This window comes from Stenotrophomonas tumulicola (assembly GCF_014117215.1).
Classification (GTDB): Bacteria; Pseudomonadota; Gammaproteobacteria; order Xanthomonadales; family Xanthomonadaceae; genus Stenotrophomonas; species Stenotrophomonas tumulicola.
In genome coordinates, this window is record NZ_JACGXS010000011.1 from 1 (window position 1) to 57,671 (window position 57,671).

Annotated in this window: 42 protein-coding genes (1 of these 42 running past the window's edge); 20 read left to right on the plus strand and 22 right to left on the minus strand. The window is 66.2% G+C overall.

The window, feature by feature from the left end:
• Positions 1–369 precede the first annotated feature (369 nt).
• The 6 genes from H4O11_RS16235 to H4O11_RS16260 all read right to left on the minus strand — a co-directional run bounded on the left by H4O11_RS16235 (position 370) and on the right by H4O11_RS16260 (position 5,692).
• Positions 370–2,280 carry a potassium transporter Kup gene (locus H4O11_RS16235; RefSeq protein ID WP_182340756.1) on the minus strand — a complete coding sequence of 637 codons (1,911 nt, stop codon included), beginning with the start codon at positions 2,278–2,280 and terminating at the stop codon, positions 370–372.
• A 51-nt stretch (positions 2,281–2,331) separates the two neighbouring features.
• Positions 2,332–2,925: a Holliday junction branch migration protein RuvA gene (gene ruvA, locus H4O11_RS16240; RefSeq protein WP_182340759.1), complete on the minus strand. Its 594-nt coding sequence runs from the start codon at positions 2,923–2,925 to the stop codon at positions 2,332–2,334.
• Between the two features lie 13 nt (positions 2,926–2,938).
• Positions 2,939–3,460, minus strand: coding sequence for a crossover junction endodeoxyribonuclease RuvC (ruvC, locus tag H4O11_RS16245; protein WP_182340761.1), 522 nt, complete (start codon positions 3,458–3,460; stop codon positions 2,939–2,941).
• A gap of 7 nt (positions 3,461–3,467) precedes the next feature.
• The gene (locus tag H4O11_RS16250) at positions 3,468–4,199 is read right to left on the minus strand and encodes a YebC/PmpR family DNA-binding transcriptional regulator (RefSeq protein WP_182340764.1); all 732 of its coding nucleotides are present in this window, start codon (positions 4,197–4,199) and stop codon (positions 3,468–3,470) included.
• 94 nt (positions 4,200–4,293) lie between these two features.
• Positions 4,294–4,926, minus strand: coding sequence for an esterase/lipase family protein (locus tag H4O11_RS16255; RefSeq protein WP_182340767.1), 633 nt, complete (start codon positions 4,924–4,926; stop codon positions 4,294–4,296).
• Positions 4,927–4,951: 25 nt separating this feature from the next.
• Positions 4,952–5,692 (minus strand): hypothetical protein, encoded by a 741-nt coding sequence (locus H4O11_RS16260; protein ID WP_220466795.1) that lies wholly within the window; start codon positions 5,690–5,692, stop codon positions 4,952–4,954.
• Between the two features lie 747 nt (positions 5,693–6,439).
• On the opposite strand from H4O11_RS16260, the gene H4O11_RS16265 reads away from it, so the two are divergent.
• On the plus strand, positions 6,440–6,844 hold the full coding sequence (locus H4O11_RS16265) for a type III secretion system chaperone family protein (protein ID WP_182340772.1): 405 nt from the start codon (positions 6,440–6,442) through the stop codon (positions 6,842–6,844).
• Positions 6,845–6,897: 53 nt separating this feature from the next.
• Entirely contained in the window at positions 6,898–8,784 is a 1,887-nt protein-coding gene (locus H4O11_RS16270; RefSeq protein WP_182340775.1) for a hypothetical protein, read from the plus strand.
• A gap of 5 nt (positions 8,785–8,789) precedes the next feature.
• Here the strand turns inward: H4O11_RS16270 and H4O11_RS16275 are convergent, their stop codons facing one another.
• Positions 8,790–9,323: a GNAT family N-acetyltransferase gene (locus H4O11_RS16275; protein ID WP_182340778.1), complete on the minus strand. Its 534-nt coding sequence runs from the start codon at positions 9,321–9,323 to the stop codon at positions 8,790–8,792.
• 76 nt (positions 9,324–9,399) lie between these two features.
• A complete protein-coding gene (aspS, locus tag H4O11_RS16280) occupies positions 9,400–11,148 on the minus strand; it encodes an aspartate--tRNA ligase (RefSeq protein ID WP_182340781.1) in 1,749 nt (582 codons plus the stop codon).
• A 181-nt stretch (positions 11,149–11,329) separates the two neighbouring features.
• On the opposite strand from aspS, the gene H4O11_RS16285 reads away from it, so the two are divergent.
• Positions 11,330–12,049, plus strand: coding sequence for a DUF3011 domain-containing protein (locus tag H4O11_RS16285; protein ID WP_182340784.1), 720 nt, complete (start codon positions 11,330–11,332; stop codon positions 12,047–12,049).
• A gap of 60 nt (positions 12,050–12,109) precedes the next feature.
• Here the strand turns inward: H4O11_RS16285 and H4O11_RS16290 are convergent, their stop codons facing one another.
• Positions 12,110–12,742: a hypothetical protein gene (locus H4O11_RS16290; protein WP_182340787.1), complete on the minus strand. Its 633-nt coding sequence runs from the start codon at positions 12,740–12,742 to the stop codon at positions 12,110–12,112.
• A gap of 46 nt (positions 12,743–12,788) precedes the next feature.
• Positions 12,789–13,025 carry an FmdB family zinc ribbon protein gene (locus tag H4O11_RS16295; protein WP_182340790.1) on the minus strand — a complete coding sequence of 79 codons (237 nt, stop codon included), beginning with the start codon at positions 13,023–13,025 and terminating at the stop codon, positions 12,789–12,791.
• Between the two features lie 121 nt (positions 13,026–13,146).
• Between H4O11_RS16295 and H4O11_RS16300 the strand changes: the two genes are divergently transcribed.
• Together H4O11_RS16300 and ggpS are read left to right on the plus strand one after the other, a co-directional pair.
• On the plus strand, positions 13,147–14,385 hold the full coding sequence (locus H4O11_RS16300; RefSeq protein ID WP_182340793.1) for an MFS transporter: 1,239 nt from the start codon (positions 13,147–13,149) through the stop codon (positions 14,383–14,385).
• A gap of 68 nt (positions 14,386–14,453) precedes the next feature.
• A complete protein-coding gene (ggpS, locus tag H4O11_RS16305) occupies positions 14,454–16,700 on the plus strand; it encodes a glucosylglycerol-phosphate synthase (protein ID WP_182340989.1) in 2,247 nt (748 codons plus the stop codon).
• Between the two features lie 66 nt (positions 16,701–16,766).
• Here the strand turns inward: ggpS and bla are convergent, their stop codons facing one another.
• Positions 16,767–17,681, minus strand: coding sequence for a class A beta-lactamase (bla, locus tag H4O11_RS16310; protein ID WP_182340796.1), 915 nt, complete (start codon positions 17,679–17,681; stop codon positions 16,767–16,769).
• A 176-nt stretch (positions 17,682–17,857) separates the two neighbouring features.
• On the opposite strand from bla, the gene H4O11_RS16315 reads away from it, so the two are divergent.
• Positions 17,858–18,727 (plus strand): LysR family transcriptional regulator, encoded by an 870-nt coding sequence (locus tag H4O11_RS16315; RefSeq protein ID WP_182340798.1) that lies wholly within the window; start codon positions 17,858–17,860, stop codon positions 18,725–18,727.
• A gap of 87 nt (positions 18,728–18,814) precedes the next feature.
• On the opposite strand, the gene H4O11_RS16320 is transcribed toward H4O11_RS16315, so the two are convergent.
• On the minus strand, positions 18,815–20,680 hold the full coding sequence (locus tag H4O11_RS16320; RefSeq protein ID WP_182340801.1) for an ABC-F family ATP-binding cassette domain-containing protein: 1,866 nt from the start codon (positions 20,678–20,680) through the stop codon (positions 18,815–18,817).
• A 328-nt stretch (positions 20,681–21,008) separates the two neighbouring features.
• On the opposite strand from H4O11_RS16320, the gene H4O11_RS16325 reads away from it, so the two are divergent.
• The 4 genes from H4O11_RS16325 to H4O11_RS16340 all read left to right on the plus strand — a co-directional run bounded on the left by H4O11_RS16325 (position 21,009) and on the right by H4O11_RS16340 (position 30,011).
• The gene (locus H4O11_RS16325; protein ID WP_182340804.1) at positions 21,009–23,390 is read left to right on the plus strand and encodes a TonB-dependent receptor plug domain-containing protein; all 2,382 of its coding nucleotides are present in this window, start codon (positions 21,009–21,011) and stop codon (positions 23,388–23,390) included.
• A gap of 129 nt (positions 23,391–23,519) precedes the next feature.
• Positions 23,520–25,223 carry a YbaL family putative K(+) efflux transporter gene (gene ybaL / locus H4O11_RS16330; RefSeq protein WP_182340806.1) on the plus strand — a complete coding sequence of 568 codons (1,704 nt, stop codon included), beginning with the start codon at positions 23,520–23,522 and terminating at the stop codon, positions 25,221–25,223.
• 292 nt (positions 25,224–25,515) lie between these two features.
• Positions 25,516–27,462, plus strand: coding sequence for a M28 family peptidase (locus H4O11_RS16335; RefSeq protein ID WP_182340810.1), 1,947 nt, complete (start codon positions 25,516–25,518; stop codon positions 27,460–27,462).
• 332 nt (positions 27,463–27,794) lie between these two features.
• Complete coding sequence (locus tag H4O11_RS16340; RefSeq protein WP_182340813.1) at positions 27,795–30,011, plus strand: M13 family metallopeptidase; 2,217 nt, start codon at positions 27,795–27,797, stop codon at positions 30,009–30,011.
• A 42-nt stretch (positions 30,012–30,053) separates the two neighbouring features.
• Here H4O11_RS16340 and clpB read toward each other — a convergent pair whose 3' ends face one another.
• Positions 30,054–32,639 carry an ATP-dependent chaperone ClpB gene (gene clpB / locus H4O11_RS16345; protein ID WP_182340817.1) on the minus strand — a complete coding sequence of 862 codons (2,586 nt, stop codon included), beginning with the start codon at positions 32,637–32,639 and terminating at the stop codon, positions 30,054–30,056.
• A gap of 184 nt (positions 32,640–32,823) precedes the next feature.
• Between clpB and H4O11_RS16350 the strand changes: the two genes are divergently transcribed.
• Positions 32,824–33,534: a glutathione S-transferase gene (locus H4O11_RS16350; RefSeq protein ID WP_182340820.1), complete on the plus strand. Its 711-nt coding sequence runs from the start codon at positions 32,824–32,826 to the stop codon at positions 33,532–33,534.
• Between the two features lie 33 nt (positions 33,535–33,567).
• On the opposite strand, the gene H4O11_RS16355 is transcribed toward H4O11_RS16350, so the two are convergent.
• Positions 33,568–35,181, minus strand: a complete 1,614-nt coding sequence (locus H4O11_RS16355; RefSeq protein WP_182340823.1) for a SulP family inorganic anion transporter — start codon at positions 35,179–35,181, stop codon at positions 33,568–33,570.
• 135 nt (positions 35,182–35,316) lie between these two features.
• Between H4O11_RS16355 and H4O11_RS16360 the strand changes: the two genes are divergently transcribed.
• Positions 35,317–36,876: a sodium:solute symporter family transporter gene (locus H4O11_RS16360; protein ID WP_182340827.1), complete on the plus strand. Its 1,560-nt coding sequence runs from the start codon at positions 35,317–35,319 to the stop codon at positions 36,874–36,876.
• A 10-nt stretch (positions 36,877–36,886) separates the two neighbouring features.
• Here H4O11_RS16360 and H4O11_RS16365 read toward each other — a convergent pair whose 3' ends face one another.
• Entirely contained in the window at positions 36,887–38,605 is a 1,719-nt protein-coding gene (locus H4O11_RS16365) for a thiamine pyrophosphate-dependent enzyme (protein ID WP_182340830.1), read from the minus strand.
• Between the two features lie 74 nt (positions 38,606–38,679).
• The gene (locus H4O11_RS16370; RefSeq protein ID WP_182340833.1) at positions 38,680–39,156 is read right to left on the minus strand and encodes a DUF3574 domain-containing protein; all 477 of its coding nucleotides are present in this window, start codon (positions 39,154–39,156) and stop codon (positions 38,680–38,682) included.
• 249 nt (positions 39,157–39,405) lie between these two features.
• Here H4O11_RS16370 and H4O11_RS16375 point away from each other — a divergent pair, with 249 nt between their 5' ends.
• From H4O11_RS16375 to otsA, 4 genes are all read left to right on the plus strand, one after another.
• Positions 39,406–41,835, plus strand: a complete 2,430-nt coding sequence (locus H4O11_RS16375) for a TonB-dependent receptor plug domain-containing protein (RefSeq protein ID WP_182340836.1) — start codon at positions 39,406–39,408, stop codon at positions 41,833–41,835.
• 120 nt (positions 41,836–41,955) lie between these two features.
• Positions 41,956–42,714 (plus strand): trehalose-phosphatase, encoded by a 759-nt coding sequence (gene otsB, locus H4O11_RS16380; RefSeq protein ID WP_182340838.1) that lies wholly within the window; start codon positions 41,956–41,958, stop codon positions 42,712–42,714.
• A gap of 35 nt (positions 42,715–42,749) precedes the next feature.
• Positions 42,750–44,531 (plus strand): glycoside hydrolase family 15 protein, encoded by a 1,782-nt coding sequence (locus tag H4O11_RS16385; protein ID WP_182340841.1) that lies wholly within the window; start codon positions 42,750–42,752, stop codon positions 44,529–44,531.
• On the plus strand, positions 44,528–45,892 hold the full coding sequence (gene otsA / locus H4O11_RS16390; RefSeq protein WP_182340844.1) for an alpha,alpha-trehalose-phosphate synthase (UDP-forming): 1,365 nt from the start codon (positions 44,528–44,530) through the stop codon (positions 45,890–45,892). The genes H4O11_RS16385 and otsA overlap by 4 nt, the downstream gene beginning before the upstream one ends.
• 41 nt (positions 45,893–45,933) lie before the next feature.
• On the opposite strand, the gene pgeF is transcribed toward otsA, so the two are convergent.
• Both pgeF and rluD read right to left on the minus strand, forming a co-directional pair.
• A complete protein-coding gene (gene pgeF, locus H4O11_RS16395) occupies positions 45,934–46,704 on the minus strand; it encodes a peptidoglycan editing factor PgeF (protein ID WP_182340847.1) in 771 nt (256 codons plus the stop codon).
• Positions 46,701–47,696 carry a 23S rRNA pseudouridine(1911/1915/1917) synthase RluD gene (gene rluD, locus H4O11_RS16400; protein WP_182340850.1) on the minus strand — a complete coding sequence of 332 codons (996 nt, stop codon included), beginning with the start codon at positions 47,694–47,696 and terminating at the stop codon, positions 46,701–46,703. The genes pgeF and rluD overlap by 4 nt, the downstream gene beginning before the upstream one ends.
• Before the next feature lie 114 nt (positions 47,697–47,810).
• Here rluD and H4O11_RS16405 point away from each other — a divergent pair, with 114 nt between their 5' ends.
• Complete coding sequence (locus tag H4O11_RS16405) at positions 47,811–48,695, plus strand: outer membrane protein assembly factor BamD (protein ID WP_182340853.1); 885 nt, start codon at positions 47,811–47,813, stop codon at positions 48,693–48,695.
• A gap of 95 nt (positions 48,696–48,790) precedes the next feature.
• Here the strand turns inward: H4O11_RS16405 and H4O11_RS16410 are convergent, their stop codons facing one another.
• On the minus strand, positions 48,791–49,684 hold the full coding sequence (locus H4O11_RS16410) for a hypothetical protein (protein ID WP_182340855.1): 894 nt from the start codon (positions 49,682–49,684) through the stop codon (positions 48,791–48,793).
• Positions 49,685–49,974: 290 nt separating this feature from the next.
• Here H4O11_RS16410 and H4O11_RS16415 point away from each other — a divergent pair, with 290 nt between their 5' ends.
• Entirely contained in the window at positions 49,975–50,919 is a 945-nt protein-coding gene (locus tag H4O11_RS16415) for a hypothetical protein (RefSeq protein WP_182340858.1), read from the plus strand.
• A 14-nt stretch (positions 50,920–50,933) separates the two neighbouring features.
• Here H4O11_RS16415 and H4O11_RS16420 read toward each other — a convergent pair whose 3' ends face one another.
• From H4O11_RS16420 to sucC, 3 genes are all read right to left on the minus strand, one after another.
• Positions 50,934–52,568: an NAD+ synthase gene (locus H4O11_RS16420; RefSeq protein ID WP_182340861.1), complete on the minus strand. Its 1,635-nt coding sequence runs from the start codon at positions 52,566–52,568 to the stop codon at positions 50,934–50,936.
• A gap of 232 nt (positions 52,569–52,800) precedes the next feature.
• On the minus strand, positions 52,801–53,676 hold the full coding sequence (sucD, locus tag H4O11_RS16425) for a succinate--CoA ligase subunit alpha (protein WP_182340864.1): 876 nt from the start codon (positions 53,674–53,676) through the stop codon (positions 52,801–52,803).
• A gap of 22 nt (positions 53,677–53,698) precedes the next feature.
• The gene (sucC, locus tag H4O11_RS16430; protein ID WP_182340867.1) at positions 53,699–54,868 is read right to left on the minus strand and encodes an ADP-forming succinate--CoA ligase subunit beta; all 1,170 of its coding nucleotides are present in this window, start codon (positions 54,866–54,868) and stop codon (positions 53,699–53,701) included.
• 296 nt (positions 54,869–55,164) lie between these two features.
• Here sucC and H4O11_RS16435 point away from each other — a divergent pair, with 296 nt between their 5' ends.
• Positions 55,165–56,769: an ATP-binding protein gene (locus H4O11_RS16435; protein ID WP_182340869.1), complete on the plus strand. Its 1,605-nt coding sequence runs from the start codon at positions 55,165–55,167 to the stop codon at positions 56,767–56,769.
• Positions 56,770–56,835: 66 nt separating this feature from the next.
• On the plus strand, positions 56,836–57,671 hold the 5' portion of the coding sequence (locus H4O11_RS16440; protein WP_182340874.1) for a sigma-54-dependent transcriptional regulator. Its footprint extends 553 nt past the window's final position; only the first 836 of its 1,389 coding nucleotides appear in the window; it begins with the start codon at positions 56,836–56,838; its stop codon lies off the right edge, out of view.

Consider the following 57,671-nt stretch of genomic DNA (forward strand, 5'->3'; position numbering starts at 1 on the left):
GCATGGACCGGTCGAAGGTGGGGCGGGACGGGTTGGCGCGAAACAAAGAAAAATCGGTAGAGCGGGGCCATGCCCCGCTGCCGTTGGCGCGATGCCGGAAACAAGAGCAGCGGGGCATGGCCCCGCTCTACCCGTCACCCATTACCCCATTCCGCCGGGCATGGCCCGGCGCTACCCGACGCCGCATGGACCTGTCGAAGGTGGGGCGGGGTGGGTTGGCGGGACCTTGTGAGGCAGGAGCCGAACAGGAGCCCCCATGGATGGGTTCACGGCGCGTCCCGCCAACCCACCCCGCCCCACCAACCCCCAGCCCTGCAGCCTTTGCTTTTGACGTTAGCTGTTGCTGTTGCCGTTGACGTTGCTTCTGCTTCAGATCTCGACCTGCGCGCCCAGCTCCACCAGCCGGTTACCCGGGATGCGGAAGAAGCCGGTCGCCGGCGCCGCATTGCGATGCATCAGCGCGAACAGCTTGTCACGCCAGATCGGCATGCCGCGGTTGGCGGTGGCCACGATGGTCTCGCGACTGGCAAAGAAGGTCGTATCCATCGGGTCGAAATAGATGCCCCCATGGTCGCAGGAGCGCATCAGCGCCAGCGGCACGTCCGGGGTCTCCATGAAACCGAATTTCACGTACACCCGATGGAACTCATCGCCGACCGATTCGATCTTCAACCGCTGGCTCTCCGCCGCATACGGAACCGGCAGGGTCACCACGTGCAGGAACACGTTGCGCTCATGCAGCACCTTGTTGTGCTTGAGGTTGTGCATCAGCGCATGCGGGGCAACGGTGGGATCGGCAGTCAGGAACACGGCGGTGCCCGGCACACGTACCGGCGGCGCCAGCATCAACCCCGGCAGGAAGGTATCCAGGCGGATACCGTCCTTGCGGATTTCATCACGCAGCAGCTCGCGACCACGCCGCCAGGTACGCATCAGCGTGAACAACACGATGCCAAGCACCACCGGGAACCACGCGCCCTGCATCAGCTTGGCGCCATTGGCGATGACGAAGCCCAGGTCGATGATGAAGAACACCACGCACAGCGCCACGATCCAGCGGCTCCACTTCGGCCACAGCGTGCGTGCCACCAGCGCCAGCAGCAACGTGTCGATCAGCATCGTCGCCGACACCGATATGCCGTAGGCCACGGCCAGGTTGGACGAACTCTGGAAGGCCAGCACCAGGCCGATGACCATGACCGCCAGGCCCCAGTTGATGCCCGGAATGTAGATCTGGCCGATGGTGTCGTGCGAGGTGTGCTTGATGCGCATGCGCGGGATGTAGCCCAGCTGCATGGCCTGGCGCGAGACCGAGAACGCACCGGTGATGACCGACTGCGAGGCGATCACCGCCGCCATCGTCGCCAGCACGATCATCGGATACAGCGCCCAGTCCGGCACCGCCTCGAAGAAGGGATTCTTCACCGCCTCGGGATGCTCCAGCACCAGTGCGCCCTGGCCCAGGTAGTTCAGCACCAGGCACGGCAGCACGAAGAAGTACCAGGCATGCCGGATGGGTTTGGCGCCGAAATGGCCCATGTCGGCGTACAGCGCCTCGCCGCCGGTCACCGCCAGCACCACCGCACCAAGGATGAACACCCCATGCCAGCCATGGTCGATGAAGAAACGGATGGCCCACCACGGATTGAAGGCCTTCAGCACTTCGGGGGCATCGACGATGTTGTACAGGCCGATCGCCGCCAGCGAAATAAACCAGACCGAGGTGATCGGACCGAAGGCCTTGCCGATCTTCTCGGTGCCGAAGCGCTGGGCGGCGAACACCGCCAGCAACACCACGATGGTGATCGGCAGGATGAAACTGTGCAGGCCGGGTGCCGCGATTTCCAGGCCTTCCACCGCACCCAACACCGAGATGGCCGGAGTGATCACGCCGTCGCCGAAGAACAGCGAGGCACCGAAGATGCCCAGGATGCCCACCACGTAGGCCGAGCGCGAACCCTTGCGCAGCGTGCGCTGGGTCAATGCCATCAGCGCCATGATGCCGCCCTCGCCGTCGTTGTCGGCGCGCATGATGATGGTGACGTACTTCAGCGTCACCACCAGGATCAGCGCCCAGAACGCCAGCGACAGCACGCCGAGCACGGTGTCATGGTCGCTGCTCAGGCCGTAGTGGCCGGAAAAGGCTTCCTTCAGCGTGTAAAGCGGGCTGGTGCCGATATCACCGAACACCACGCCGATCGCACCGATGACCAGCGCCATGCCACTGCCGCTGGGCGCGTGGCCATGGCCGGGTTCGTGCGGATTGGAAGGGCTGGACATGGGGTTCCTGGCGGGACTGGGTTTATCGGGGAAGAGGAACGGCGTGCGGGTTCAGCGCAGCGCCGACTGCAGGGCCTTGCGGATCACCATCGCCACCTCGTCGCCCTCGGCGTGCGCGTCGCGGGCCATGCGTGCGGCTTCGGCCGGCTTGTAACCCAGTTGCTGCAGCGCCACGGTGGCCTCGGACAGCGGGTCGGCGGCGGCCGGGCCACTGCTGGAGGGCAACACGCCGCCTGCGCCCAGCTGGGCAGCGCGGTCGCGCAGTTCCAGCACCATGCGCTCGGCCGTCTTCTTGCCGATCCCCGGGATGCGGGTCAATGCAGTGACGTCGCCGGCCTGCACCATGCGTGCGAACTCTTCAACACTGGCCGCCGACAATACCGCCAGGGCAATCTTCGCACCGATGCCGCTGACCTTCTGCACTTCGCGGAACAGCCTGCGCTCGCCTTCGCGCAGGAAGCCATACAGCGACACGCTGTCTTCCTTCTGTGCGTAATGGGTGTACAGGATGACTTCGCGACCGATGTCGGGCAGGTCGTAGAACGTGCTCATGGGCGCTTCCAGCTCGTAGCCAACGCCATTGACGTCCACCACCAGCCAAGGGGGGGCCTTGTAGGCCACGATTCCGCGCAGGCGACCGATCATGCAGCAGTGCTCCTCATTTCCGGCTCCAGGCCTGGCGTGTATCGAGCCCCAGGCGGTTGGCCGTCGCCCGTACATGGGCATGGGTGATGGCCACCGCCAGCGCATCGGCGGCGTCGGCCTGCAGTTTCATCCTCAGGCCAAGCATGAGCCCGACCATGTGTTGGACCTGTTGTTTTTCCGCCCCGCCGCGCCCGACCACGGCCAGCTTGATCTCACTGGCCGCGTACTCGCTCACCGGCAGGTCGCGCAGCACCACCGCCGAGATCGCCGCGCCACGGGCCTGGCCCAGCTTCAGCGCCGAATCCGGGTTGCGCGCCATGAATACCTTCTCGATGGCTACTTCCTGCGGCTGGTATTCGATGATCAGGTCGGCCAGGCCAAGTACCAGGATCTTCATGCGCTGGGGGAAATCGTCCGCGCCCAGCAGCACCAGCGGCTGATGGTGCACGTGCGAAATGCGCCCGGCCGCATCGACGTCGATGATGCCGACCCCGGTCCGCTGCGAACCGGGGTCGATGCCGAGGATGCGGGTCATTCGCGGCTCAGGCGTACGCGTCGGCGCCGAGATCGGCGTTGGAATAGACATCCTGTACGTCGTCCAGGTCTTCCAGCATGTCCAGCAGCTTCTTCACCTGCAAGGCCGTGTCGCCTTCGACCTTGATGTCGTTGTCGGCGCGGAAGGTGATCTCTGCATGGTCACCGGGCAGCCCGGCGGTGGCCATGGCGTCCTTGACGGCCTGGAAGGTATCGGGCGCGGTGACCACGTCGATCGAGCCGTCATCCGGATACACCACGATGTCATCGGCGCCAGCCTCGATCGCGGCTTCGGTGATCGTTTCCTCATCGGCACCCGGCGCGTAGCTGATCACGCCAAGGCGCTTGAACATGAACGCCACCGAGCCTTCCGTGCCCATGTTGCCGCCGCATTTGCTGAACGCATGGCGGACATCGGCAACGGTGCGTACCTTGTTGTCGGTCAGGCAGTCCACGATGACGGCCACGCCGCCAGGTGCATAGCCCTCATAGCGGATCTCTTCGTACTCGACGCCTTCCAGTTCACCGGTGGCCTTCTTGATCGCACGCTCGATCACGTCCTTGGACATGTTCGATGACAGGCCCTTGTCCATCGCCACGCGCAGGCGCGGATTGTTGTTGGGATCGCCCCCGCCACCACGCGCGGCTACGCCGATCTCGCGGATGATCTTGGTGAAAATCTTGCCGCGCTTCGCGTCCGACGCGTTTTTGCGGCCTTCGATGGAGGGACCTCTACCCATGGGGGCTTCCGTTTGGCGGCTTCAGGAACAGGCCGCGGATTCTACCTGATCGGGCGCCTGCACCGTGTCCAGCCATGCAGGATGACCGCCGCAATCACGCTGCGGCGGCCTGGCCGCCACGATGGAAGCGCCCGTGGCGCAGGAACTGGGCCGTCTGCCGGGCGGCATCCACCGAGAAGACCAGCCCGCTGTGGCTGCAGCGTACGACGCAATGATCGGCCAGTCCGGGCAAGCGGGTTTCAGCCAACGCGACCGTGCCATCGGAGTCACCGTCCAGCGCGCCCAGCAGGCTGCCCAGCCCATGCGGCACGCAACCGGCGATCAGGCCCACCTGCGCCCTGCCCCGCCAGTCCGGCAGGCCATCCAGCAGCAGGTCGCTGCTGCGGCCCAGTGCCGCCGACCAGCCATGTTCGGCCAGCGACCGGGCGGTTCCACTGCCGCGCAGCGGCGAACCCAGGCAGACCACCCGGTCCACGCACAGGCCGGGCTGGCGGCGCAGCGCTTCCAACGCCAGCAGCCCGCCCAGGCTATGTCCGACCAGCGATATCGGGCCACTGCCCTGCAGCCGGTCCAGCAATTGCGGCACGGCAACGTCCGGACCGCCGAGCACGCTGGAATAGCCGAAGGTTTCCACCACGAAGCCGCGCGCGCGCAAACGCCAGGCCAATGGCCCGACCCAAGCGCGTGCATTCCAGATGCCATGCAACAGCAACACTGAACTCGTCATGCGCCCAGTGTGGCCATTTCCGTCGTTAAAGGGGAGTGTGGATGTCGCCCGGCCCTTCCGGACCCACCTGGCGCGCTGGAATGCCGGCACCCAGCACACCGTGCGACCTGAACTCTATGAAATTCCCCACCGACCGCGGGTGGCTTACCTGCCGGATGTCCACCCGTCGCTGCCCACCCGCCCAGGCCTGCAGCAACAACGACTCGCCCCCGTCCAGGTTCAACGACGAATTCGCCACGCCTTTGCCGCGTCCATCCGGGTGCAGCCGATCCAACCGGGCCATTACCTGTGAGAAGGTCCGCAGGGTGTAGCCGCTGGCCGCCATCGAACGGTCCGGCATGGGGGCGGCAACGAGGCGCACGATGCCTTCGCCCGGCCCCGCAGGCAGGCTCAGCCCCGCGCGTGGGTTCGCATCATGGGCGTGCCATAGATGGCCGGGCGGGATCAGCCCGCCCCGATCGAACGAAAAGCCTTCGGGCAGACGATAGTTCGGATCGTCCTGTGCTTTCCCGGCAAAAACCGCCGTCCCACGGCGGCTCAGGACAGGTGCGGAGGAGAACAGCGAGCCGTCACCGAACGTCACCGACTGGTAATCGGATGCAAAAGCTGCCGGCACGGGAAGGGACAGCCCCGGCCGGCCGCCGGCACCCGCCACCGGGCCTATCGCCGCGTACTCGGGCACCTCTGCCGAAGCGCGCCGCAGAAAATTGAAATAGCCCCCATTGATCCGTACCACCACCGCACCCACTTCCGGGCGTGGGCCCACGCATGTCGCAAGCTCCGATGCGTCCAGCAGCCCCTCCCCCACGACCACCCGGCCAGCAAAGCAACGTTGGTCAACGGCAACATACCCCAACTGTTTCCTCAACGATGGCGGAGGTTCGCCCGCCCCTCCACTGTCGTCGAATGCGCAGGCCAGGCCGATCCTTTCGAAATCCGCGCGCCCTCCCCTGATCCGTACCGAGACAAGGCCGGGAGCCACTGTCCTGACAACGACGCATTGCCGGACACGCACGCCGGCCGCACGTCCACGCAGGCGCTCTGCAATGCGGTGCGCCACCAGCGGCCGGTTGTCGACCGAGTGAGGCAGGCATGCAACCGGCTTGAACGAATCATGTCCCGCTGGAGGAGCGCCTCCAGGCTGCGTCGTGACGGTATTAATCGATGTCATGCAGACCTCCCATGGATAGCGCCTATTAACACACGACCAGCATTTCATTGCCGTAGAGAAGGGAATGGAGAGTGTGACGGCAACGCCTTGTCGCATTTGGCCGATCGCGCGTTTCCCTGCACTTTAATGCCAGCTGATCGCCCACGAAAATCCCGCCCCATACTATCGAAAACAGACAGCAATCCCTGCCAAAACCTGGAGTCAAAATAAAAAATCAATCATTACTTACATAATTCATTCAATATAACTAAATAAAAATTCCGGTTCAGCGCCGTTAACCTGATTGAAAACATTATCTGGCCACGCCAATTCCGGCGCGACATTCCCCCTCCCCACGTGGCAATGAACAGAATCACCGAAACAGGCGCCCACTGGTCCAGCCAGCTCACCCGGGACCTTTCCAACCTGCTCGCCATCCCCATCGATTCCAGTACCGGCGCCTTCATCCTGGAAGACAGCGAGGGCATCGCATGGACACTGGAGTTCAGCGACGATCCGGACCTGCTGATCCTCCACGCGCCCCTGCTTGAACGTGCCCGGAGCCCCTGCAATGAGGAGCTCCACGGCTGGCTCACGATGCATGGCCAGCCACGCCTGCTGCAGGGCAGCTGCGTGGCCCTTGACCAGGCCGCAGGACAACTCCGGCTGGTCCACACGCTGCATGCACGCGACGCCGATGCGTACCGCGTCAACGACACGCTTTCCCAACTGCGGAGCCTGCGCAGCCACTTCATCCAGATGTGCTGATGCCCAGGCTCCCGCCTGCATCCCCCTGCTGCCATTCCCATGGATCGAATCTGATGCCTTCCTTGTCCCTGCCTGTCTCCGCGTACGTCCCGCAGACGTCGATCGCCCACCGCCCGGGCTCCCCCGGCACCCTGGGCTGCTCGCCCCTTCATGCCCAGGCATCAGCGATCTTCTTCCGATCCTCGGCCACCACACCGCTGTTCGAGGATGAGTCCCACCTGCCCTGCTTCGACCTGGATTACAAAGGTGAGAAGTTCGTCGCTGGGCGGGCCTGCGCACAGATGTTGTCCGCTAGCGAAGAGGTCACGATGAAGGACGAACGCACGTCAGCATCGACGTTGTTCTTCTCCGCCGCCAATCCGACTGATCCCGCCACCCGGGCCCGCTTCGCCCGTGCCTATGAAAACCACGCCTATGATGGGCAAAGCATCCGGCGCGAGATCGGACAGGAAGTACTTGCCCGCTCCAGGGAGACCGCGGGACGACTTGCTGCAGCCGTCCCGCGCGAACAGGTGCTGCGCAACCAGGCAAAGTTCATCAATCCGCTGGATGGCAGCGGCAACGCCTACCTGCACGCTCGCGACAACCGCCATGAACGGATGCTGGCCATGGACGGACCGATACATACCTTCCTTCCAGGCTATGCCACGGGCGATCGCTATTCACTGATCCTGGCGATGCTGATCGATCCACGCCTTCATGTGTCAGTGGCCTACAGCGTCGGCAACCAGCATGAACAGGACTGCGCGCGGGAAGCTGCCGATGTGATCCGCACGGCGCTGCAGCGCAATGGCGAGCCGGATGCAGCCAACCGGGTCTCCATCCATGAGTACAGCGGCCCCAGCCTCAAGGCGGCCAGGGAGTCACTGGATTCCGCGGAAACGCGCGGGCACTTCAAGCTGATCGATGGCTCCGGCTCGCCGCTGTCCACGCTGGCGCCGACGGACCGGGATCCACATGTCTTCCACATATCCGCCACCACCGAACTGATCGCACGGCGCTTTCGCCAGGAGCAGGCGCACGCGGCCCCCCTCCGGCCCGACGCGCCGATGTTCAAGCTGGTGCGCGGCAAGCTGGACGCATTGGTTCCCGCCGAGGAGCGCCATCGCATCGATGCACTGGTCGACCAGGTCATCGCCGAACAGGACATCACGACAGGTTCGGCCGGCCTCTGGATCGCAGATCGTGAATTCGCCAACGCCCGCGAAAGCGAAGCCATCTCCCGGCCGGCGATGTTCGAGCAGATTGCAGACTCGCTGAAGGCAGCTGGCACCCCGGTGTATTGCATCGCCGATACCTACATCAACCGGGTCAAGGACGATGACGGCAGGATCCGCCTTTTCGACCGCCACCCTTATCGCCCGGAGATGCATCCGCACATCGGCCGCTTCTGGGCCGCGGAAGTGGACGGCAAGCGCCCGCTGGCCCCACGCGAGAACCAGTGGTATTTCATGAACAGATTGCTGGAGAAGGTCGGCGGTCCCCTGATCGGCATCCGCAGCGGCGCACTGGAGCCTTTCGCACTGATGGGACACCAGGTCATCTACCTGGAACACGACCATATGTTCACGCCCGAACGCCATGCCTGCTGGCAGAACGTCATTCCCTACCACCGCCTGGTCACCGCCCATACGACCGGTTATCTGGGCATGGGGACCGAAGTTTCCCGTGCATCACTCATCGACCAGGTGATCAACACCAACCTGGCGATGAAGCAGGGCCTTGGTCCCCTGTACCAGGGATATCCGCGTGCCTCCTCCGCAACGGCGGTCCATGCCAGGCAACGTCTCGACACGATCAACGAAGACCTCCAGGCCGGCGTGTTGAACCACCATGAGCTTGAGCTGCTGCATGCCATGGTGCGCGGCAGGGAACCCGCGTGGCAGGCAGCGAACCGGCTCTGGAACCCACCGGCCGGGACATTGCCTGCCCCTGCCTGAGCGGATCAGGCCAGGCCCGGTTCGCGGCGCAGGATGAACTCCAGGTCATGGGTGTCGCCCACCGGGAACAGGTATTCCCCCACCTTCCGGAAGCCATGGCGGGCGTAGAAGCGCTGCGCACCGAAGTTCTCCGACCACACGCCCAGCCACAGCACGCGGTGTCCGTCGCGCTCCAGCCACGACAATGCGGTTTCCAGCAGCCGGCTACCCCAGCCACCGCTTTGTTCGTCCTTGACCAGGTACAGGCGCTTGAGCTCGCCATCACCGGGCCGCACCTGCGGGTGCGGCAGGCCGCACGGGCCGGCTGCGGCATGGCCGATCGCCACGCCATCACGCTCCAGCAACCACACCGCGTAGTCCGGATGGGCCAGGATCACCCGCTGCCGGTCCACTGCGTAGGATTCGTCGATGAAAGCCTTCAGGTCACCAGGTGGATACAGGTGGCCGAAGGTTTCGGTGAACGTCCGCTCCGCCAGTGCCGACAGGATCGATGCATCATCGACCGTGGCGCGGCGAATGGCGTAATGGCCTGTGGTCATGTCGTTCCCTGCGCTTCTGGCGTGGTGCCGGCCAGTGGCCGGCATCCCGGCGGGGCATGGCCCCGCCCCTGCCCGGTCAGCCCTTCGGCCGCACCTGGATATGCACTTCGGCCAGCTGTGCGTCGGCGATCGGTGACGGTGCATCGGTCATCAGGCATTGCGCGCCGGTGGTCTTCGGGAACGCAATGACGTCGCGGATCGACTCGGTGCCGGCCATCAGCGCGGCGATGCGGTCGATGCCGAAGGCGATGCCACCGTGCGGCGGTGCGCCATAGTTCAGCGCATCCAGCAGGAAGCCGAACTTGGCACGTGCCTCTTCGGCATCGATGCCCAGCAATTCGAATACCGCACTCTGCATGTCCGGACGGTGGATACGGATCGAACCACCACCGATCTCATTGCCATTGAGCACCATGTCGTAGCCACGCGAAACCGCGGTCTTCGCATGCGTACGCAGGTCGGCGATGTCGTCCACCGCCGGCGCGGTGAAGGGGTGATGCAGGGCCACGTAGCGCTGCGCCTCCTCGTCCCATTCGAACATGGGGAAGTCGGTGACCCACAGCGGCGCCCAGCCATCGGCGACCAAGCCGAAGTCCTTGCCGGCCTTCAACCGCAGCGCGCCCATGAAGTCGGACACTTTGTTGTAGCCGCCTGCGCCGAAGAACACGATGTCGCCGTTGCCGGCCCCCACGTGGCTGACCAGTGCGGCGAACGCCTCTTCGCTGAAGAACTTGGCGATCGGCGAGCTGACTTCGCCGTTGTCGCCGATCTTGATGTAGGCCAGGCCCTTGGCGCCGTACTTGGCAGCGTGGGCGGCGTATTCGTCGATTTGCTTGCGGCTCAGCGTGGCACCACCGGGGATGCGCAGCGCGGCGACGCGACCGTCCGCATCGTTGGCGGCGGCGGCAAACACCGGGAACCCGCTGGACTTGACCAGCTCGGCCACGTCCACCAGTTCCAGTGCGATGCGCAGGTCCGGCTTGTCCGAGCCAAAGCGACGCATCGCCTCGGCCCAGGTCATGCGCGGGAAGCTGGCGGCCAGTTCGACGTCGACCACTTCCTTGAAGATGGCGCGGATCATGCCCTCGACGAAATCCTGGACGTCCTGTTCGCGCACGAAGGCGAACTCCATGTCCAGCTGGGTGAACTCCAACTGGCGGTCGGCACGCAGGGCTTCATCGCGGAAACAACGCGCTATCTGGTAGTAGCGGTCGAAGCCGGCCACCATCAGGATCTGCTTGAACAGCTGCGGGCTCTGCGGCAGGGCGTAGAACTCGCCCGGGTGCATGCGCGCGGGCACCAGGAAGTCGCGCGCGCCTTCCGGGGTGGCCTTGGTCAGGATCGGGGTTTCGATATCCTGGAAGCCCTTCTCGTCCAAGTGGCGGCGCAACGCCTGCACCAGCTTGATCCGGGTACGCTGCATGCGCTGCATCTCCGGCCGGCGCAGGTCCAGGTAGCGGTACTTCAGGCGGGTTTCCTCGCCCGGATTTTCGTGTGCGTGGAACGGCAGCGGCGCGGCCTTGTTGAGGATGGTGATGCGCGTGGCGATCACTTCCACCTTGCCGCTGCGAAGCTTGTCGTTCACCGCATGGCGGGCACGCACCACGCCCTCCACCTGCAGCACGTCCTCGTAGCCCAGGCTGGCCGCGACCTTGAACACCTCGGCGTTTTCCGGCTCCACCGTCACCTGCACGATGCCCTCGTGGTCGCGCAGATCGATGAAGCAGACGCCGCCCAGGTTACGGGCCACGTCGGTCCAGCCGGCGAGGGTGACAGTCTGGCCAATCAGGGTCTCGTCGACCAGGCCGCAGAAGTGGGTACGCATGGGGGAAGCTCCGCTGGAGTACGCCGGCACCAGGAGGGGCCGGAAAGCCCGTTATTCTGCGGCCCAGCCCCCATCCGGGGCAAATGCCGGCCGTGCCGGGGGGCCGGCCGGAGGCAGTCACGCCGATTTGATGCGGTCGGTCCCTATAGTCGCGCACCATCGACCGTTCGGGGATGTCGCCATGAACCGCTGGACCCTGGCCTGCCTGGCCACCGCACTTGCCTGCTCCACCCCTGTGCTTCCCGTCCACGCGCAGGTCGGCACCCGTGCCTATGCGCCGGAGGACCTGTCCCGGCTGTCGGCCAACGACCGTGCACGGGTCATCGGCCAGGAATATGCCGACCAGTCCAATGGCCGGCGCATCCCTGACGACCAGTTGCGCTTCTACCTGGCCCAGGTCAATTCCGGTTGGGGTTTTTCGCGGATCAAGCAGGACATCGCCACCTCGCTGCGTGGCAACGGTGGCGGCTGGAACGGCAACGGCAACGGCAACGACCGCACCATCCGCTGTGAAAGCCAGAACAACCGCGAACGGGTCTGCAATACCGGATGGCGCAACGCCCGCCTGGTGCGGCAGATCTCCGGCTCGCCCTGCGTGGAAGGGCGCAGCTGGGGAGCACGCAATGGCACGGTGTGGGTCAACAGTGGCTGCCGCGCGGAGTTCGCCGAGGGCCGGGGCCAAGGCGGCGGCAACTGGGGCGGCGGCAACAACAATTACAGCGTGACCTGCAGCAGCAACGACAAGCGCCGCAACACCTGCGCCTGGAATGCGCGGCAAGGGCGCCCGGTGGTGATCCAGCAGTTGTCCGGCAGTGCCTGCCGGGAAGGCCAGAGCTGGGGTTACAGCAATGGCAGCCTATGGGTCAGCAACGGCTGCCGCGCGCGCTTCGGGGTGCGCTGAATATTCCAGCGCCGGGCAGCGCCGAGCCCCTGCCCGGCGGCAAGCGGGACACGCGCCGCGCTACGGTGTATCTGCGCCCCACGGCGCCGGTGGCAGTGCCACCGGCTGCGTGAGATCGAACACCACGCGGAAGCGGCGGCCATCCGGGCGGGTCAGCTCGTAGACGAACTGTGAATCCGCGTCCACCTCCATGGCCCAGGTGTTGTGGGTGGACGCCAGCATGTCGGCCTTGCGGAACATCGCCACCGAATCGGCGTCGACCGGGAATTCCTGGCGCTGCGCGGTTCCCGGCGGCTTGCTGTCGCCACCATACAGGGTGATCGCATCGGGGCTGCCGTCCTCGTGGCGATGGTCATGCTTCAAGCGCAGGCCATGTTCGGTGCGGCTCAGCACCCAGGTGCGCGAATGGTCGTCGCCGACATGGAAGGGAATGCGTAGTTCATGCGCAGGATCGTCACAGCCACGGACATGCATCACCAGGCGTTTGCCGGCGAACGGATCGGGCCCGGTGCTTGCCGGATTGTCTTCCACCACCTCGCCGGCGTAGGCCTTGCCGCAATGCGCTGCCACGGTGGCAAGGAACGCATCGGCAGGCGCCGTGGCGACATCGTCGGGGACCCCTTCGGTCGCCTGCTGGCTGCATCCGGCCGCGGCCAGCAGCGCCATCATCGGGAAAACGCGGAACATGTTCATCGCCCCACCCTACCCAGCCGCGCCGCAGCACGCAAACCCCGCGCCGTCAGTCGCTGCTGCCGGCGGCCGGAGCGGCGGGCTTTTCGACCAGGTTCTTCTTGTTGGCACCGAAATCGGTTTCGTACCAGCCGCCCCCGGCCAGACGGAATGAGGGTGCGGTGACCTGCCGTTTCACTGTCTGCCGGGCACATTGCGGGCATTGCGTGGGGTCTGCATCGGCAATCTTCTGCAGGCGGTCGAAAGCGTGGCCGCAGTCGGTGCAGGCAAAGGCGTAGATCGGCATCAGGGTCGGCGCTTGGACGGGATCGAGCCGCGCATTCTAGTCCATTGCAACAAGCCGGTAAGGTGCCCTGTGTTAAGGTGGGCCACGTGTTCGCCAAACCTTCCCCACGAAGGTCGCACCCGTGTTGCGGCTGACCGCGTTGCTGGTTGGAGTCGCGCTGCTGTTGACCGGCGGCGGGCTGCTCGGCACCCTGCTGGCCGTCCGCGGTGGCCAGGAAGGCTTCAGTGCCGCGGCCCTCGGCTGGGTGATGTCGGGGTATTTCGCCGGCTTCTTCATCGGCACGTTCAGCGCTCCTCCACTGATCCGCCGCATCGGCCACAGCCGCGCTTTCGCGTTCCATGCGGCATTGGCCACCATGGCCGTGCTGCTGCATCCGCTGTGGCTGAATCCATGGGGATGGGGCTTGCTGCGGGTAATTACCGGCATTGCGCTGGTCGGGCTGTATACGGTGATCGAAAGCTGGCTCAACGCCGAACCGGATCCCGTGCGCCGCAGCCGGGTGTTCTCGCTGTACATGATGGTCAATCTGTCAGCGCTGGCGGTGGGCCAATTGCTGCTGATGCTGGGTGACCCGGGGTCGGCGGCGATGTTCACCGTCACTGCATTGCTGGTCTGCGCCGCCATGCTGCCCGTCACCACCACCCGCCTGCAGCAGCCGGACGTGCCCACGGTGCCGCGCCTGAAGGCGGGCAAGCTGTACCGCCTGGCCCCGGTCGCCACCGTGGCGGCGGGCCTGTCCGGGCTGGCCATGGGGCCATTCTGGGGCCTGCTGCCGGTGTATGCCGGCGGCATCGGGCTGCAGGGCGATGGCGTGCCGTTGTTCATGCTGACGGCCATCGCCGGCGGCGCGATCCTGCAATGGCCGCTGGGGCGCATCAGCGATGGCCATGACCGCCGCATCGGCCTGTGCGCGCTCAGCGTGGCCGCTGCAGCAGTGGCCATCCTGTGCGCGCTGCCACCGATCCAGCAGCAGTTGCAGCTGATGTTCCTGCTGGTGTTCTGCTACGGCGGCCTGGTGTTCGCCCTGTATCCCTTCGCCGTGGCACACATGCTGGACTACCTGGCCAGCGAGGACCTGCTGTCCGGCTGCAGCAGCCTGCTGCTGGTGCACGGCGTCGGCGCCGCGCTGGGGCCGGCGGTCGCCGGCTGGTTGATGGACCACCATGGCGCTCCGGCGCTGCCGTTGTACTTCGCCGCCGTGCTTTCCTGCCTGGCCGCCTTCACCGGCATCCGCCTGCGCCATGCGCGCCTGCGCACCCATCCGGCCCCGTTCCGGCCGATGCTGCGCACCACGCCCTCAGCACTGGAGCTGATGGCCGAAACCGAATCTCCCATCCACGAAGAAAAGGAAGTGAATTGACCCTCGACAGTCCTACACTCAATCCCCCCGCGAAATTTTCCCATTCCGAAACCACCAGCGGTCCGCAGCTGGTGCTGGCCACCGACCTGGACGGCACCTTCCTGGCCGGCAGCGCCGAACAACGGCAGCGCCTGTACCGCCTGATCGACCAGCATCCGGGCATCTCGCTGGTGTTCATCACCGGGCGCGGCCTGGAAGCGGTGATGCCGCTGCTTTCCGACCGTTCCATCCCGCGTCCGGACTACATCGTCTGCGACGTCGGCGCCACCGTGGTCGACGGCCACACCCTGCAGCCACTGCAACCGCTGCAGTCGATGATCGACGCACATTGGCCCGGCGAACAGGTGGTGGCCGAGGCGATGCGCCCGTTCACCGCGCTGCAGCGCCAGGACGTCCCACAGGAACGTCGCTGCTCCTACTTCTGCGACCCGGAAACGCTGGCCCCGCTGCGTGGCGAGATCGAACGCACCGCCGCCGCGCTGGGCTGCGACGTGCTGTACTCCGCCGACCGCTACCTGGACATCCTGCCGCCAGGCACCGACAAGGGCCGCACCCTGGCCGCGCTTGCGCGCCTGCTGGAGCTGCCGCAGGAACGCATCCTGGTGGCCGGCGATACCTTGAACGACCTGTCGATGTACGTCGCCGGCTTCCGCGGCGTCTGCGTCGGCCAGTCCGAAGCAGCCCTGCTGCAGGCCACCGAAGGCCAGGATCGTACCCTGCACGCGCAGGCACCTGGCTGTGGCGGCATTCTCGAGGCGATCGAACATTTCGCGCTGCTGGCCAAGGACGATCCCCACCTGCAGCCGCAGGACACCGCGCGCGCGGAAGGTGCCGAGCTGCTGATGGTCTACCACCGCATGCCCTTCGATGAGTCCTACGAAGATGGCAAGCTGGTGCAGCGCGCGCCACGTTCGCCGAACGGCATCATTCCCTCGCTGCTGAGCTTTTTCGAAGGCGGCCAGAAGGGCAGCTGGATCGCCTGGGGCATCGACGAACCGAAGCAACGTCCATTCCAGCGCCATGTCGATGTCGACAGCGCGCGCTACCCCACCCTGCGCGCCAGCCGCGTGCCGCTGAGCCGGCAAGAAGTGGACATCTTCTACAAGCGGTTTTCCAAGGAAGCGTTCTGGCCCATGCTGCACGTGTTCTGGGAGCGCGCGCGCTTCCGCGAGGACGATTGGCAGGTCTTCCTGAAGGTCAACCGCAAGTTCGCCGAAGCCACCGCGGCAGAGGCCGCACACGGCGCCACGGTATGGATCCACGACTACAACCTGTGGATGGTCCCGGCCTACCTGCGCGAACTGCGCCCGGACCTGAAGATCGCCTTCTTCCACCACACCTATTTCCCGTCGGCCGATGTGTTCAACGTGGTGCCGTGGCGGCGCGAGATCATCGGCAGCCTGCTCAGCTGCGACTACGTCGGCTTCCACATCCCGCGGCAGGTGGAGAACTTCGTCGACGTGGTACGCGGGGCGATGCCGGTGGAGCGGCTGGCGTGGGAGAACTGCGCGCCGCGCTTCCTGACCTTTGGCTGCGCGGTGGGCCTGGACACCATGACCACCCGGCTGCGGGTGGGCGACCGCGAGGTGGCGTTGGGTGCGCACCCGGTCGGCACCGACCTGCGCCGGATCCATTCCACGCTGGCCCGCAGCGACGTGCGCAACGACATCTTCAAGCTGCGCCGGGAAATCGGTGCGCGCAAGCTGGTGCTGTCGGTGGAACGGCTGGACTACACCAAGGGCACGCTGGCCAAGCTGGAAGCCTTCGAACGCGTGCTGGAGCAGCACCCGGAGCAGCAGGGCAACGTCACCCTGCTGATGGTGTGCGTGCCGGCTGCGCGCGAGATGACCGTCTACCGCACGCTGCAGAACCAGATCGAACAGGCGGTGGGCCGGATCAACGGCCGCTTCTCGCGGCTGGACTGGACGCCGGTGCGTTTCTTCGCCCAGGCGCTGCCGTTCGAGCAGGTGGTGGCACACTATGCTGCCGCACAGGTGATGTGGATCACCCCGCTGCGCGATGGCCTGAACCTGGTCGCCAAGGAGTTCGTCGCCACCCACGGCATCGAAGGCACCAGCGGGGTGCTGGTGCTGAGCGAGTTCGCCGGCGCGGCGGCCGAGCTGAAGGGGGCGGTGCTGACCAATCCGCACGACCCCGCCGACCTGGCCGCGGGGCTGATGCAGGCCCTGTCGATGCCGGAGGAGGAGGCCAGCGGGCGGCTGCGCCAGTTGCACGGCATCGTCGAGTATTACGACGTGAACCGTTGGGGCCGTGACTTCCTCGATGCCGTGCAGGGCAAGCGCGCCGACGCATGAAGCACCAGCGGCCGGGACCTGCACGGTTCCCGGCCGCGCCATGCAGGTGGCGGCGGGATGCCAGGGTCAGCCCGGGACCATCGCGTCGGCCAGCATGCCCACGCGCGCCAGCACCGCATCGCGCTGCGCGCTGTCCACCCCTGCTCCCTGCAGGTAGGCCGTAAGCACCCACGGCGTGCCGCCTTGCAGCGGCCACAGCACGGCAATGTCATTGCGCGTGTCGCGGCCATTGCTGCCGGTCTTGTCGCCTACGCGCCAACGGGGGCCCAGTCCCGCGCGCAGGCAGGCATCTCCGGTTTCATTGTCGATCAGCCAGTCGGCCAACTGCTGCCGCGATGCAGCGGTCAGCCCATCGCCCAGCACCAGCCGCTGCAGCGTGGCCGCCATTGCCGCCGGGCTGGTGGTATCGCGCGGATCGCCGGGCTCGAAGCGATTCATCTCCGGCTCGTAGCGGTCGTTGCGGGTGACCGCATCTCCCTGCGCACGCAGGAACGCGGTCACCGCCGCGGGGCCTCCCACCTGGCGCAACAGCACGTTGGCCGCGGGATTGTCGCTGGTCACCATGGTGGTGCGGCACAGGTCGCGCACGGTCAGGTCCTTGCCTGCGTGCCGTCGCGTCGTAGGTGCATGCTCGGCCAGGTCGCCCGCGCGTATCGGCAGGCGCTGGTCCAGCGAAAACGCGCCGCCGGCGGCCTTGTCCAGCACCGTTGCCGCCAGTACGCACTTGAACGTGCTGCACATCGGGAAACGCTCGTCCTGGCGATGACCGATGCGGCGTCCGGTGGCGGTGTCCAGCAAGGTAACCCCCAGCCGCCCCCCGCTGGCTTTTTCCAGCGCAGCAAAGTCCCCGGCCGCAGCGATGGCGGCCGCACCAGGCGTCATGGCCGGCACCGCTGCACCGGTACGCGCCAGCAACGGCGCCGCCAGCAACGAAGACGCGGTGGCGGCAGCCAAACTGAGGAATCTGCGTCGTGCGGTCATGCGGCGTCTCCAAGGCGGTGAGGACTGATTATTGAAGCAGGCCGGCGGCGGCACCAGCAGGGATTTTCAGGGGAAGACATGAGCCATTTGAATGCCTCAGCCACGAATGCCAGCTCAGGATTCGCCTCGCCGCGCTAGGATGAGCCAATCCCATAATTTCCGCTCACGGCTTTCACATGCTGCGATCGCAACTTCCCCTTGCCGCCCTGCGCGCCTTCGAAGCGGCCGCGCGACACCAGAACTTCACCCGGGCGGCGCTGGAACTGTGCGTCAGCCAGGCCGCGCTGAGCCACCAGATCCGCGTGCTGGAAGAGCGGCTGGCCATCCGGCTGTTCCATCGATTGCCGCGTGGCGTGGCACTCACCGAAGAGGGCGCGGCGCTGCATCCCGTGCTCAACGAGGCCTTCGACCGCATCGCGCTGGCCATGGCCCGCGTCACCGGCGCGCACGGCGCCCGCGAGGTACTGACGGTAGGCGTGGTCGGCACTTTCGCCACCGGTTGGCTGCTGCCGCGGCTGGCGTCATTCGAGGCCGTCCATCCGGATATCGAACTGCGCCTGCAGACGCACAACAACCGCATCGACCTGGCCGGAGAAGGCCTGGACCTGGCGATACGTTTCGGCGACGGCGACTGGCAAGGGCAGGAGAGCACGGCGATATGGGACGCGCCGTTTGCGACGCTTTGCGCTCCGGTACTGGCGCGTCGCCTTACCTCGGTGCGCGACCTGGCCAATGTTCCCCTGCTGCGTTCGTACCGCACCGATGAATGGCCGCGCTGGCTGCAGGCCGCCGGCATGCAGGGCGTGGAGGCACGCGGGCCGGTGTTCGATTCATCGCTGACCCTGGCAGCGGCGGCCGCCGGTGGAACCGGGGTGGCCCTGCTGCCGTTGTGCATGTTCGACCAGGAACTGGCCGAAGGGCGACTGCAGCAGCCCTTCCCGATCACCCTGGAGCTGGGCCGCTACTGGCTGACCCGGTTGCGTTCGCGTGTCGAGCGGGATGCGTCGCGACGGTTCCGCGAATGGCTGCAGGCACAGCGTGCGTAGCGCCGGGCAGAGGTAGCGCCGGGCGATGCCCGGCGAGCGCAGCGGATGGGCAAGGCCGCCGGGCATGGCCCGGCGCTACTGCTGGAATCAGGATTCCAGCAGTTCCATCCACGCCGCCTCGGCCTGTTCCAGCTGCGCAGCGGTTGTTTCGCGGTCGCGCCCCAGCACCGCCATGCGCGTGGCGTCGGCATAGTTGGCCGGATCAGCCAGTTGCCGGTCCAGTTCGGCAAGGCTGGACTCCAGGCCCGCCACCCGGGTTTCGGCAGCGGCCAGCTTGTGCGGGTTCGGAGCCTTCTTCTGCACCACCTGCACCACCGGCTCCGTCCTGACCGCCGCCGGCGTCGCGGTATCGGCCAGCTTGGCCTTGGTGCCCTGTGCCTGCGGGCGGGTACGCAGCCACGCCGCGTACTCGTCCAGGTCGCCGTCGAACGGCTCGACCACGCCGTCGGCCACGCGCCAGAACGTATCGCAGACCAGGCCGATCAGATGGCGGTCATGCGAGACCATCACGATGGCACCCTCGAAATCGCTCAGCGCTTCGGCCAGTGCCTCGCGCATTTCCAGGTCAAGATGGTTGGTCGGCTCATCCAGCAGCAGCACGTTCGGCTGCTGGTAGGCGATCAGCGCCAATGCCAGGCGCGCGCGCTCGCCGCCGGAGAATCCGTCCACGGACTCGAAGGCACGGTCACCGGCAAAGTTCCATTTGCCGAGGAAATCGCGGAACGACTGGTTGGGGGCGTCCGGCGCGATCTCGCGGAAATGCTCCATCGGCGACTGCCCTTCGTGCAGCGACTCCACGGTGTGCTGGGCGAAGTAGCCGATGCGCAGGTCCGGATGCGCGGCGCGCTCGCCGGCGATCGGCGCCAGCTCGCCTACCAGGGTCTTCACCAGGGTCGTCTTGCCTGCACCGTTCGGGCCGAGCAGGCCGATGCGCTGGCCGGCTTCCAGGCCGAAGCCCACGTCGTGCAGGATCACCGAATCGCTGCCGTAGCCGGCCTCGACGTGGTTCAGGCGGATCAGCGAGAACGGCAGCTTGGACGGCGGCGCGAACTCGATGCGGAACTCGCGCTCGGCGCGCACCGCTTCGGTGCCGGCCAGCTTGGCCAGGCGCTTCATCCGGCTCTGTGCCTGCGCCGCCTTGCTGGCCTGGGCCTTGAAGCGGTCGATGAAGCTCTGCAGATGGGCACGCTCGGTCTGTTCCTTCTCGTGCGCGATCTGCTGCTGGCGCAGTTGTTCGGCGCGCTGGCGCTCGAAGTCGGTATAGCCGCCCGGATAGAGCTTGGCGCCACCACCATGCAGGTGCAGGGTGTGGGTGGCCACGTTGTCGAGGAACTCGCGGTCATGCGAGATCAGCAGCAGCGTGCCCGGATACTTCAACAGCCACTGTTCCAGCCAGTACACCGCATCCAGGTCCAGGTGGTTGGTCGGTTCGTCCAGCAGCAGCAGGTCACTGGGCATCATCAATGCCCGCGCCAGGTTCAGGCGCACACGCCAGCCGCCGGAGAACGAGGACACCGCGCGGTGGTGCGTTTCGGCCGGGAAACCCAGGCCATGCAGCAGCTTGCCCGCGCGCGCTTCGGCGTCGTAGGCATTGAGCTCGGCCATCTTCGTATGCGCTTCGGCCACCGCCTCCCAGTCTTCGCGGGCGGTGGCATCAGCCTCGGCGGCCAGCACCGCGGCGACCTCGATGTCGCCACCCAGCACGAAGCTCAGCGCCGGGTCGGGCAGCGACGGGGTTTCCTGGGCAACGCTGGCGATGCGGATCTTGCCCGGCAGGTCGACATCGCCCTTGTCGGCCTCCAGTTCGCCCTTCACCGCCGCGAACAAGCTGGACTTGCCCGCACCGTTGCGGCCGACCACACCCACGCGGTAACCGGCATGCAGGGTCAGGTCGACATTGGACAACAGCAGCCGCTCGCCGCGGCGCAAGGCGAAATTACGGAGGGAGATCATCGGGGGGGTCCATATAACGGAATGGAATGTGCTGGTGAGCACCTTTCCTGCGACGCAATTCTAACGTTAACGAATACTTGACGTATCCCGGGATGCGCTGCGGCAGTCCTCCTCTCTCCCTCCGCGGACTGTCTGCGGCCTCCCGGGCCCCTACCCCGCATTCCCTGTGGATGACGCTAAACCGTTGCTGTTGCAACAGTTTTTGACGTTACCGTCATTTGACAGGGGATTAAATTGCCGTTAACTGCTGTATTGCGCACCGCAACAAACGCCGTCCCGCCCCTGAGATGTCGCCGGTGCCGCCGCCCCCAACCGGAGCCATGTCCTGATGATCCGCAAGACCAGCAAGCTAGCCACCGCCGTCGCCGTCGTCCTGGGCGCCTCCAGTTTCGCCGCTGCCGCGCAGACCGCCAACACCCTCGATACGGTCATCGTCACCGGCACCCGCGTAGCCGACCGCACCGTCGCCGAATCGCAGTCCCCGATCGACATCATCACTCCGGAAATCCTGCAGTCCACCGGTACCTCCGAGCTGGCCACCGCGCTGTCGCGCGCGCTGCCGTCGCTGAACTTTCCGCGCCCTGCGCTGACCGACGGCACCAGTGGCATCCGCCCGGCGCAGCTGCGCGGCCTGTCGCCGGACCAGGTACTTGTGCTGGTGGACGGCAAACGCCGCCACACGTCGGCGATGATCAACGTCAACGGCAGCATCGGCCGCGGCTCATCGGCGGTGGACATCAATGCGATCCCGATCGCCGCCATCGAACGGGTGGAGGTGCTGCGCGACGGTGCATCGGCACAGTACGGTTCGGATGCCATCGCCGGCGTGGTCAACATCGTGCTCAAGGGCAGTGGCAGCGGTGGCAGCCTGGCGGTCGACCACGGCCAGTATTCGGCTGGCGACGGCAACAAGAACCAGATCTCAGGCGATGCCGGTTTTACCTTCGGCAATGGCCGCGGCCAGTTGCACGTGGCCGGCCAGTACAGCCAGCAGGATGAAAGCAACCGCGCCGGTCCCTACCAGGGCACCACCCCGGATACCAGCAACTTCCCCGGCATCGGTGAGACCACCTTCGTGGTCGGCGACCCGCAGGTCGATGCCAGCGCCGCATCGGCAAATGCCAGCTTCGCCTTCAGCGACAACGTCACCGGCTATGCCAACGCACTGCTGAGCAACCGCGACATCACCTCGTTCGCGTTCTACCGCTCGCCCAACCACCTCGGCGAGACCGCGTTGCTGGCCCAGACCTACCCGGACGGCTACGTGCCGCAGATCAACCAGTATTCCAGGGACCGCTCCGTCGTGGCCGGGGTCAAGGGCAACACCGAAAGCGGGTGGACCTGGGACCTGAGCGCCAACCATGGCGAGAACACCCTGGATTTCCATACCCGCAACAGCATCAACTACAGCCTCGGCGCAACCAGCCCGAGCGACTTCTACGACGGCACGCTGAAGTACACCCAGGACATCTTCAATGCCGATTTCACCAAGTCGCTGGACTGGGGCCTGGCCTATCCGGTCACCCTGTCCTTTGGCGGCGAGTACCGCCGCGAGAAGTGGGAACAGAACGCAGGCGAGCTGGACTCCTATACCGGAAGCGGCGCCCAGGGCTTCGCTGGCTTCACTCCGACCAACCAGGTGAACACCGACCGCCACAACTACGCGGTGTATGCCGGGCTGGAAGCCGACCTGAGCGACAAGTTCTCCGCCGGCGTCACCGGCCGCTACGAAGACTACTCGGACTTCGGCGACAAGTTCTCCGGCAAGTTGTCGGCGCGCTATGCCTTCACCGACAAGGTCGCGCTGCGCGCCACCGCTTCCAGCGGTTTCCGCGCGCCGTCGCTGGCGCAGCAGAGCTACCAGGCCGTGACCAGCACGATCATCAACGGCGAATTCGTCGAACGCGGCACCTTCCCGGCGGCAAGCGATGCCGCGCAGGCACTGGGCTCGGCCCCCCTGAAGGCGGAGACCTCCACCTCCTACAGCCTGGGCCTGGTGCTGCAGCCGGTGGACCGCCTGTACCTGACCGTGGATGCGTACCAGATCGAGATCGACGACCGCATCGTGCTGTCATCCAACATCACCACCACCGACAACGCCGCCGTGGCCGACCTGCTGGCCGGGCTTGGCCTGCCGCAGGTGACCGCGTTCTCGTACTTCACCAATGACCTGGACACCCGCACCCGCGGCGTCGATGCCGTAGCCAGCTACACCGTGCCGTTCACCGCCAGCAGCCTGGAGTTGACTGCGGCATACAGCTACAACGATACCGAGGTGAAGAAGTTCGACGGTTCGCCGGCGGTATTCCAGGCCCTGGGCATCACCCAGTCGCTGATCGGGCGCGATGAAATCGGCCGCATCGAGGACAGCTTCCCGCGCGACAAGTCCATCGTCAGTGGCACCTGGCGTTCTGATCACTGGGAGCTGGGCCTGGCAGCGACGCGCTATGGCAGCTTCACGGTGCGCAATTCGGCCACCGCCACCCGCGACCAGACCTACGATGCGAAGTGGGTGCTGGATGCCTCGGCCAGCTACAAGCCCAGCGAGAACTGGACCCTGACGCTGGGCGCGGACAACCTGCTGGACGAGTACCCGGACCGCACCGTGGACCTGCAGAACTCCACCTGGGGCATGCTGCCGTACAGCAATTACTCTCCGTTCGGCTTCAATGGCGCCTACGTCTACGGCCGCGTCCGCTACACCTGGTAAAAAATCCGCCGGGCACGGCCCGCGGCTGCCAACGCAGCCGACCGCAAACGCCGGGCCCTGCCCGGCGTTTGCCGTATGCCGCGCCATCGGTGAAAATCAAGTCATCCCACGTACCGCCTGCGAGACCCGATGCACCATGACACCGACCTGATCAACATCGTCGCCGTTGGCCTCGGGCTCGCCTTCATCTTCGGCGCGCTGGCCAACAAGCTGCGTTTGTCCCCCCTGGTCGGTTATCTGGTTGCTGGGATCTGCGTCGGCCCGTTCACGCCGGGCTTCGTTGCCGACCAGGCACTGGCCAACCAGTTGGCCGAACTGGGCGTGATGTTGCTGATGTTCGGCGTCGGCCTGCACTTTTCGCTGAAAGACCTGATGTCGGTCAAGGCGATCGCCATCCCCGGTGCCATCGGCCAGATCCTGGTGGCAACCCTGCTTGGCTGGGGCGTGGCGACCCTGATGGGCTGGGAACCCATCCATGGCATCGTGTTCGGTTTCTCATTGGCCACGGCCAGTACCGTGGTGCTGCTGCGTGCGATGGAAGAACGCCGCCTGCTGGAAACCATGCGCGGCAAGATCGCCGTGGGCTGGCTGATCGTCGAAGACCTGGCCTGCGTGCTGGCGCTGGTGATGATGCCGGTGCTGGCCGGCGTATTCGGTGCCGACGCCGGCAAGGAAACCCATACGCTCGGCAGCATCCTGGCCGACATTGGCTGGACCCTGGTGCAACTGGGCCTGTTCGTGGCGGTGATGCTGGTCGTCGGCCGGCGGGTGATTCCGTGGATCCTGGAGCGCATTGCCGGTACCGGTTCGCGCGAACTGTTCACCCTGGCCGTGCTGGCCATCGCACTGGGCGTGGCCTTCGGTTCGGCCATGCTGTTCGGCGTGTCCTTCGCGCTGGGTGCGTTCTTCGCCGGCATGCTGCTCAACGAATCGGAACTCAGCCAGAAGGCAGCGCACGATTCACTGCCGCTGCGCGATGCCTTCGCGGTGCTGTTCTTCGTATCCGTCGGCATGCTGTTCAACCCGATGATCATCATCGAACACCCCTGGCAGGTGCTGGCCACGGTCCTGATCATCATGTTCGGCAAGTCCGCCGCGGCATTCTTCATCGTGCGCGCCTTCGGCCACCCCACCAGCACCGCATTGACCATCTCGGCCAGCCTGGCCCAGATCGGCGAGTTCGCTTTCATCATCGCGGGACTGGGCGTGGCGCTGCAGATCCTGCCCGAGGAAGGCCAGTCACTGGTACTTGCCGGCGCACTGGTGTCGATCATGCTCAATCCCGTGGTGTTCGGCCTGCTGGACCGCTGGCAGGCCCGGCAGCTTGCCAGGACGCCACTGCCGCCAGAACCCGAGGAAGCCATCGGTCCCTCGCGCGACCTGCAGGACCATGCCATCGTGATCGGCTATGGACGCGTGGGCAGTGAACTGGCCCATGTGCTGCGCGACCGCGGCGTACCGGTACTGGTGATCGACGACAACAAGGAACACGTCGAAAGCGCGCATGCGGCCGGGATCGCCGCCATCCGCGGCAGCGCGGCGGCCGACCGGGTACTGGCCGAGGCACACCCGGAACGGGCGAAGATCGCCGTGCTGGCCATTCCGCAGCCACTGGAATCGGGCGAGGCCCTGGCCAAGCTGCGCGCCATCAATCCACACCTGACCCTGCTGGCGCGTGCGCACAGCGATGTCGAAGTGAAGCATCTGCTGGAACACGGCGCCGACGGCACCGTGATGGCCGAGCGCGAGCTGGCTTACTCGCTGGCCGAAATGATCCTCGCCACTCCGCCCTACCGCTCCCTTCGCCAGCAGCACAGCATCCCGGTGGTGTGACTGCCATGGGCCACCGCGGGGTTGGTGGCCACGCTGCAGAAGGTCCCCGACCGGCCCGCACCGGCCGGGGACTGGGTTGCCACGCCCTTGGAGAGGCAAGCCCACGTTACGCCACCCGGCGCCCTGCGGTGATGGCATCGCGCCATGAGCAGATCATGCTGCGGTATCAGGATGCCGTGACCTGCCGCCAGTGTGCAGTAATCGATCATTCCCTGGCATCTGTCGCTTCCGGCGCTTCAATGCCGGTCGCCGATGCATCGATAGTGCTGGCTCCTCCCCTCGGAAGGCCCCGATGCCCAGCGCATCCATCGAGCACAGCCGTGGCGTCGCAGGATGCTTCGAGCGTCGTAACGGCAGCCTTGGCTCCCGATCCTCGCGGCATGCCCGCGAACAGGATGCCCCCCGCCTGCTGCGGATCCGCAATGCCAGCGGGCTGTTCACCGCATGCGTCCTGCTGGCCAGCGCGTTGCCGGCGGGGTCGGCTTCGCGCCGGGAGCAACCACCAGTTGCACCGGGCCCTCATCGCGACGCACTGATACCCGCTACCGGCGCAAGCGCAGGCCCCCATTCGGCCCGCGGCGCCCCCTTGCTGCCGCAGGCACTGCCTTCCATCAGCAATGGCGTCATTGCGCTATGCGTGGCACAGCCACGGCACTGCGCCGCAGCGGTGACCGCTGGCATGCTGGTGCTGGGCGTGACCGGACTTGCCGCTGCAACCTGGCCGGCATCGCGCATGACCGGCGCCGTCTCGCCTGTCAGCCCCGTTCAACGCCTGGACCGGTTGGAGGAGGAAATCGAGCGGATCGAACTGCATGGACCCGACAATGCGGGCACGGCATTGCTGCAGATTGCCCGCGACTGCGGCGGCGAGCCGCAGTGCCGGGCAGAGCGCATCAATGCCCTGCTGGAGACGCTGCCGCAGGCAACCATCGCCCACCTGCAGGAGCTGGTGGCACCCATCGGGGAAGCATCGGCATCGGCACAGGCAGCCATGGCGCCGTGGCCCGGCGGCGCCGACGCCACGCCCCTGCTTGGCGACAGCCCGTTGCTGGCACTGGCCGAGGCACTGGCGATGATCTACACGCCCGAAGCAGCAGCGTTCCAGGATGACATGGAAACCATCGTCGCCAGCACGTCCAGCGACACGGCGGCAGGCGCCTCTCCCGGACAGCGCTGGATCGAGGCCAACAGCCGTCGACAACAGGTCATCGCGGGCCTGCTGCAACGCGATGCGGGGCACGTGGAATGGCTGCCGTACGCTGCCAGGGGGCTGGGGCCCTTGGGCATGGAGGATCCGTCCCCCGCATTCAACCTGCGCATACGCATGCCGCCGGCGCCCGGCACGGCGCCTGCACGCCGGTTGCTGCTGGTCGCCCACGGAGACATGATCGGCCTGTCGCGTGGATCGCACGGCGCGTACGACAATGCCTCCGGCGTGGCAACGCTGCTGCATGTGGCCCGCCAACTGGCCGCCGAGGCGCCCCTTGCCGGCACGCAGGTGGACCTGCTGGTCACCTCGAACGAGGAACTGGGCCTGCTGGGAGCCAACGCCTACATCACACAGTGCCGCGAATGCGACGATTGCCCGACCATGGTCATCAATATCGACCTGGTGGGACGCGGCGGCCACAGCTATGTGTTGTCCGGCTCGGAAGCATTGGCCGCATCACCGTACCTGGGACGGGCGCCGATGTTCCTGCAGGCCCCAACGACCAGTGACACGGAACGCAGGGAAGCGCTGGCGTTCGAACGGCACTTCGCCGCGAACGGCTTCACCCGTGCCGTACCGGGCACGGCGCTCCTGATGACCTCGGACAACGTCGCCTTCCAGAATGCGTCCATCCCCTGCATCGGCATTGCGCAGGTGAGCGCCGTGGATGCCGAAGCCTGGGTCCGGCTGGACACCGCACGGATGGATTGGCTGGCGTGCGATGTACAGGTCGACTGGAGCAGGCATGAGGCCCTGCGCAACGGCCAGCTGCAACTGCCTGCGGACGAGGTGGCCGAGCTGGAGCGGCGCTATCACGCTGCGGACCAGGCATGGCAGCGCCTCCAGGCACTGCGCGCGGACCACCCATTGGCACCACCGGTGCTGGTCCATGGGGCGAACGATCGCCTGCATCGAGTGAGTGCGCCGATGGGGGTCGCCTTTGCCGACGCGCTGCTGGACGTCGTCCGGCACCGTCGCCGCGATACCCCGACCCGGCCGCCTGCGGCGACCGATACCTCGCATGCGTGAAGCCGATTCCCAACGCAGCCCCTCCCCTTGAGCAACAGCCCCACATGCCCATCGATCCAACATCCGCACGCCTCGCCCAAGGCAACCATCAACGCATGCATGCAGGCAGGGCGGCACCCACGCGCCTTGCCACGCGCCAGCAGCGCTTCGGCCGGCCCACACCGGCCCTGAATCCACATGGCGTCGCCAATCTGGCCGCCCTCCTGCTGCTGGCCAGCAGCGCCCTGCCACGCAGCACCGCGGTGCCGTTGCCTGCGGACCGCGGACCAGCGGATTTCCCTGCGCACGGCGGATGGCCCCCGGGCGCGGGGGCCGCTGATGTGTCCATTGCCATGCACGATATTCCCGCTGCGGCGCCGTCGGCTTCTGCCGACAGTCCACTGCTGCATCCCGTCGTGCCATCCAGCGTGGCCAACTTCATCACCGATGCGACAACCGCCACCTGTGTGCGCAGGCCGCGCCACTGCGGTGCTGCACTTGCAACCGGGACGCTGCTGCTCGGAAGCGCCGGCATCGGCGCGCTGCTGGTCCACCTGCTCGGCCACCCGGATGCAACCGAACCTGCCCCGTCACGATTCCAGCTGGACCCTTCGGCCCTTCCGCCGCTGCCACGCTTCGACGCCGGTGAAATGGACATCACGCGATCGCCTTGCCAATCGCTGGGCGCCCATGTCAATGCACGCTGGGAGGAAAGCGCGCAGCTGACGCCAGGGCGCACGCGCGAAGGAACCTTCGACAAGCTGCGCGACCGTTCCTTGCTGGTCCGGCTGCAACTGGCCGGACAGATCGCTGCACATCCCCATCCCGATGCAGCGGAGAAGATCATCGCCGACCTGTGGACGGGCGGCATGGACACGGCCCACATCGAAGCGCGGGGCATCGCGCCGCTGCTGCCGCAACTGCAGGCAATTGAACAACTGACCGACCGCCAGACGCTGTTCCAGCACCTGTTCCAGATCGCCGCACAGGGACGTAACCCGCTGTTCGCGCTGACCGTGCTGCCCGACCTGCGGCACCCTTCCCGGTCCATGGCCTATCTGGCCCAGGGCGGTCTCGGGCTGCCCGACAGTGGATGGTACGCCGAGCCGGGACGGGCTCCGCTGGTGCAGGCCTACCAGGCCCATATCGCGCGCACGCTGCAGCTGTCAGGCATGCCCGCCGACGAGGCCGTGGCCGCCGCCAGCAACGTGCTGGGGCTGGAACGAAAACTGGCCGCCGCGTCGAAAGCCTTCGCCGAGCTGACTGCCGATGTGTCCATCTACTACCACCCGGTCAGCCTCGAACAGGCGCGGATCGAGAGCAATGGCATCGACTGGCATCAGTTCTTCCAGGCGCAGGGAATCGAAGCGCCGGACAGCATTTCGCTCGGCATGCAGGAATTCTTCGCCGAAGCCGGCAGGCTGCTGGGCAGTGCCCCCCTGGACCACTGGAAGGCCTATCTGCGGTTCCACGCGCTGGACGCGGCAGCGCCCTATATGAGTGAAGCATTCGTCGCGGCACATCGCGCCTTCCATGATGTCGCGCTGAAGGGGCGTGAGGGCGAGATTCCACGCTGGGCACGGGTGCTGGACATCATCGAGCGCAGCGCCGGCAGCGCCTTCAGCAAAGCCTACGTGGACGCAACGCTTTCACCGCATTCCGCGCAACGCATGCAGGCGCTCACCAGCGCGCTGCACGACGCCCTGGTTCGACGGCTGCAGGCTGTACCGTGGATGGACGACGCCACGCGCCACCAGGCCGCGGAGAAAGCACGACGGATGCGCCTGGAGCATGGCCAACCGAAACGCTGGCAGGCGTGGCCCGAAGGGCTGACGCACGGCCAGGATTTCCTGCACGACGTACAGGCGGCCCAGGCCTTCACGCATCGGCACAACATCAACGGCATCGGGCAGGCATTGGATACCGATGCGTGGAAGATGACCCCGCAGACCGTGGATGCCTATTACGACGCGACGCAGAACCGCATCGTGCTGCCGGCCGCCCTGCTGCAGCCCCCCTTCTTCGACCCGGACGCCGACGATGCCCTGAACTTCGGCGGCATCGCCGTCATCATCGCCCATGAAATGGCCCACGGATTCGACTCGCTGGGCAGCCAGTTCGCTGCCGACGGCAGCCTGCGCGACGGATGGAGCGAGGACGACCATCGTCGTTTCAACAGCCTGGCCGCGCGCGTGGAAGCCCAGTTCGGGCAGTATCAGGTGGATGGCCGGCCGGTGGATGGCGCGCTGACCCTGGATGAAAACCTCGCCGACCTGGGTGCGCTGGCGATCGCCTTCGATGCGATGCAGGCCGCGACGGCCGGCATCCCCGATCCGATGGTCGACGGCATGACCCGCGCGCAGCGCTTCTTCGCCAACTTCGCGTTTTCATGGCGGACACTTGCCACGCCACAACGCATCGCGCTGGACATGGTCACCGACAACCACGCGCCTGGAACAGTACGTGCCGACGGCGCCCCGTCGAACATGCCGGCATTCGCGCAGGCATTCAACTGCACGCCGGGCGATCCGATGGCGCGGCGCGATGCAGACCGGGTGACGTTCCTCTGAAAGCCGCCGGGCATGGCCCGGCGCCCCAGGCACGGGAAACGGTCACCCCTTGGCGAACACCAGCTGGCCGCCGGCCGCGTCCACGGCAATGGTATCGCCACCAACGAATTCGCCGCCCAGTATCTTCTGCGCCAGCGGGTTCTCCAACTGCGCCTGGATGGCACGCTTCAGCGGACGGGCACCGTAGATCGGATCAAAGCCAACGTTGCCCAGCAACTCGAACGCCGCATCACCTACCTGCAGCTTCAGCCCACGCTCCGCCAACCGGGATTCCAGCCCATGCATCTGGATCCGCGCGATCTGCTTGATCTGCGCCTTGTCCAGTGGATGGAACACCACGATGTCGTCGAGCCGGTTGATGAACTCCGGGCGGAAATGCGCCTGCACCACGCCCATCACCGCCGCCTTCATCTGCGTATAGGCCTCCGGGCTGTCGTCACTGCCCATGTCCTGGATCTGGTGCGAGCCCAGGTTGGAGGTCATCACGATGACGGTGTTGCGGAAATCCACGGTCCGCCCTTGCCCGTCCGTCAAGCGGCCATCGTCCAGTACCTGCAGCAGGATGTTGAAGACATCCGGGTGCGCCTTTTCCACCTCGTCCAGCAGGATCAGCGAGTACGGCCGCCGACGCACGGCCTCGGTCAGGTAGCCGCCTTCTTCATAGCCGACATACCCCGGGGGTGCACCGATCAGGCGCGCAACGCTGTGCTTCTCCATGAACTCGCTCATGTCGATGCGGATCATCGCGTCGCTGCTGTCGAACAGGAACTCGGCCAGCGATTTGCACAGCTCGGTCTTGCCCACGCCGGTCGGCCCCAGGAACAGGAACGAACCACCCGGGCGGTTCGGGTCGGACAGGCCGGCACGCGAGCGACGCACCGCATCAGACACCACCTTGATCGCCTCTTCCTGGCCCACCACGCGCTGGTGCAGCATCTCTTCCATGCGCAGCAGCTTATCGCGCTCGCCTTCCAGCATGCGGTTGACCGGGATACCGGTCCAGCGCGAAACCACTTCGGCGATCTCTTCGGCGGTAACCCGGTCCTGCACCAGCCTGAACTCGGTGTTCTCCGCTTCCTGCGCGTCGGCCAGCTGCTTTTCCAGCTGCGGCAGCTGCCCGTACTGGATCTCGCTCATGCGGCCGAAGTCCTGCCGCCGCTGTGCTGCTTCCAGCTCCAGCCGGGCCTGTTCGATCTGCTCCTTGATCCGGGTGGCGCCCTGCAGCGCCGCCTTCTCCGATTTCCAGATTTCGTCGAGATCGGAGAACTCACGCTCCAGCCCTTCGATATCCGATTCCAGGTCGGCCAGGCGCTGCCGGGACGCATCGTCCTTTTCCTTCTTCAGCATCTCGCGCTGGATCTTCAGCTGGATCAACCGGCGTTCCAGGCGGTCCAGTTCTTCCGGCTTGGAATCGATCTCCATGCGGATGCGCGAGGCGGCCTCGTCCATCAGGTCGATGGCCTTGTCCGGCAACTGACGGTCGGCGATGTAACGGTGCGACAGGGTAGCGGCGGCAACGATCGCCGGGTCGGTGATCTCCACGCCATGGTGCACGGCGTACTTCTCCTTCAACCCGCGCAGGATCGCGATGGTGTCTTCCACGCTCGGCTCGCCGACCAGCACCTTCTGGAAACGGCGCTCAAGCGCAGCGTCCTTCTCGATGTACCTGCGATACTCATCCAGGGTGGTGGCACCCACGCAATGCAGCTCGCCACGGGCCAGCGCCGGCTTGAGCATGTTGCCCGCGTCCATCGCGCCATCGGCCTTGCCCGCGCCGACCATCGTGTGCAGTTCGTCGATGAACAGGATCACCTGCCCGGCGCTCTTGGCCAGGTCATTGAGCACGCCCTTCAGGCGTTCTTCGAACTCGCCACGGAATTTCGCGCCGGCAATCAACGCACCCATGTCCAGCGACAGCACCCGCTTGCCGCGCAGTCCTTCAGGCACCTCGTCGTTGATGATGCGCTGGGCCAGGCCTTCGACGATGGCCGTCTTGCCCACGCCGGGTTCACCGATCAGCACCGGGTTGTTCTTGGTGCGCCGCTGCAGCACCTGGATGGTGCGGCGGATCTCCTCATCGCGACCGATCACCGGGTCCAGCTTGCCGCCCTCGGCACGCGCGGTCAGGTCGATGGTGTACTTCTCCAGCGCCTGGCGCTGCTCTTCCGCGTTCTCCGATTGCACCTTGTCGCCACCGCGCAGGGTGTCGATGGCCGCCTGCAGGCGTGCCTTGTCGGCGCCAGCTGCGCGCAGCGCCATGCCCAGGCTGCCACCATCCTCCAGCGCCGCCAGCACGAACCATTCACTGGCGATGAAGGCATCGCCGTTCTGCTGGGCAAGCTTGTCGGTGTGGTTCAGCAGCCGGCCCAGGTCATTGCCGATGGACAGGTTGCCCGCCTGCCCGGAGACCTTCGGCAGCGCAGCCAGCGCCTCGTCCAGGCGCTCGCGCAGCACGGTCGTGTTGACTCCGGCCTGGGCCAGCAACGGCCGGGTGCTGCCACCGGCCTGGTCGAGCAGCGCACTGAACACGTGCACCGGTTCGACGATTGAATTGTCGCGGCCCACGGCCAGCGACTGCGCGTCCGCCAGCGCCTGCTGGAAACGCGAGGTGAGCTTGTCCATCCGCATGTCAGTTCCTCGATCAGGAGAAGCCGGCCGCGCCGGCACTACCAGACAGATGCGGCTGCCCTGCCTGGTTTCAAGGCCCGGTGAGATGATGGTTCAGCCGGCGCCAACGCCGCGTGCAGGCATGCTCACCGGATTCTGTCGCCACCCGGCCGATACTGGGATGCACCCACCCGGCAGGACCGACATGCATTACGAGCTCTACTACTGGACCGGCATCCAGGGACGCGGCGAGTTCGTCAGGCTGGCACTGGAAGACGCCGGCGCCGACTATACCGACATGGCCCGCGTCCACGGCGACGCCATCATGACGCCGCTGCTCGCCGGCAAGACCGATGGCCACCGCCCCTTCGCACCGCCGGTCCTGAAGGCTGGCCGCCAACTGGTCGCACAGGTGGCCGCCATCCTCGATTTCCTCGGCCCCACCCTCGACCTGGTACCGCACGCGGCATCCCGGCGCGTGCAGGCCCTGCAGCTGCAGCTGACCATCGCCGACCTGGTCGCCGAAGTGCACGACACCCATCATCCGATCGCGGCATCGAAGTACTACGACGAGCAGAAGACCGAGGCCCGGGCCCGTGCCGAAGCGATGCGCGGGGAGCGGCTGCCGAAGTTCCTGGGTTACTTCGAGGAGGTGCTGAGAGCCAATGGCGGACGCCACCCGCTGCGCGAACACTCCTACGTGGACCTGTCGCTGTTCCAGTTGCTCAGCGGGCTGGACTACATGTTTCCGCGCCGCATGCAGGCATTGTGGCCGTCGTTGCCGCTGCTGCAGGCGTTGAAGGACCGGGTGGAGAAGCGGCCAGGCATTGCGGCCTACCTCGCCTCGGGGCGACGGCTGGCGTTCAACACCAACGGCATCTTCCGCCACTACCCGGAGCTGGACGGCGACCGCTAGCGCCGGGCCATGCCCGGCGCTGGCGGAGCGGCATCAAGCCGCGCCGTCGCCCAGCGGCTTCACCGGCTGCTTCTGCAGCGACAGCAGGCCAAGCACGATGGCCAGCGCGACGTAGGCACCGGCGAACTGCCAGCTGATGATTCGCGCCAGCCCTTCCAGGTCCCACGGCAGGTAGATCCCGCCCCGTGGATCCACCGAATGGATCAGCCCGAACAGAGTCAGTCCGGCCGCCACCAGCAGGAAACCGCAGGCACGACGCAGGCGCCCATCCACCATCGCCGCCACCGTGGCAATCCACAGCATCGACGTGATGATGAAACCATTGCCCAGCGCAAAGATCACCGCCAGTTCCGGCAGGCCATGGCCATCCACCGTGGCCAGCATCGCACCCATCTGCTCCGGGGCGATCCAGCCCGGCGCCTTGATCGCCAGCAGGTAGGCAGCCGATGGCAGGAAGCCCAGCACCATCGCACCGGCATGCTGCTTCGGGGTGGCCTGGAATGCCTGCGTGGTGATGTCGATGCCTACGTAGACGATGATCGGCGCCAGTACCGCCAGCGGCAGCCACTGCACCAGCCCGGAGACGATGCCCAGCATGCCGCCGATGCCGATGAACAGGCCGGTCAGCAGCGTGTAGCCATTGCGCGCGCCCATGTGCTTGTAGGCCGGCTGCCCGATGTAGGGAGTGGTCTGCGCGACACCGCCACAGACACCGGCCACCAGCGTGGCGACGGCCTCCACCAGCAGGATGTCGCGCGTGCGGTAATCGTCGCCGGCGGCGCGCGCGCTTTCAGACACGTTGATGCCGCCGACCACCATCAGCAGGCCGAACGGCAGCAGCAGCGGCAGGTAGGACATCGCCGTAGGCAGGCCCTCGAGGAAACCCAGCGTCGGCAGCGGCAGCACGATCTGCGGCGCCGTCCATGCCGGCACCTGGAAGCCCGGTGCACCCAGTCCGGCCATGCCGAGCCCGTAGTACAGCAGCGTGCCGAACACGAACGCCAGCAGCACGGCCGGGCCACGGACGGGCAGCTTGCCCTTGGCGATCAGCACGTAGAGCAGCAGCCCCAGGGTGACGAAGCCCACCAGCGGCGAACGCAGCGTTTCCAGCAACGGCAGCAAGCCCATCAACACCAGTGCGATGCCCGCGATGGAGCCCAGCAGGGCCGCACGTGGCAGTGCGCGGGTCACCGCCTCACCGAAGAACGACAGCACCAGCTTGAGCAGGCCCATGATGACCAGCGACGCCATGCCCAGCTGCCAGGTGGCAATCGCTGCAGCCTGCGGATCCATGCCCTGTGCCTTGAATGCGACGAACGCCGGGCCCAGCACCAGCAGGGCCATGCCGATGCTGGTCGGGGCATCCAGGCCGAGCGGCATGGCGGTGACGTCATCGCGGCCGGTCCGCGCGGCCAGCCGCCGCGCCATCACGGTATAGAGCAGGTTGCCGACCAGCACGCCGAAGGCAGTACCCGGGAACATGTGGGTGAACACCACCTCGGGCGGGAACTGGAACATCCCCACCAGCGCCATGGCGATGAAGCCGAGGATGGAAAGATTGTCGACGACCAGGCCGAAGAAGCCGTTGAGATCGCCGGCGACGAACCAGCGCGGGCGCGCCGGGGAGGCAGGATGCGAGGCAGGCATGGGGGCCATGGCAGATGTGGGGGGAGGTGCCGATGGTAGGCCTTGGCGAGCACGGAAAACAGGGGCGGCGGTTTGCAACCGCACCGCGATCCATGTTTCCCTGAAATACGTCGTCCGTTTCCCCTGCCTGGAGCGATGCACTCACTACAGCCGATCGATTACTGGGTTATTGCCGGTTATTTCGTCCTTACTGCCGTCATCGGGGTGGCCGCCACCCGCCGCAACGCCGACGCCGATGACCTGTTCCTTGCCGGGCGCTCGCTCGGCCCGCTGGCGGTGGGCTTCTCGCTGTTCGCCTCGAACGTATCCTCCGACACCCTGATCGGGTTGCCGGGCGCGGCCTACAGTGGCGGCATTTCGGCCGCCAACTACGAATGGATGGCCGGGATCGTGCTGATGTTCACCGCGGTGTTCGTACTGCCGGTGCTGATGCGCGCACGCGTCTCCACGTTGCCGGAACTGATGGAACGGCGCTTCGACACGCGCATGCGCAAGTACCTGTCGGTGGTCACGCTGTTCCTGTCCATCGTGCTGGACACGGCCGGCACCCTGTACGCCGGCGCGCTGGTGGTTTCGGTGTTCGTGCCCGGCACCGAGCTGTGGAGCACCTGCCTGGTCGTGGCCGCCTTCACTGCGGCCTACACCGCCTGCGGTGGCCTGCGCGCGGTGGTCTATACCGATGTGATGCAGACCGTGGTGCTGCTGGCCGGTGCCGCGCTGCTGGCCACCCTGGTGTTCGCCCAGTTCGATTACAGCTGGACCAACGTCACCGAACGGGTGGATGCGCACAAGCTGTCGCTGATCCGGCCGCTGGACGATCCCGGGGTCCCGTGGCTCGGGTTGCTGACCGGCCTGCCCATCGTGGGCTTCTACTACTGGACGATGAACCAGTACATCGTGCAGCGCGTGCTGGCGGCGCGTGACATCCAGACCGCCAGCCGCGCATCGGTGATCGCCGCGGCGCTGAAGCTGCTGCCGATCTTCCTGATGACCATTCCGGGCGCACTGGCCAGCGTGCTGCTGCCCGGCCTTGAACATGCCGACCAGGTATTCCCGGCCATGGTCACGACCTACGCACCGGCCGGCATCGCCGGGCTGATCCTGGCCGGGCTGATCGCCGCCCTGATGTCCACGGTGTCGGCCACGCTCAACTCTTCGGCCACGCTGATCACGCTGGATTTCGTGCAGCCCCGTTATCCCCGCCTGACCTCATCGCAGCTGGCCTCGGTCGGCCGCTGGGTGACCGTGGCCGTGGCCATCGTCGCCGCCTTGTGGGCACCGATGATCCAGCATTTCGCCGGGCTGTGGAGCTACCTGCAACAGGTGTTCGCCTTCGTCGCCTCGCCCCTGGTGGCGGTGTTCCTGATGGGCCTGTGGCTGCGCCGGCTGGGCGCAGGCGCAGCGCTGCGCGGGCTGGTCTGTGGCCATGTCCTGAGCGCGCTGCTGTTCGTGCTGCGCGAGAGCGGCCTGCTCACGCTGCACTTCACCATCATCGGCGGCGTGCTGTGTGCCGCCACTGCCGCGATGACCCTGGGCTGGATGTATTGCCTCGGCACGCGCGACCGGCCAGGCGCCGGCGCCGAGGCCGTGCTGGCCAGCGCACGCCCGGGGCTGGCCCACATCCCACGGGACGTGGCCATCGGCGGTGGCGCGGTGCTGGCGCTGACCGCGGTGATCCTGGTGGCATTGCGTTGAGCGGGGCTGCTCAACGTTTCAGGAAATTGGAAGTCAACAGGTCCTTGACCTCGCCCATCCGGCCGCCCAGCACCGCCTTGGCCGCATACAGCGCGGTACCCGCCACCTGCCGGGCCTCCACCTGGGGCGGCATCACCAGTTCGGTCCGGCTGGTGTGCACGTCCAGCAAGGCTGGCCCCGGCGCCGCGAGGAACGCGCGCACGGCGCCTTCCAGGTCCTCGCTGCGGGTGACGGTACGGCCCTGGAATCCGATCACTTCGGCCAGGCGGCCGAAATCCGGGTTCTTCAGGCCGGTGTAGTTGTCCAGCAACCCTTCGACCTTCTGTTCCAGCTCGACGAAGTTCAGCGAACCATTGTTGAACACCACCACTTTGATCGGCAGGTCTTCCTGCACCGCAGTCAACAGGTCGCCCAGCAGCATCGCCAGCCCGCCGTCGCCGGACAGCGAGATCACCTGCCGTCCCGGGAATGCCTTCTGCAGGCCCAATGCCTGTGGCATCGCATTGGCCATGGTTCCGTGCAGCAGGCTGGTCAACGTGCGGCGGCGCCCGTTGACACGGATATGCCGCAGCACCCAGACCATCGGCGATCCGCCGTCGGCGGTGAACAGCGCATCATCGGCCGCATGCCGGTCCAGCAGCGCGGTCAGGTACTGCGGATGGATCACCGCCCCGGTGCCCGGCTGCTCTTCCTGCGCACGCGTGGCCAGGGCCTTGTCGCGCCGCTCGATGCATTCGTCCAGGAAGCTGCGTTCCAGCCGCGGCTGCAGCATGGGAAGCAGCGCATCAAGCGTCGGGCCGATGTCGCCGACCACGCCAAGGCCTACCGGGTGGCGACGGCCGAGGTGGCTGCCATCGCGGTCGACCTGGATGATGGTGGCCTTGTCCGGGTAATACTGCCCCCAGGCGAAATCGGCGCCCAGCAGCAGCAACGTGTCGCACTCCATCACGGTGTGGAAGCCGGATTCGATGCCGAAGATGCCGGTCATCCCCATGTTGTACGGGTTGTCCGGTTCAACGAAATCCTTCGCCCGGGAGGTATGTGCCACCGGTGCCTGCAGGCGTTCCGCCAACTGCAGCAGCTGCGCATGCGCGCCCTGGCAGCCGGCGCCGGCATAGATGCCGATCCGCTTGCCCTGCCCCAGCAGTTCGGCGACGTGCAGCAGTTCCTCGTCTGCCGGGCGCAGCACCGGCTGCGTGTAGTGCACCGAGAACGGCACGTCATGTTTCACCTCGGCTTCGCTGATGTCGGCTGGCAGGATCACCACCGCCACGCCGCGCCGGCTGATGGCGGCCTGGCAGGCCATCGCCACCACGCGCCGCGCCTGCTGGGCGCTGTGCACCTGTTCGCAGAACACGCTGCAGGAGGAATAGACGGACTTGAAATCCACCTCCTGTGGAAACTCCATGCCCAGCTCGCTGGTCACCACCTGGCTGGCGATCAGTACCATCGGCGCGCGGTTGCGGTTGCTTTCAAAAACGCCATTGATGAAATGCAGGCCGCCCGGCCCGCAGGAACCCGCGCATGCGGTGAGTTCACCACTGACCAGGGAGTCGGCCCCGGCTGCCAGCGCGGCAGCCTCTTCATGGCGGACGTGGACCCATTCCACGTCGCTGCGGTGGATGGCATCGGTGACGTGGTTCAGCGTGTCGCCGACGATGCCGTAGCAGCGCCGCACGCCCGCCTGCTGCAGGGTATCGATGACGATCTCGGCAACGCGCTTGCTCATGGCCTGGCTTCCAGCAATGGGGGAAACCCCAGCCTAGCCAGGTACAGGTGACATTCCCGTGCGCGCCGGATTCCTCAGAACGACACCTCGACCGCCTGCCGTGACCACAGCACCGACTGGTGCCTGGTTGCCTGCTTCCATGCGAGGCGGATCGCTTCGATGTCGGCACGGCGCTTGGGGGAGTCTTCATGCAGCACGACCAGTACCTTGGTGCGCAACCTGTTCGGCTCGGCGTCGCCACGGAACAACCACTGGCCATAGGCATCGAACACGGTCAAGCCGTCAGGAAAACGCGGCGTGACCTCCTTGTCCAGGAAGGCACGCCATTGTGCATCGCTGATCGTATCGGCCTGTTCCCTGTCACCGGCACCCTGTTCTTCGCCGACACCGAAGTACAGCTCGCTGCGCACCCAGCCGCTTGCAGCGGCCGGCCGCGCTGCGTCACCCTGCATCGTCGCGGTGGCGTCCGCCGACGCTGGCGCGTTGGAAGACAACGTGGCACAGCCGCTGGTGGCCAGCAGCACGGCGAAGACAAGCCCATAACGCTTCATATCGATGGATCTCCAGAAACCAGGTGTAGTGCCGGGCCACGCCCGGCAAGGACAGCGCAGCAGCGTACACAGCTCCGCCTGTTGCATCCGCAACCAACGTCATGCCGCCGCGGCATGAGCTGATGCATTCCACGCCGGGGCTTGCGCTATACCCGGCAATCACGCCAAGATAATATATCGCTCCATCCGGATGGATGTAAATGAAACCATCCGAATCCCCCTTCCCATGCTGTTGCTGTCGGAGTTCCCATGCCCCCCCGCCTGCCTGCGTCGCCGCTCGGCCTCGCCATCGCACTCGCCCTGTCCCCGGCCGTGGCCCTGGCCCAGGACACCACCAACCTGGATACGGTGATCGTCACCGGCACCCGCGCGGTGGATCGAACGGTGCTTGAATCCACTTCGCCGGTGGATGTGCTGACAGCCGAGGACATCCGCAAGGCCGGCGTGATCAATGGCGAGCTGGGCAGTGCGCTGCAGGCGCTGCTGCCCTCCTTCAACTTCCCGCGGCAGTCCAATTCGGGCGGCGCCGACCACGTCCGCGCCGCGCAGCTGCGTGGCCTCTCCCCGGACCAGGTGCTGGTACTGGTCAACGGCAAGCGCCGCCACCACAGCGCACTGGTCAACACCGACAGCAAGATCGGCAAGGGCACCACGCCGGTGGACTTCAACGCCATCCCGGTCAGCGCGATCAAGCGCATCGAGGTCCTGCGCGACGGCGCCGGCGCGTTGTATGGTTCGGATGCCGTGGCCGGGGTGATCAATGTCATCCTGGACAACACCCCGGAAGGAGGTGCCATCGAGGCCAGCTTTGGTGCGCACCACACCGACCTCAAGCCGATCGGCCGCACCCTCACCGATGGCCAGACCGGCAACTTCAGCGCCAACGTCGGCACGGCGCTCGGCGAGGACGGCGGCTTCCTGCGCGTCGGCGTGGAATACAAGAACCGCGAAGCCACCAACCGCGCCGGCTTCGACCAGATTCCACCGTGGGACCAGACCGATGCCAACCTGGCGCTGCAGGGCCAGCGCAACTACGTGCTGGGCGACGGTACCAGCAAGGACCTCAACGGCTGGCTGAACACCGAGATCCCGTTCGGCGATACCGGCACGTTCTATGCCTTCGGTACCTACAACCAGCGCGACACCGAAGGCGCGAACTACTTCCGCTATCCGGATGGCGAAGCAAACTGGAAGGAGATCTATCCCGACGGGTACCGTCCGGTTTCCGAAGGCGAAAACCGCGATGTGCAGGCCGTTGCCGGCGCGCGTGGCCAGTGGGGCGAATGGAACTATGATGCCAGCCTGGACTTCGGCCAGAACGACTTCACCTACCGCATGCGCAATACGCTCAATGCGTCGCTGGGTCCCACCAGCCCGACCCGTTTCAAGACCGCTGATTACCAGTACGCGCAAAGCGTGGCCAACCTCGACCTGGGACGCGTGTTCCAGCAGGGCGGGAGCACCACCCACAGCCTGGGGTTGGGCGCCGAAGCACGCCACGAGCGCTACGAGACCCGTCCGGGCGACCCAGCCAGCTATGCCGCTGGCCCGTATACCGACCGTCCCACCGGTTCCCAGGCCGGCGGCGGCCTGACCCCGCAGGATGCGGCCAACCTGTCGCGTGACGTCACCAGCGTCTACGCCAGCGTGTCCAGCCAGGTGGGCGAGCATTTTTCCAGCGACATCGCGGCCCGCTACGAGCACCACGACGACTTCGGCGGCGAACTGACCGGCAAGCTGGGCCTGCGCTACGAATTCACCCCGGCCTTCGCGCTGCGTGCCGCGGTGTCCAACAACTACCGCGCACCGTCGCTGGCGCAGATCGGCTATGAGTCGACCTCCACCGGCTACAACGCGGCCGGCCAGCTGGTGCAGGGGCGGTTGCTCTCCGTCAACAACCCGATCGCACGTGGATTGGGGGCAACGGACCTGAAGCCGGAAAAATCGCTCAATACCAGCCTGGGCTTCACCAGCCGCATCGGAGACAACTTCGACGTCTCGCTCGACCTGTTCCAGATCGAGATCGACGACCGCATCGCATTGTCGGAAAGCATCACCGGCGATGCACTGACCGACTTCGTGCAGCAGCAGTTCGGCGTGGCCGGACTGGAAAGCGCCAACTTTTTCGTCAATGCCGCCGACACCCGTACCCGCGGTGCGGAGCTGGTGGCCAACTGGCGCCACGCGCTGGGCGATGGGCAGTTGCTGCTCACCGGTACCTGGGCCTATACGAAGACCGAACTGAAGAGCGTGCTGCGTACGCCCGCCGCGCTGCAGGCGCTGGATCCGGCCTACGTGCTGTTCGGCGTGGAAGAGAGCAACACACTCACCGACGCCACGCCACGCACGCGGGCGCAGTTCTCCGCCTCGTGGAGCAACGACCGCTGGTCGCTGACCAGCCGCGTGAGCCGCCACGGCAGTGCGACGCGCGTGTTCAATTTCGGCGATGGCTTCGAGCCAACCCAGACCTACCAGGCCGAATGGCAGCTGGACGCGGAAGCGGAGTACCGCATCACCCCGCAGTGGAGCGTCGCGCTGGGCGGGCAGAACCTCACCGACAACTATCCGGACCTCTCCAACGAGGACATCTACTATTACGGCAACCTGCCCTACGACGTGCTGTCGCCGATCGGCAGCAACGGCGCCTACTGGTATGGCCGGGTGCGCTATACGTTCTGAGTGGGTGCCTGGCCAGCCGCCCTGGCCGGTGTCGACCGCCGGCCTTCGCCGACCACGGTACGCTGCCCACTTCGGACGGGGTGACGCCATGCTCACGCGTGCGCTGGCATCGTGCCGGACATGGCCAACGACCTCCCTCTTCGTCCGCCACCGCCGTTGCTGGATGATGCCTGTGCACTGTTCCTGGACGTCGATGGCACCCTGATCGAGTTCGCCGAGCGCCCCGACGCGGTGACCCTGTTGCCAGAGGTCCGCGAGGCGATCGGCCGCATCAGTGACCGCCTGGAAGGTGCGGTTGCATTGGTCAGCGGGAGGCCGTTGGCGCAGCTTGATGCGCTGTTCGCGCCATTGGACCTGCCCGCGGCCGGCCTGCACGGACACCAGGTGCGCAATGCCGACGGCACGGTCCACGACAGCAGCGAAGACGAAAGCACCACCGAGTGGCTGCATGCCCTGCACCAGCAGGCCATGCGGTTCGCCCATGGCCACCCCGGGGTGCTGATCGAAGACAAGGGCCCCAGCATGGCCCTGCACTGGCGCGCCGCGCCACATTCGGCCAATGAGGTGCGCGCGTTTGCCGAACGGCACGTCCGCGGCAATGCGCACTATCGCCTGCAACCTGGCGATCACGTGGTCGAGTTCGTACCGGTCGGCAGCGACAAAGGCCGTGCAGTGCGACGCATGACGCAGTACCTGCCTTTCCGTGGGCGGCTGCCGGTGTTCGTCGGCGACGACCTCACCGACGAACACGGCTTCGACGCCGCCAACAGGCTGCACGGCTGGAGCGTGCTGGTGGGCGAGCGCGACCCCAGCGAAGCCGTGTTCCAACTGAAGGACATACGCAGCGTGCACGCATGGTTGCGTGAGAATGCGTGGTAGGCCGACCCCACGGCCGCAGACGAGATGTTCCGCCCATGATCCATCCTGACCTGAACCTCGGCGTGGTCGGCAACGGCAGTTTCGGCGCGCTGATCGATCGCCAGGCCCGCGTGGTCTGGAGCTGCCTGCCCACCTTCGACGGCGACCCGACCTTCTGCGCCCTGCTCGGGCCGAACCAGCAGGAAGGTGGGGATTTCTCCATCGAACTGGAAGACTTCAGCAGCAGCGAACAGGAATACCTGAGCAACACCGCGATCCTCCGCACCGTGCTGCGCGACAGCCACGGCGGCGCATTGGAGATCATCGATTTCGCACCGCGCTGGCGCCAGAACGACCGCTTCTACCGGCCAGTCAGCCTGATCCGCCAGGTCCGCCCCATCGCCGGCAGCCCGCGCATCCGTGTGCTGGCGCGTCCATTGGCCGACTGGGGCCAGCGCGTGCCCGATTCCACCTGGGGCAGCAACCACGTGCGCTGGGTCCTGCCCGACCACGTGCTGCGATTGACCACCGATGTACCCGTGCGCTTCGTCCGCGACGGCCTTCCTTTCGTACTGAACCACACCGTGCACCTGGTACTGGGCGTGGATGAATCGCTCAATCGTTCGCTCAACGGCTACGTGCAGGAAGCCATGCAACGGACGCGTGCCTATTGGCGGGAATGGGTGCGCTATCTCTCCATTCCCCTGGAATGGCAGGACGCGGTCATCCGTAGCGCGATCACCCTCAAGCTGTGCCAGTACGAGGACAGCGGCGCGATCATCGCAGCGATGACCACGTCCATTCCCGAGGCGCCGGGCAGCAGCCGGAACTGGGATTACCGCTATTGCTGGCTGCGCGATGCCGCCTTCGTGGTACGCGCGCTGAACCGGCTGGGCGCCACCCGTTCAATGGAGCAGTTCCTCGGCTATATCTTCAACCTGGCCACCGCGGACGGCACGCTGCAACCGCTGTACGGCATCGGCTTCGAGGCCTCGCTGGACGAGCACGAAGTGCCCTCGCTGTCCGGCTATCGCGGCATGGGGCCGGTGCGCCGTGGCAACCTGGCCTGGGTACAGCGCCAGCATGATGTGTATGGCAGCGTGGTGCTGGCGTCCACCCAGCTGTTCTTCGACCGCCGGCTGCAGGATCCCGGCGACGAACATGCGTTCGCGCGGCTGGAGTTGCTGGGCGAACAGGCCTTCGCGCTGCATGACGTACCCGATGCGGGGCTATGGGAATTCCGCGGCCGCACCGAAGTGCACACCTATACCAGCGCGATGTGCTGGGCCGCCTGCGACCGCCTGTGCAAGATCGCCGTGCGGCTCAAGCTGGACGACCGCGCCGACTACTGGCGTGCACGTGCCGACAGCATCCACCAGCGCATCATGCGCGAGGCCTGGAACGAGGAACTGGGGCACTTCACCGATGCGTTCGGTGGCCATCGGCTGGATGCCTCGTTGCTGTTGCTGGCCGACATCGGCTTCGTCGACGCGATGGATGCGCGCTTCATCGCCACGGTGGAGGCGATCGGCCGCGACCTGAAACACGGCGATGCACTGTACCGCTACGTGGCGCCGGATGATTTCGGCGAACCGGAGACCAGCTTCACCATCTGCACGTTCTGGTACATCGACGCGCTGGCGGCCATTGGCCGCATGGACGAGGCACGCGCGATGTTCGAGATGCTGTTGTCGCGCCGCAACCACCTTGGCCTGCTGTCCGAAGACCTTGCCTTCGACAACGGCGAAGCCTGGGGCAACTTCCCGCAGACGTACTCGCACGTCGGCCTGATCACTGCGGCGATGCGCCTGTCGCGGTCCTGGCAGGAGGCCTCGTGAGCCGGCTGGTGGTGGTCTCCAACCGGGTGGCCATTCCTGGCGACACACGTCCCGGCGGCCTGGCCGTCGGCCTGCTGGCAGCACTGAAGGAGCGCGGCGGGCTGTGGTTCGGCTGGAGCGGGAAAGCCACCCGCGATGCCAGCGGCACGCTGCACGAACAGGTCGAGGGCGATATCCGTTACGTCACCATGGACCTCGACAAGCATGACGTGGATGGCTACTACAACGGCTTCGCCAACCGCACCCTGTGGCCGCTGCTGCATTTCCGCCTGGACCTGGTGGACTATGACCGCGGCACCCGCGAGACCTACCACCGCGTCAACGAACTGTTCGCCAGCAAGCTTGCTCCGTTGCTGCGCGAGGACGACATCGTCTGGATCCATGACTACCACCTGATTCCACTGGCGGCGATGCTGCGCGAGCGGGGTATCGGCTGCCGCATCGGCTTCTTCCTGCACGTGCCGATGCCCTCGGCCGACCTGCTGCAGGCAATGCCGGACCACCTGCGGCTGTTCTCCTCGCTGTATGCCTGCGACCTGGTCGGCTTCCAGACCCAGCGTGATGCGGACCGCTTCCAGACCTACCTGCGCCTGTTCGGCGGCGGCCGGGTGCTGGGTGATGGACAGCTGGAAGCACCCGATGGACGACGGTTCCGTGCCGCTGCGTTCCCGATCGGCATCGACACCGAGCGCATCGCGCAACAGGCCAAGGCCGCCGTCGGCAAAACCGCGGTCAAGGACCTGCGCGGCAGCCTGCGCGACCGGCAGCTGGCGATCGGGGTGGACCGGCTGGACTATTCCAAGGGCCTGCCCGAACGCTTCCTGGGCTTCGAGCGTTACCTCGAACGCCACCCTGACCAGCATGGCAGCCTGACCTACCTGCAGATCGCGCCGGTTTCGCGCGGCGACGTCACCGAATACCGGCAACTGCGCAGCCAGCTGGAACAGATCGCCGGGCATATCAACGGTGGCCACGCCGGACCTGACTGGACGCCCCTTCGTTACGTCAACCAGAACTTCACCCATGCCACGCTGACCGGCTTCTACCGCTCCGCCGCCGTTGGCCTGGTAACCCCGTTGCGCGATGGCATGAACCTGGTCGCCAAGGAATACGTCGCCTCGCAGGATCCGGACAACCCCGGCGTGCTGGTGCTGTCACTGCTGGCCGGCGCGGCCGATGAACTGAAGCAGGCGCTGCTGGTCAATCCGCATGACCTGGATGGCGTTGCCGACGCAATCGCCACGGCCGCGACGATGCCGCTGAAGCGTCGCCAGGAACGCTGGAACGCGATGATGGAGCATCTGCGCCGGCATGACATCAATCACTGGCGGCAGAGCTTCCTGCAGGAACTGGAGGCCTGACGGCACCGCCATGCGGGGCGCCCCGGGTCCGTGGCCCCGCCCTACCGGTCCTGCATCCAGACCAGGGTCGCCATGCGCCCGGTCCGCCGGTCGCGCCGGTACGAGAACAGATCCGGGTCGGCCATGGTCGACAGGCCGCCGCCATGGATAGCCGCTGCGCCCAGGCCCACTGCCTGCAGACGCTGCCGGGCCAGGGCGTACAAGTCCACTTTCCAATGCCCCGGCCGGGTCGCCACGAATGCCGTGCCGGCAGCCCGGTCATGTCCGACGAAAGCGTCGTGCACGTCCTGGCCGACCTCATAATCGGTCGCGCCCGCCGCCGGTCCGAACCATGCCATCAGGTCGGCAGGCGCGGCGTGCATGGCCGCCACCGTGGCTTCCAGGATGCCGTCGGCCAGTCCCCGCCAGCCTGCATGGGCCGCACCGATCTCGCTGCCGTCGCGTGCCGCCAGCACCACCGGCAGGCAATCGGCGGTCAGGATGGCCAGCACCACGCCGGGCACCGAGGTCACCGCTGCATCGGCGACCGGTTCACTGCACCCCGCCGCGGGTGCCGCGTCGAAGCGCAGCACCGTGGTCCCATGCACCTGGCGCAGCCAGTGCGGCGCACCGGGCAGCGCCAGGCCGTGCTGCAGCAGCGCGCGGTTGCGCTCCACGCAGGCCGGGTCATCGCCATCGAACGCATGCCGGTTGCCCAGGTTGAACTGGTCGAACGGCGGCAGCGATACGCCGGCGCCGCGGCGGCGCGTGGTCAGCGCGCGCACCCGCGTGGGTGCCGGCCAGTCCGCCCACAGCAACGGCAGATCGCTCACCTGCGGTCCCTGCCGCGTTCGCGCTCGGCGAAGGCTTCGCTGTCTTCGCGCAGCACCTTGATCAGGTGCTGCATGTCCGCCGGCACGACGGCGCTGTTGCGCAGCGGCTGGCCGGTCATCGGGTGCACGAACTCCAGCGTTTCGGCGTGCAGTGCCTGGCGCTTGAAACCACGCAGCGCGGCGACCAGTTCTTCACTGGCCCCCTTCGGCAGCTTCAACGCACCGCCGTACAGCGGGTCACCGACGATGGGGTGGCGCAGGTGCGCCATGTGCACGCGGATCTGGTGGGTACGGCCGGTTTCCAGCCGGCATTCCAGCGCCGTATGGGCGCGGAACCGGTCGCGCAGGCGGTAATGGGTGATGGCCTCCTTGCCGTCGTCGCGCACGCCCATGCGCAGGCGGTCGCGCGGATGCCGGTCGATCGGCGCATCGGCCGTTCCGCCGGCCACCAGGGCGCCCACCACCACGGCGAGGTACTGGCGGTGGACCTGGCGTTCGGACAGCTGTTCCACCAGCGCGGTCTGCGCCTGCAGGGTGCGCGCCACCACCATCACCCCGCTGGTGTCCTTGTCCAGCCGATGCACGATGCCCGCACGCGGCAGGGCCGACAGCGAGGGGTCGCGGAACAGCAGTGCATTGACCAGGGTGCCGCTGGGATTGCCGGCGCCAGGATGCACCACCAGCCCCACCGGCTTGTCGATCACGAACAGGTGTTCGTCTTCGTACAGTACGTTGAGGGGGATGTCTTCCGGTTCAGCATGGGTCTGGGTCTCCATCACCGCATGCAGGGTGGCGATTTCTCCCCCCCGGACCGGATCGCGCGGGCGGGCCGGGACCCCATCCAGCAGCACGTCGCCGGACTTGATCCACTCGGACAGGCGCGAACGGGAGAACTCGGGGAACAGCTCGGCCAGCACCGCGTCGAAGCGGCGGCCGGCAGCGGTGTCGGGGACGGTGGCCTGGCGGGCCTGTTCAGCAGGGGAATCGGACATGGCGGCAACTTCTGGAGACGAATTCAGGGATCCCGGCGACCGGTTTCAGTCGCTGGACAGGACACTAGGCTATCATCGACCCTTCGTATTCCAGCCGCGTCCCGCCTTGACCCCATGATCCGACGCTCTTCCCCGCTCTTCGCGCCCATCCGCCTGACCGCCCTGCTGCTGGTCCTGGTGATCGCCGCCACCGGTTGCAACCGTGGTACCAAGGGGGACAACCCCGATGAAGGCCAGCCGGTCGAGACGCTGTACCAGAAGGGCCACAGCCTGATGGAAGGCGGCAACTGGAGTGGCGCCGAAGCCAACTTCCGCCGCCTGGTCGCCCAGTACCCGTATGGCCCGTACACCGAGCAGGCGATGATCGAAACCGCCTACGCCCAGTACAAGGCCGGCAAGAACGATGACACGGTGTCCAGCGTGGACCGCTTCATCCGTACCTACCCGACCCACCGCAACGTGGCCTACCTGTACTACCTGCGCGGCCTGGCCAACAGCAACCGCGACACGGTGTTCCTGCGCCGCGTGTGGTCGCTGGATGCCAGCCGGCGCGACCTGTCCACGCCGCGCCAGGCCTATGCCGACTTCAATATCGTCATCGACCGGTACCCGAACAGCCGCTATGCCGCCGATGCACGCAAACGCATGAACGACCTGCGTGACGTATTCGCCCAGCACGAGCTGGACAATGCGCTGTATTACCTGCGCCGCGAAGCCTGGGTGTCGGCTGCGGGCCGCGCCAACTACCTGCTGGAGACCTACCCGCAGAGTGCCTACCAGTACGATGCGGTGGCGGTGCTGGGCGAGGCCTACACCCACGTGGGCAACAAGACCCTGGCCGACGATGCACGCCGCGTGCTGGAGCTCAATGCACCGGACCACCCGTGGCTGCGCAACGACTGGCCGAACTACCCGTGGATGATCCGCAAGCTCAACCCGTTCGCGGGCGAAAAGTCGGCAACCACCGGACAACGTAACGCGACGATGAACCGCAAGTAATCCCGCGACATCGGCGTCGGATGCAGAAGAGCCCCGCAATGCGGGGCTCTTCTGCATCCGGGACACCATGGAAAGCGTCTCGCCGGCCATCGCGGTCAACGCGGACCGGCCTGCTCCCCTTTCAGGTTGATGTGATCGGCCAGCAGGCCGAGGAGATGATGACGCCGATGGGCACCGAGCGCGACGTCGGTATCTCTGGGAAAACGCTGGTCAAGCCATCGCTCCAGCCGGTCGAGCAACGCTTCGGCATAATGCTCCGGCTCACTCTGCACATGCTCGCTGGCAATCGACTTCAACGCGTTGTGCAGGGTAATCCCCTGCGCCTTCAAGGCCAGTTCGAAGCGTGCCAGTGTCCATGATGTCGACCCGGCAGGCGGATTCCCGAACATTTCCCCGCTGTCGCTGTCGTTCAGTACCTGCAACAGATCCGCTGCCGTCAACGCAATCCCCGGCTGGCTGGTGTCAAAAGCGGTCAGGTCGCCGAACTCTATTTCCAGTGCGTCCATGCTGTCCTGGAACACCGTCGATGCCTTGAACTCCGGCCCCGCCCGCGCAAGCAGCGCGTCCAGCGAACGATGGCCCGCTGCCGGTGAATGCCCGGAGAGCGTATCGAAGTGGATTCCCGGCGCTCCTGCTGCGACAACCCGACCATCCACCACCGTTCTCCTGGCCGCCTCTCCGCACCATGGGTCGGCGCCATTGTCACAGAGCGACAACGCCGCACGGACAGTGCAAAGCACTGCCTTGCGCTGGTCAGGAACCCGCCGCTTCGCGCCATGGTCCCAGCACCGATACACCGCATCTTCGACGTCCATCAGCATAGCAGGCAGATCGAACGAGGGAGCCAACTCGCCATTGCCTATCTCCGCAGGCACAAGGGCGTGAAATGGGGATGCTGCGTCGCCAGGAGGATGCAGTCCGGATGCCGGTGAACGATGGGCTCCCGACATGACCGCCAACGTACCGACAAACAGCTGGGAAAGATTCATGTGCGTGACTCCGTGTTGTGGACTCACGGCAAGATAGATGGGAATACCGGACAGGCAGCGGACCGCGGTCACAACCGAGGCAACCTCTGCTGGACCTGCGCGTTTCCTGCAACTGCCCGGCTTGAACTGCGCCGACCTTGCTGCACCGCGCGGCTTCCCTCTTCCGCCATCTGGATCATTGTGGAAAGGGTGCATCCTGCACTGTCCCGATTGCCAACCCTCACTTTCTGCAAGCGGCGCCAGGTGCCGGGATACAAGGTGTGGATTCCCGTGCCAGGCCAGAACCCGCCATGCCGACCGCCACACTTTCCGTTGCCCCCAATCCGCCTGCCTCGCGTCCCCGGCAACCACCTGGCCCGCCCGCTGGCGGAAACAGCAGCAGCATCGCGTTGCCGCTGCGTACGCTGGGCAACGGACTGTTCAATGTAGTGGATTCAACATTGGATTTCGGGCGCAGAGCGATGCTGGTCCATCCCGGGCGCTGCATGGCTGCACTGCTTTCCCTGTCCTCGACGGGAGCCTCGCGCGTGCCCGGGACCCCGGACTCGGGATCGGCGACGCCCGGCCCGGAAAATCTCGACCACGCACGCAGCGCCGTGCACGTACGTTTCCTGGCGCAGTTGGATACCTGCATGGCCTCGGCTCCGGATGTGCCTGCCCCCGTGGGCAGCATGCTGATGCATTGCGTGGGTGACACGGTATTCCGGGCGACCGGTCGCTGGCATCCGGACAAGGCCCAGCACCTGTTCCGGATCCGGGACCAGTTGCCCCCGCCAGTATCACCGAAGCGCGCGCCGGTCACCATCGTGGCAAGGGCGATGCACATGGACGTGGAACTGCCCGTTACCGAGTCCGCAACCGGGCTGCGCGACAGGATCCAGGCCAGCGTCGTCCATACACCTCATGCCCAGGCCATGAAGGAGCATGCGGTCAGTGGCATCCTGCGGGACTGCAACATCCGGGGACGGGGCGATGTCGATCTTTTCAATCCGTCCGACGTCAGGCAGGTGGTCCGCAACGAAGGATGCGCCGGCCGCCACCGGAACCTGCTTGTGCGCGCAGACCTGCAGGATTCCATCGCCGATGAGTACTTCCTCACGCAGACGGTAAGGAACAAGAAAACGGCCATGCACGCAATGGCCCTGGTCCAGCACCAGCCACGTACCCTTGATGAGGTGAACCATGTCCTCGACCAGCAGATCGAGGATGAAGTGGTAGCGCGATCAGGCATCTGACGCGTCTGGATGCATCAGCCCTGGTAGCCGTTGCTGATCGGGTAGCGGCGCTCGCGGCCAAAAGCCCGGCGCGACACCTTGGGACCCGGAGCGGCCTGGTGGCGCTTCCATTCGCTGGTGCGTACCAGCCGCAGCACCCGGTCCACCACGTCCGCCGCGTAGCCGGCGGCGACGATCTCATCGCGTGACTGCTCCTGGTCCACGAAGCGGTACAGGATGCCATCCAGCACGTCGTAGGCCGGCAGCGAGTCCTGGTCCAGCTGGTTGTCGCGCAGCTCCGCCGATGGCGGGCGGCTGATCACCGCTGGCGGGATCACCGGTGCACCACCCACCGTGTTGCGCCACTTGGCCAGGCCGAACACCTCTGTCTTGTACAGGTCCTTCAGCGGCGCGTAGCCGCCGCACATGTCGCCGTAGATGGTGGCGTAGCCGACCGCATATTCGCTCTTGTTGCCCGTGGTCAGCAGCAGGCCGCCGAACTTGTTGGCCAGCGCCATCAGGATCACGCCCCGGCTTCGCGACTGCAGGTTTTCTTCGGTGATGTCCGCGGTGGTGTCCTTGAACAGGGGAGCCAGTGCTTCCATCAGGCCCTTGAACGCGGGTTCGATCGACACCGCTTCCAACCTCACCCCCAGCGCCTCGCATTGTTCGACCGCCAGGTCATTGGACAGGCCGGCCGTGAAGCGCGATGGCAGGCGCACGGCGGTCACGTTGTCCGCGCCCAATGCATCCACCGCCATGGCCAGTACCAGCGCCGAATCGATGCCACCGGACAGGCCAAGCCATACCTTCCGGAAGCCGTTCTTCGCGCAGTAGTCCTGGATGCCACGGGTCACCGCGCGCCAGGCCAGCGCGTCCATGCTTTCGTCGCCGTCATCCATCCACTGGTGTGGCAGGAAGCGGCGGCTGCCGCCGTCATATTCCACTACCAGCCACTGCTCGGTGAACGCCGCCGCCGCCGGATGCACGGTGCCATCCCCGTCGGCTACCACCGACGCGCCATCGAACACCAGCGCATCCTGCCCGCCGACCACGTTGAGGTAGGCAATGGCCGCCCCGCTTTCGCGCGTGCGCGCCGCCAACACCGCGTCACGCTGGGCATGCTTGCCGCGCTCGTAGGGGGAGGCATTGGGCACCACGACCAGCTGCGCACCACTGCGCACGGTATCGGCCAACGGTTCGGCGAACCACAGGTCTTCGCAGATCAATACGCCCACCGGGACTCCGTTGACATCGAAGACGCAGCTCGGGCCATCCGGGTCGATGTCGAAGTAGCGCCGCTCATCGAACACCGCGTAGTTCGGCAGCTCGCGCTTGCGGTAGGTCTTTTCGACGATGCCATCGCGCAGCACGCTGGCGGCGTTGTATACCACCGAGCCGGCGGTCTGCGGCCAGCCGACCACGGCGGCGATGCCGGTGCAGGCGGCGGCGATGCGCTGCATCGCCAACTCACAGTCGCGCAGGAAACCCGGTCGCTGCAACAGGTCTTCGGGCGGGTACCCGCTTATGGCCAGTTCCGGGAACACCACCAGGTCGGCGCCGTGTTCATCGCGGGCCTGTTCGATCAGGTCGATGATGCGGTCGGTATTGCGCGCGACGGCGCCCACCGGAAAATCAAACTGCGCCATCGCGATGCGGATCGAAGCCATGGGGTTCCAGCCTGTGGTTGCAATGTGCCCATTGTAGCGCCGCGCTGTGCGCTCGCCGGGCATGGCCCGGCGCTACCGTGCAGACCGTCCGGGTAGCACCGGGCCATGCCCGGCGGATGACCGCGCGATGCCCAGACGCAGGAAGGCCGCCCGGAGGCGGCCTTCCTGTTTGAAGCAAGTCGAGCATGGCGCGACTCTACAGGATCGTGCCGGCCGAAGGCCGGCAGCGGTCTTATTTCACCAGCTTGGCGATGGCAGCACCCAGGTCGCCCGGCGAACGGACGGTCACGACGCCAGCAGCTTCCATGGCGGCAAACTTGCCTTCGGCAGTGCCCTTGCCGCCCGATGCGATCGCACCGGCGTGGCCCATGCGCTTGCCGGCCGGAGCCGACGCACCGGCGATGAAACCGACGACCGGCTTCTTCACGTGGTTCTTGATGTACTCGGCACCGGCTTCTTCAGCGTCACCGCCGATTTCGCCGACCATGATGATGCCTTCGGTCTGCGGGTCTTCGTTGAACAGCTTCAGGCAGTCGACGAAGTTCAGGCCGTTGATCGGGTCACCGCCGATGCCGATGCAGGTGGACTGGCCCAGGCCGACTTCGGTGGTCTGCTTGACCGCTTCATAGGTCAGGGTGCCCGAACGGGACACGATGCCGATCTTGCCCGGCTTGTGGATGTGGCCCGGCATGATGCCGATCTTGCACTCGCCCGGGGTGATCACGCCGGGGCAGTTCGGCCCGATCAGCACGGTGTCCGGATGCGAACGGGTCAGCACGTTCTTCACGCGCAGCATGTCCAGCACCGGAATGCCTTCGGTGATGCACACGATGACCTGGATGCCGGCAGCAGCGGCTTCCAGGATCGCGTCAGCCGCATACGGCGGCGGCACGTAGATCACCGAGGCATTGGCGCCGGTGCTCTGCACGGCGTCGGCAACGGTGTTGAACACCGGCAGGTCGATATGGGTGGTGCCCCCCTTGCCCGGGGTGACGCCGCCGACGACCTTGGTGCCGTACTCGATCATCTGGGTGGCGTGGAAGGTACCCTGCTGGCCGGTGAAGCCCTGCACGATCACCTTGGTGTTTTTATTAATCAGGACAGACATTGGATTTCCTTGGTGTCGTGGTTCAGGCAGCGGCTTTTACAGCTTCAACGACCTTCTTGGCGCCGTCGTTGATGTTGTCAGCCGGGATGATGGCCATGCCGCTGTCACGCAGCAGCTGCTTGCCTTCTTCCACGTTGGTGCCTTCCAGGCGCACAACGACCGGAACCTTGACACCCACTTCCTTGACCGCTGCGATGATGCCTTCGGCAATCATGTCGCAGCGGACGATGCCGCCGAAGATGTTGACGAAGATGCCTTCGACCTTGTCCGAGGACAGGATCAGCTTGAACGCTTCGATGACGCGCTGCTTGTTGGCACCGCCGCCCACGTCCAGGAAGTTCGCCGGCTCGCCGCCGTTGAGCTTGATGACGTCCATGGTGGCCATGGCCAGGCCTGCGCCGTTGACCATGCAGCCGATGTTGCCGTCCATGGTGACGTAGTTGATGTCCAGCTCCGAAGCGGTCACTTCGGTCTCGTCTTCCTGGGTCTTGTCGCGCATGGCGACCAGGGCCTTCTGGCGGAACGCGGCGTTGTCGTCGCTGTCGAACTTGCCGTCCAGCGCGTACAGGTTGCCGTCGTCCAGGATCGCCAGCGGGTTGATTTCAACCAGCGCCAGGTCCTTTTCGTTGAACAGGCGGTACAGGTTCACCATGATGCTGGCGAACTGGCCGGCCTGCTTGGCGGTCAGGCCGAGCTTGAAGCCGAAATCACGGCCGTGGTAGCCCTGCACGCCTTCGACGAAGTCCACGTTCAGCGAGTGGATCAGCTCCGGGGTCTCCGCAGCGACCTGCTCGATCTCCACGCCGCCTTCGGACGAAGCGATGTAGGTGATGGTCTTGGTGCCACGGTCGACCAGCACCGACAGGTACAGCTCCTTGACGATCTCACCGGCGGTGGTCACCAGTACCAGGTTGACCGGCAGCTCGACGCCAGCGGTCTGGTAGGTGGCCATCTTGGTGCCGAGCATCTTGGCCGCAGCGGCCTTCACGTCGTCGGTCGTCTTGCAGAACTTTACACCGCCAGCCTTGCCGCGGCCGCCGGCATGGATCTGCGCCTTGACCATCCAGGGGCCCTGGCCCAGCGCGTTTGCCGCTTCGACCGCTTCATCCGGGGTAGCCGCGACCTTGCCGGCCGGGACGGGGATGCCGTACTCGGCAAGCAGCTGTTTTGACTGGTATTCGTGGAAATTCATGCGTCACCGTGGGAATAGGAACGACCGCACGCATCTCCTCCAAGGCCCCCTCACGGGCACCGGCACGGACCGCGGCGGGCCCGCTATTGTGGCCGACCCCGGCGCGTGGCGCAAAGATGCCGGCACAGGATCCTCCCAATGGCCGGGATTCTTCTGGATTTTCAGTTATTTGTGCGCGCGGGGCCGACCATGGCGTGGCCGCGGGTGCGGCCATGCGCGCGGCACCTGCCCGATCCTGTCCCGTTCCTGCGCCCGGCGCGCCTATACTGGTCCACAGCCAGAAGGGGAGTTTTGGCGTGTCACCGACCGCTTCACTGATCGACCGCATCGAGTCCATCCCTCGGCGCGAACTGTACTTCTTCGCCTTGTACCGGCTGCTGATCGCCACGGTGATCGCCGGACTGCTGTTCAGCCCCCTGGCCGACCTGATGGGGCAGGCAAGCCATCCCGCACTGGCCGCCTACGTGTCCGGTGCCTACCTGCTGCTGTCGCTGCTGTTGTTGCTGGTGGGCCGCAGCGAACATCGGTTGCGGCCGATCGTGCTGGTCGGCGTCGGCCTGGATATCGTCGCCGCCTCGCTGCTGTCGCATGCCCTGCCTGGCGCAAGCGCCGGCATCTCGATGTCGCTGCTGTTCAACATCGCCGCTGCGGCCACCCTGCTGCCATTGTCGCTGGGCGTGTCCCTCGCACTCGGCGCCAGCGTGGCCACCGTGGCCGAGTACCTGTGGAAACTGCTGGAAGGCGGTGATCCCACCCGTACGCTGGCCGAGCTGGCGATGTTCACCACCAGCTACCTGGCGTTGGCCTTCATCAGCTTCCAGGTCGCCAACCGCGCACGGCGCAACCAGCAACTGGCCAACCAGCGCGGCGACGAGGTCGCCAACCTGTTCCAGATCAATGAACTGATCATCCGTCGCATGCGTACCGGCGTACTGGTGGTCGATGGCGAAGGCCGCATCACGCTGGCCAATGAAGCGGCCTCCACGCTGCTCGGCGACAACGATGGCAACAGCGGCAGCCCGACACTTGCCAGCGCCGCGCCCGGCCTGGCACGGCGACTGCAACGCTGGCGCAGCGGATGGAACCAGGAAGAGACGCCGCTGCAGTTGTCGGCCGACCATCCCGAGGTGCAGCCACGCTTCGCAAGGCTGTTGGCCGGCAGCGACCTTACCTTGGTGTTCCTGGACGACTCCAGCGTGGTTTCGCGACGCGCCGAGTCGCTCACGCTGTCGGCCATGGGACGTTTCTCGGCCAGCCTCGCCCATGAGATCCGCAATCCGCTCGCGGCGATCAATTATGCCGTGCAACTGCTCGAGGAAGGGGCCGGCGGCTTCAGCGAAGGCGACCGCCGCCTGCTGCAGATCATCCACCAGCAATGCCAACGCACCAACGGCATCGTCGAAAGCGTGCTGGCACTCGCCCGCCGCGAGCGCTCCCATCCGGAAAATGTCGATCTGGCGGCATTCGTGCGCCGCTTCGTACTGGAGTACAAGCAGGTCCTGTCACTGGAAACGGACAGCGTGGAAGCGATCGTGTCCGAAACCTCGGTGGCCGCGCAGGTGGATCCGCGCCACCTGCACCAGGTCCTCACCGCACTGGTGCACAACGCACTCAAGTACGGGCGCATCGGTGAACAACCGGCACATATCCGGCTGCGCGTGGCGCGCCAGGAACGCACTCCGGTGATCGACGTGATGGACCGCGGCCCGGGCATCCCCGATGCCGTGGCGGCACAACTCTTCAAGCCCTTCTTCACTACCTCCGAGCATGGCACCGGCCTGGGCCTGTACATCGCAGGGGAACTCTGCCGCGCCAACCAGGCGCGCCTGGAGTATGTGCCGGTGGCTGCCGGAGGTGCCTGTTTCAGGGTGATCCTGCCTGCCCCGCATACCTTGTCGTGACGTCGCGGGTTTTCCCTGCGCACTGATGATTTGTCGCCACCTACCCGCTCCGCTATCTTGCATCCCATGAACGAAACCCGTAGCGCTCTTGTTGTCGATGACGAGCGCGATATCCGCGAACTGCTGGTCCTGACCCTGGGTCGGATGGGGCTGCGCATCAACACCGCTGCCAACCTCGCCGAGGCGCGCGAGCTGCTGGCCAGCAATTCCTACGACCTGTGCATCACCGACATGCGCCTGCCTGATGGCAATGGCATAGAACTGGTGACCGAGATCGCGCAGCATCATCCCCGCACGCCGGTGGCGATGATCACCGCGTTCGGCAGCATGGACCTGGCGGTAGAAGCATTGAAAGCGGGCGCATTCGACTTCGTCAGCAAGCCCGTGGACATCGCCGTGCTGCGCGGGCTGGTGAAGCATGCACTGGAGCTCAACAACGCCGAGCGCCCGCGCGCGGCAGCGCCCGCCGAGCAGCAGGCAAGGCTGCTGGGGCGCTCGCAACCGATGGAGTCGCTGCGCGGCACGCTCGGCAAGGTCGCGCGCAGCCAGGCCCCGGTCTACATATTGGGCGAGTCCGGCGTGGGCAAGGAACTGGTCGCACGGACCATCCACGAGCAGGGCGCACGCGGTGCAGGCCCTTTCATACCGGTCAACTGCGGTGCCATTCCGTCCGAACTGATGGAGAGCGAGTTCTTCGGGCACAAGAAGGGCAGCTTCACCGGGGCCCACGCCGACAAGCCGGGACTGTTCCAGGCCGCGCACGGCGGCACCCTGTTCCTGGACGAGGTGGCCGAACTGCCCCTGCAGATGCAGGTGAAGCTGCTTCGCGCCATCCAGGAGAAATCGGTGCGCCCGGTAGGCGCATCCAGCGAAAACCCCGTGGACGTGCGCATCCTGTCGGC

Excerpts from the sequence above, each read along its gene's own strand:
- H4O11_RS16235 (WP_182340756.1), bottom strand. The coding sequence starts at position 2,280 with ATGTCCAGCCCTTCCAATCCGCACGAACCCGGCCATGGCCACGCGCCC.
- ruvA (WP_182340759.1), bottom strand. The coding sequence starts at position 2,925 with ATGATCGGTCGCCTGCGCGGAATCGTGGCCTACAAGGCCCCCCCTTGG.
- ruvC (WP_182340761.1), bottom strand. The coding sequence starts at position 3,460 with ATGACCCGCATCCTCGGCATCGACCCCGGTTCGCAGCGGACCGGGGTC.
- H4O11_RS16250 (WP_182340764.1), bottom strand. The coding sequence starts at position 4,199 with ATGGGTAGAGGTCCCTCCATCGAAGGCCGCAAAAACGCGTCGGACGCG.
- H4O11_RS16255 (WP_182340767.1), bottom strand. The coding sequence starts at position 4,926 with ATGACGAGTTCAGTGTTGCTGTTGCATGGCATCTGGAATGCACGCGCT.
- H4O11_RS16265 (WP_182340772.1), top strand. The coding sequence starts at position 6,440 with ATGAACAGAATCACCGAAACAGGCGCCCACTGGTCCAGCCAGCTCACC.
- H4O11_RS16270 (WP_182340775.1), top strand. The coding sequence starts at position 6,898 with ATGCCTTCCTTGTCCCTGCCTGTCTCCGCGTACGTCCCGCAGACGTCG.
- H4O11_RS16275 (WP_182340778.1), bottom strand. The coding sequence starts at position 9,323 with ATGACCACAGGCCATTACGCCATTCGCCGCGCCACGGTCGATGATGCA.
- aspS (WP_182340781.1), bottom strand. The coding sequence starts at position 11,148 with ATGCGTACCCACTTCTGCGGCCTGGTCGACGAGACCCTGATTGGCCAG.
- H4O11_RS16285 (WP_182340784.1), top strand. The coding sequence starts at position 11,330 with ATGAACCGCTGGACCCTGGCCTGCCTGGCCACCGCACTTGCCTGCTCC.
- H4O11_RS16290 (WP_182340787.1), bottom strand. The coding sequence starts at position 12,742 with ATGAACATGTTCCGCGTTTTCCCGATGATGGCGCTGCTGGCCGCGGCC.
- H4O11_RS16295 (WP_182340790.1), bottom strand. The coding sequence starts at position 13,025 with ATGCCGATCTACGCCTTTGCCTGCACCGACTGCGGCCACGCTTTCGAC.
- bla (WP_182340796.1), bottom strand. The coding sequence starts at position 17,681 with ATGACCGCACGACGCAGATTCCTCAGTTTGGCTGCCGCCACCGCGTCT.
- H4O11_RS16315 (WP_182340798.1), top strand. The coding sequence starts at position 17,858 with ATGCTGCGATCGCAACTTCCCCTTGCCGCCCTGCGCGCCTTCGAAGCG.
- H4O11_RS16320 (WP_182340801.1), bottom strand. The coding sequence starts at position 20,680 with ATGATCTCCCTCCGTAATTTCGCCTTGCGCCGCGGCGAGCGGCTGCTG.
- H4O11_RS16325 (WP_182340804.1), top strand. The coding sequence starts at position 21,009 with ATGATCCGCAAGACCAGCAAGCTAGCCACCGCCGTCGCCGTCGTCCTG.
- ybaL (WP_182340806.1), top strand. The coding sequence starts at position 23,520 with ATGCACCATGACACCGACCTGATCAACATCGTCGCCGTTGGCCTCGGG.
- H4O11_RS16335 (WP_182340810.1), top strand. The coding sequence starts at position 25,516 with ATGCCCAGCGCATCCATCGAGCACAGCCGTGGCGTCGCAGGATGCTTC.
- H4O11_RS16340 (WP_182340813.1), top strand. The coding sequence starts at position 27,795 with ATGCACGATATTCCCGCTGCGGCGCCGTCGGCTTCTGCCGACAGTCCA.
- clpB (WP_182340817.1), bottom strand. The coding sequence starts at position 32,639 with ATGCGGATGGACAAGCTCACCTCGCGTTTCCAGCAGGCGCTGGCGGAC.
- H4O11_RS16350 (WP_182340820.1), top strand. The coding sequence starts at position 32,824 with ATGCATTACGAGCTCTACTACTGGACCGGCATCCAGGGACGCGGCGAG.
- H4O11_RS16355 (WP_182340823.1), bottom strand. The coding sequence starts at position 35,181 with ATGCCTGCCTCGCATCCTGCCTCCCCGGCGCGCCCGCGCTGGTTCGTC.
- H4O11_RS16360 (WP_182340827.1), top strand. The coding sequence starts at position 35,317 with ATGCACTCACTACAGCCGATCGATTACTGGGTTATTGCCGGTTATTTC.
- H4O11_RS16365 (WP_182340830.1), bottom strand. The coding sequence starts at position 38,605 with ATGAGCAAGCGCGTTGCCGAGATCGTCATCGATACCCTGCAGCAGGCG.
- H4O11_RS16370 (WP_182340833.1), bottom strand. The coding sequence starts at position 39,156 with ATGAAGCGTTATGGGCTTGTCTTCGCCGTGCTGCTGGCCACCAGCGGC.
- H4O11_RS16375 (WP_182340836.1), top strand. The coding sequence starts at position 39,406 with ATGCCCCCCCGCCTGCCTGCGTCGCCGCTCGGCCTCGCCATCGCACTC.
- otsB (WP_182340838.1), top strand. The coding sequence starts at position 41,956 with ATGGCCAACGACCTCCCTCTTCGTCCGCCACCGCCGTTGCTGGATGAT.
- H4O11_RS16385 (WP_182340841.1), top strand. The coding sequence starts at position 42,750 with ATGATCCATCCTGACCTGAACCTCGGCGTGGTCGGCAACGGCAGTTTC.
- rluD (WP_182340850.1), bottom strand. The coding sequence starts at position 47,696 with ATGTCCGATTCCCCTGCTGAACAGGCCCGCCAGGCCACCGTCCCCGAC.
- H4O11_RS16405 (WP_182340853.1), top strand. The coding sequence starts at position 47,811 with ATGATCCGACGCTCTTCCCCGCTCTTCGCGCCCATCCGCCTGACCGCC.
- H4O11_RS16410 (WP_182340855.1), bottom strand. The coding sequence starts at position 49,684 with ATGAATCTTTCCCAGCTGTTTGTCGGTACGTTGGCGGTCATGTCGGGA.
- H4O11_RS16415 (WP_182340858.1), top strand. The coding sequence starts at position 49,975 with ATGCCGACCGCCACACTTTCCGTTGCCCCCAATCCGCCTGCCTCGCGT.
- H4O11_RS16420 (WP_182340861.1), bottom strand. The coding sequence starts at position 52,568 with ATGGCTTCGATCCGCATCGCGATGGCGCAGTTTGATTTTCCGGTGGGC.
- sucD (WP_182340864.1), bottom strand. The coding sequence starts at position 53,676 with ATGTCTGTCCTGATTAATAAAAACACCAAGGTGATCGTGCAGGGCTTC.
- sucC (WP_182340867.1), bottom strand. The coding sequence starts at position 54,868 with ATGAATTTCCACGAATACCAGTCAAAACAGCTGCTTGCCGAGTACGGC.